This window comes from Edaphosphingomonas haloaromaticamans (genome assembly GCF_001853345.1).
In the GTDB taxonomy this organism is placed as follows: Bacteria; Pseudomonadota; Alphaproteobacteria; order Sphingomonadales; family Sphingomonadaceae; genus Sphingomonas_E; species Sphingomonas_E fennica.
This window is the reverse complement of record NZ_MIPT01000001.1, coordinates 4,523,125-4,580,795: the sequence shown is the minus strand read 5'-3', so window position 1 is coordinate 4,580,795 and position 57,671 is coordinate 4,523,125. Positions and strand designations below refer to the sequence as shown.

44 protein-coding genes and 1 tRNA gene (2 of these 45 only partly in view) are annotated in these 57,671 nt (G+C 66.7%); 24 read left to right on the top strand and 21 right to left on the bottom strand.

Annotated features, from left to right (window positions below; genetic code table 11):
• A protein-coding gene (locus BHE75_RS24285) for an autotransporter-associated beta strand repeat-containing protein (protein ID WP_039578508.1) crosses the window boundary here: on the top strand, positions 1 to 13,397 show its 3' portion. 1,345 nt of this gene lie to the left of the window's left edge; 13,397 of the gene's 14,742 nt are visible here — the last part of the coding sequence; its start codon lies beyond the left edge, outside the window; it ends in the stop codon at positions 13,395 to 13,397.
• Positions 13,398 to 13,541: 144 nt separating this feature from the next.
• On the opposite strand, the gene BHE75_RS21230 is transcribed toward BHE75_RS24285, so the two are convergent.
• Complete coding sequence (locus BHE75_RS21230) at positions 13,542 to 14,252, bottom strand: DUF6118 family protein (protein ID WP_039578512.1); 711 nt, start codon at positions 14,250 to 14,252, stop codon at positions 13,542 to 13,544.
• A gap of 15 nt (positions 14,253 to 14,267) precedes the next feature.
• On the bottom strand, positions 14,268 to 17,288 hold the full coding sequence (traA, locus tag BHE75_RS21225) for a Ti-type conjugative transfer relaxase TraA (protein ID WP_039578516.1): 3,021 nt from the start codon (positions 17,286 to 17,288) through the stop codon (positions 14,268 to 14,270).
• A gap of 172 nt (positions 17,289 to 17,460) precedes the next feature.
• Here traA and traD point away from each other — a divergent pair, with 172 nt between their 5' ends.
• Both traD and BHE75_RS21215 read left to right on the top strand, forming a co-directional pair.
• Entirely contained in the window at positions 17,461 to 17,766 is a 306-nt protein-coding gene (gene traD, locus BHE75_RS21220; RefSeq protein ID WP_039581926.1) for a conjugal transfer protein TraD, read from the top strand.
• Positions 17,767 to 17,788: 22 nt separating this feature from the next.
• The gene (locus BHE75_RS21215; protein ID WP_039578519.1) at positions 17,789 to 18,025 is read left to right on the top strand and encodes a conjugal transfer protein TraD; all 237 of its coding nucleotides are present in this window, start codon (positions 17,789 to 17,791) and stop codon (positions 18,023 to 18,025) included.
• A 2-nt stretch (positions 18,026 to 18,027) separates the two neighbouring features.
• Here the strand turns inward: BHE75_RS21215 and BHE75_RS21210 are convergent, their stop codons facing one another.
• From BHE75_RS21210 to BHE75_RS24625, 4 genes are all read right to left on the bottom strand, one after another.
• Positions 18,028 to 18,900, bottom strand: a complete 873-nt coding sequence (locus BHE75_RS21210; RefSeq protein ID WP_167702737.1) for an NYN domain-containing protein — start codon at positions 18,898 to 18,900, stop codon at positions 18,028 to 18,030.
• Between the two features lie 36 nt (positions 18,901 to 18,936).
• Positions 18,937 to 20,481 carry a HEPN domain-containing protein gene (locus BHE75_RS21205; RefSeq protein WP_254684524.1) on the bottom strand — a complete coding sequence of 515 codons (1,545 nt, stop codon included), beginning with the start codon at positions 20,479 to 20,481 and terminating at the stop codon, positions 18,937 to 18,939.
• Complete coding sequence (locus BHE75_RS21200; RefSeq protein WP_254684523.1) at positions 20,460 to 21,113, bottom strand: hypothetical protein; 654 nt, start codon at positions 21,111 to 21,113, stop codon at positions 20,460 to 20,462. The genes BHE75_RS21205 and BHE75_RS21200 overlap by 22 nt, the downstream gene beginning before the upstream one ends.
• Positions 21,114 to 21,268: 155 nt before the next feature.
• Positions 21,269 to 21,595, bottom strand: coding sequence for a hypothetical protein (locus BHE75_RS24625; protein ID WP_160292453.1), 327 nt, complete (start codon positions 21,593 to 21,595; stop codon positions 21,269 to 21,271).
• A gap of 62 nt (positions 21,596 to 21,657) precedes the next feature.
• Here BHE75_RS24625 and BHE75_RS23570 point away from each other — a divergent pair, with 62 nt between their 5' ends.
• Positions 21,658 to 22,104 (top strand): DUF4304 domain-containing protein, encoded by a 447-nt coding sequence (locus tag BHE75_RS23570; RefSeq protein ID WP_160292454.1) that lies wholly within the window; start codon positions 21,658 to 21,660, stop codon positions 22,102 to 22,104.
• Between the two features lie 43 nt (positions 22,105 to 22,147).
• Here BHE75_RS23570 and BHE75_RS21190 read toward each other — a convergent pair whose 3' ends face one another.
• Both BHE75_RS21190 and BHE75_RS21185 read right to left on the bottom strand, forming a co-directional pair.
• On the bottom strand, positions 22,148 to 22,468 hold the full coding sequence (locus BHE75_RS21190) for a helix-turn-helix domain-containing protein (RefSeq protein ID WP_009820704.1): 321 nt from the start codon (positions 22,466 to 22,468) through the stop codon (positions 22,148 to 22,150).
• Positions 22,458 to 22,871, bottom strand: coding sequence for a type II toxin-antitoxin system RelE/ParE family toxin (locus tag BHE75_RS21185; protein ID WP_254684522.1), 414 nt, complete (start codon positions 22,869 to 22,871; stop codon positions 22,458 to 22,460). Before BHE75_RS21185 ends, BHE75_RS21190 begins: the two co-directional genes overlap by 11 nt.
• A gap of 438 nt (positions 22,872 to 23,309) precedes the next feature.
• On the opposite strand from BHE75_RS21185, the gene BHE75_RS21180 reads away from it, so the two are divergent.
• Positions 23,310 to 23,513, top strand: a complete 204-nt coding sequence (locus BHE75_RS21180; RefSeq protein ID WP_037521612.1) for a helix-turn-helix transcriptional regulator — start codon at positions 23,310 to 23,312, stop codon at positions 23,511 to 23,513.
• Positions 23,514 to 23,573: 60 nt separating this feature from the next.
• Here the strand turns inward: BHE75_RS21180 and BHE75_RS21175 are convergent, their stop codons facing one another.
• The 3 genes from BHE75_RS21175 to bdcA form a co-directional block, all read right to left on the bottom strand.
• Entirely contained in the window at positions 23,574 to 24,809 is a 1,236-nt protein-coding gene (locus BHE75_RS21175) for a tyrosine-type recombinase/integrase (protein ID WP_039578538.1), read from the bottom strand.
• 163 nt (positions 24,810 to 24,972) lie between these two features.
• Positions 24,973 to 25,048, bottom strand: a tRNA-Glu gene (locus BHE75_RS21170).
• 71 nt (positions 25,049 to 25,119) lie between these two features.
• Complete coding sequence (bdcA, locus tag BHE75_RS21165; protein ID WP_070935277.1) at positions 25,120 to 25,833, bottom strand: SDR family oxidoreductase; 714 nt, start codon at positions 25,831 to 25,833, stop codon at positions 25,120 to 25,122.
• Between the two features lie 69 nt (positions 25,834 to 25,902).
• Between bdcA and BHE75_RS21160 the strand changes: the two genes are divergently transcribed.
• Positions 25,903 to 26,508 (top strand): TetR/AcrR family transcriptional regulator, encoded by a 606-nt coding sequence (locus BHE75_RS21160; RefSeq protein ID WP_070935276.1) that lies wholly within the window; start codon positions 25,903 to 25,905, stop codon positions 26,506 to 26,508.
• Positions 26,509 to 26,539: 31 nt separating this feature from the next.
• On the opposite strand, the gene BHE75_RS21155 is transcribed toward BHE75_RS21160, so the two are convergent.
• Positions 26,540 to 27,442 carry an enoyl-CoA hydratase gene (locus BHE75_RS21155; RefSeq protein WP_070935275.1) on the bottom strand — a complete coding sequence of 301 codons (903 nt, stop codon included), beginning with the start codon at positions 27,440 to 27,442 and terminating at the stop codon, positions 26,540 to 26,542.
• 166 nt (positions 27,443 to 27,608) lie between these two features.
• Here BHE75_RS21155 and BHE75_RS21150 point away from each other — a divergent pair, with 166 nt between their 5' ends.
• The 6 genes from BHE75_RS21150 to BHE75_RS21125 all read left to right on the top strand — a co-directional run bounded on the left by BHE75_RS21150 (position 27,609) and on the right by BHE75_RS21125 (position 35,664).
• Positions 27,609 to 28,790 carry an aromatic ring-hydroxylating oxygenase subunit alpha gene (locus BHE75_RS21150; RefSeq protein WP_015458710.1) on the top strand — a complete coding sequence of 394 codons (1,182 nt, stop codon included), beginning with the start codon at positions 27,609 to 27,611 and terminating at the stop codon, positions 28,788 to 28,790.
• A gap of 72 nt (positions 28,791 to 28,862) precedes the next feature.
• Positions 28,863 to 29,627: an NRDE family protein gene (locus BHE75_RS21145; protein WP_070935273.1), complete on the top strand. Its 765-nt coding sequence runs from the start codon at positions 28,863 to 28,865 to the stop codon at positions 29,625 to 29,627.
• A 388-nt stretch (positions 29,628 to 30,015) separates the two neighbouring features.
• Positions 30,016 to 31,365 carry a putrescine-ornithine antiporter gene (potE, locus tag BHE75_RS21140; RefSeq protein WP_070936247.1) on the top strand — a complete coding sequence of 450 codons (1,350 nt, stop codon included), beginning with the start codon at positions 30,016 to 30,018 and terminating at the stop codon, positions 31,363 to 31,365.
• 64 nt (positions 31,366 to 31,429) lie between these two features.
• Entirely contained in the window at positions 31,430 to 33,679 is a 2,250-nt protein-coding gene (speC, locus tag BHE75_RS21135) for an ornithine decarboxylase (RefSeq protein WP_254684521.1), read from the top strand.
• Between the two features lie 59 nt (positions 33,680 to 33,738).
• Positions 33,739 to 34,227 carry a GNAT family N-acetyltransferase gene (locus BHE75_RS21130; protein ID WP_070935269.1) on the top strand — a complete coding sequence of 163 codons (489 nt, stop codon included), beginning with the start codon at positions 33,739 to 33,741 and terminating at the stop codon, positions 34,225 to 34,227.
• A gap of 60 nt (positions 34,228 to 34,287) precedes the next feature.
• Positions 34,288 to 35,664, top strand: coding sequence for an amino acid permease (locus tag BHE75_RS21125; protein ID WP_070935266.1), 1,377 nt, complete (start codon positions 34,288 to 34,290; stop codon positions 35,662 to 35,664).
• A gap of 24 nt (positions 35,665 to 35,688) precedes the next feature.
• On the opposite strand, the gene BHE75_RS21120 is transcribed toward BHE75_RS21125, so the two are convergent.
• The 6 genes from BHE75_RS21120 to BHE75_RS21095 all read right to left on the bottom strand — a co-directional run bounded on the left by BHE75_RS21120 (position 35,689) and on the right by BHE75_RS21095 (position 42,771).
• Positions 35,689 to 36,657 (bottom strand): DMT family transporter, encoded by a 969-nt coding sequence (locus BHE75_RS21120; RefSeq protein ID WP_217494745.1) that lies wholly within the window; start codon positions 36,655 to 36,657, stop codon positions 35,689 to 35,691.
• 54 nt (positions 36,658 to 36,711) lie between these two features.
• A complete protein-coding gene (locus BHE75_RS21115) occupies positions 36,712 to 37,473 on the bottom strand; it encodes a helix-turn-helix transcriptional regulator (protein ID WP_015458703.1) in 762 nt (253 codons plus the stop codon).
• 52 nt (positions 37,474 to 37,525) lie between these two features.
• Entirely contained in the window at positions 37,526 to 38,392 is an 867-nt protein-coding gene (locus tag BHE75_RS21110) for an SDR family NAD(P)-dependent oxidoreductase (RefSeq protein WP_070936244.1), read from the bottom strand.
• Between the two features lie 202 nt (positions 38,393 to 38,594).
• Positions 38,595 to 40,028 (bottom strand): efflux transporter outer membrane subunit, encoded by a 1,434-nt coding sequence (locus tag BHE75_RS21105; protein ID WP_070935264.1) that lies wholly within the window; start codon positions 40,026 to 40,028, stop codon positions 38,595 to 38,597.
• Positions 40,029 to 40,036: 8 nt separating this feature from the next.
• On the bottom strand, positions 40,037 to 41,590 hold the full coding sequence (locus BHE75_RS21100) for an MDR family MFS transporter (RefSeq protein ID WP_070935262.1): 1,554 nt from the start codon (positions 41,588 to 41,590) through the stop codon (positions 40,037 to 40,039).
• Positions 41,590 to 42,771, bottom strand: a complete 1,182-nt coding sequence (locus BHE75_RS21095) for an HlyD family secretion protein (RefSeq protein ID WP_015458699.1) — start codon at positions 42,769 to 42,771, stop codon at positions 41,590 to 41,592. Before BHE75_RS21095 ends, BHE75_RS21100 begins: the two co-directional genes overlap by 1 nt.
• Before the next feature lie 111 nt (positions 42,772 to 42,882).
• On the opposite strand from BHE75_RS21095, the gene BHE75_RS21090 reads away from it, so the two are divergent.
• A complete protein-coding gene (locus BHE75_RS21090) occupies positions 42,883 to 43,350 on the top strand; it encodes a MarR family winged helix-turn-helix transcriptional regulator (RefSeq protein ID WP_015458698.1) in 468 nt (155 codons plus the stop codon).
• Between the two features lie 482 nt (positions 43,351 to 43,832).
• On the opposite strand, the gene BHE75_RS21080 is transcribed toward BHE75_RS21090, so the two are convergent.
• Together BHE75_RS21080 and BHE75_RS21075 are read right to left on the bottom strand one after the other, a co-directional pair.
• On the bottom strand, positions 43,833 to 45,002 hold the full coding sequence (locus BHE75_RS21080; RefSeq protein ID WP_070936243.1) for an amidohydrolase family protein: 1,170 nt from the start codon (positions 45,000 to 45,002) through the stop codon (positions 43,833 to 43,835).
• An 8-nt stretch (positions 45,003 to 45,010) separates the two neighbouring features.
• Positions 45,011 to 46,480 carry an amidohydrolase family protein gene (locus BHE75_RS21075; RefSeq protein ID WP_070935260.1) on the bottom strand — a complete coding sequence of 490 codons (1,470 nt, stop codon included), beginning with the start codon at positions 46,478 to 46,480 and terminating at the stop codon, positions 45,011 to 45,013.
• Between the two features lie 99 nt (positions 46,481 to 46,579).
• Here BHE75_RS21075 and BHE75_RS21070 point away from each other — a divergent pair, with 99 nt between their 5' ends.
• The 4 genes from BHE75_RS21070 to BHE75_RS21060 all read left to right on the top strand — a co-directional run bounded on the left by BHE75_RS21070 (position 46,580) and on the right by BHE75_RS21060 (position 50,652).
• A complete protein-coding gene (locus BHE75_RS21070) occupies positions 46,580 to 47,425 on the top strand; it encodes a LysR family transcriptional regulator (RefSeq protein ID WP_070936242.1) in 846 nt (281 codons plus the stop codon).
• A gap of 90 nt (positions 47,426 to 47,515) precedes the next feature.
• Positions 47,516 to 47,650: a hypothetical protein gene (locus BHE75_RS25265; protein ID WP_269078664.1), complete on the top strand. Its 135-nt coding sequence runs from the start codon at positions 47,516 to 47,518 to the stop codon at positions 47,648 to 47,650.
• Positions 47,651 to 47,683: 33 nt separating this feature from the next.
• A complete protein-coding gene (locus BHE75_RS21065) occupies positions 47,684 to 49,357 on the top strand; it encodes a hypothetical protein (protein ID WP_070935258.1) in 1,674 nt (557 codons plus the stop codon).
• Between the two features lie 152 nt (positions 49,358 to 49,509).
• A complete protein-coding gene (locus BHE75_RS21060; RefSeq protein ID WP_015458692.1) occupies positions 49,510 to 50,652 on the top strand; it encodes a glycosyltransferase in 1,143 nt (380 codons plus the stop codon).
• Between the two features lie 49 nt (positions 50,653 to 50,701).
• Here the strand turns inward: BHE75_RS21060 and BHE75_RS24620 are convergent, their stop codons facing one another.
• The gene (locus BHE75_RS24620) at positions 50,702 to 50,869 is read right to left on the bottom strand and encodes a hypothetical protein (RefSeq protein ID WP_170112642.1); all 168 of its coding nucleotides are present in this window, start codon (positions 50,867 to 50,869) and stop codon (positions 50,702 to 50,704) included.
• Positions 50,870 to 51,033: 164 nt separating this feature from the next.
• On the opposite strand from BHE75_RS24620, the gene BHE75_RS21055 reads away from it, so the two are divergent.
• The 7 genes from BHE75_RS21055 to BHE75_RS21025 form a co-directional block, all read left to right on the top strand.
• Entirely contained in the window at positions 51,034 to 51,828 is a 795-nt protein-coding gene (locus tag BHE75_RS21055; protein WP_070935257.1) for a thymidylate synthase, read from the top strand.
• Complete coding sequence (locus BHE75_RS21050; protein ID WP_070935255.1) at positions 51,825 to 52,301, top strand: dihydrofolate reductase; 477 nt, start codon at positions 51,825 to 51,827, stop codon at positions 52,299 to 52,301. The genes BHE75_RS21055 and BHE75_RS21050 overlap by 4 nt, the downstream gene beginning before the upstream one ends.
• Positions 52,302 to 52,339: 38 nt before the next feature.
• Positions 52,340 to 53,281, top strand: a complete 942-nt coding sequence (locus BHE75_RS21045) for a bifunctional riboflavin kinase/FAD synthetase (RefSeq protein WP_070936240.1) — start codon at positions 52,340 to 52,342, stop codon at positions 53,279 to 53,281.
• A 71-nt stretch (positions 53,282 to 53,352) separates the two neighbouring features.
• On the top strand, positions 53,353 to 56,280 hold the full coding sequence (gene ileS, locus BHE75_RS21040) for an isoleucine--tRNA ligase (RefSeq protein ID WP_070935253.1): 2,928 nt from the start codon (positions 53,353 to 53,355) through the stop codon (positions 56,278 to 56,280).
• Positions 56,273 to 56,785: a signal peptidase II gene (lspA, locus tag BHE75_RS21035; RefSeq protein WP_015458687.1), complete on the top strand. Its 513-nt coding sequence runs from the start codon at positions 56,273 to 56,275 to the stop codon at positions 56,783 to 56,785. Before ileS ends, lspA begins: the two co-directional genes overlap by 8 nt.
• Entirely contained in the window at positions 56,778 to 57,200 is a 423-nt protein-coding gene (locus BHE75_RS21030) for a DUF3035 domain-containing protein (protein WP_070935251.1), read from the top strand. Before lspA ends, BHE75_RS21030 begins: the two co-directional genes overlap by 8 nt.
• Positions 57,201 to 57,278: 78 nt before the next feature.
• On the top strand, positions 57,279 to 57,671 hold the beginning of the coding sequence (locus tag BHE75_RS21025; protein WP_070935250.1) for an ABC transporter permease. Its footprint extends 528 nt past the window's final position; only the first 393 of its 921 coding nucleotides appear in the window; it begins with the start codon at positions 57,279 to 57,281; its stop codon lies beyond the right edge, outside the window.

Sequence of the window (57,671 nt, the reverse complement as noted above, 5' to 3'; positions counted from 1 at the left end):
CCTGGGTCATTGCCAACACTTCGGGCACCATTTCCAACGATGGCACCGGCGCCCTGAACCTGAGCGGTGCTGTCGCGCTGGGCACCGCCGCCACCGACAACTTCACGCTGGGCGGCAGCTTTGCCGGCACGAACACCCTGTCGGGCGTCATTTCGGGCACCGGCAATATTGTCAGCAGCGGCAGTGGCACCTGGATATTGGGCGGCGCCAACAGCTTCAGCGGCAATGTGGTCGTCAATAGCGGCACGTTGCAGGCCGGGAGTGCCACCGCATTCGGCGCCACCAAGAGCGTGACCGTCAATGGCGGCATCCTGGACCTGAACGATTTCAGCTTCTGGACGCCGACCTTGAATGGCACCGGCGGCAGTATCGCGCTGGGCGCGAGCGGGACACTGACCGTCAACGGCACGGTGGCCAGCAGCTATGCCGGCACGATCACCGGCGGCGGCGGGCTGTTGAAGATGGGCAACGGCACGCTGACGCTGACCGGCGCCAGCAGCTACACCGGTGCAACGACCATTGTCGGCGGCGCTCTGGCGCTCGATTTCTCCGGCGTGGGCGGTCCGGCGAGTAACATCCTTTCCAGCGCATCGACGCTCAACTTGTCGGGCGGCACGTTGCGCGCGATCGGCGCGGCCGGGGAAGCGAACAGCCAGAGCCTCAGCGCCATCAATGTCATGGCGGGCAGCAACACCCTGCGCGCGGACTCGGGTGCGGGTGGCAGCCTCTCGCTCAATCTCGGCGCGATCAACCGTAGCGGCGGCCTCGTCAATTTCATCGTGCCGACCAGCGGCGCGATCACGACAAGCCATGCCGACGGCCTGCTTGGCGGATGGGCCACGGTCAATAGCTCGGACTATGCGAAGGTTCTGGGTGGCACCATCACGGCGTTCGCCGAAAGCGACTATGCCTCCAAGGACGATGCGGCCACCTGGATCGATGGCGATATCGTCACGGATACCGAGGGCGCTGCCGATACGCCGTTCTTCGGCACGGTGACCACCGGCCGGCAACTGGGCGGCCTGCGCTACACCGCGGCGGCGGACTCGACGGTGACCATCGCTGCGGGGCAGACGCTCGGCATCGACGGTACGATCATCGCCGCCCCTTCGGTCGGCAATTTCAACCAGACGATCACCGGCGGCTCGCTGACCGGCGGCGCCGGCGGCGGCACCTTGGGCGTGCAGCAGAACGGTGGCGGCATCTTCACCATCGCCTCGACCATCATCGACAACGGTGGCGCGACCGGCTTCGTGAAGGGCGGCAGCGGCGCGGTTCGGCTGGCCGGCGCCAACGGCTATACCGGCGGCACGACGCTGAGCGGCGGCCGGCTGGAAGTGAACAGCCTTGCCAATGGCGGCGTCGCCAGCAGCATCGGCGCGTCCTCCGGCGCGTCGTCCAACCTCGTGCTGGAAGGCGGCACGCTCGCTTATGTCGGCGGGACGGATGTCGTGTCGGATCGCGGCTTCACGCTGGTCAATGGCGGCGCCGGCGCGCCCACCATCGAAGTCAATACAGGGCGGAGCGTCGAATTCTCCGGGCAGGTGACAAGCCCCGATGACGCCGGGCTTACCAAGACCGGCTGGGGCACGCTTGTCCTTTCCAATCCCAACAACGACTATGTCGGCGTGACGACGATCAGCGGCTCGGGCGCCGGCGGCGCCAGCACGCTGTCCGTCGGCACACTGGCCAATGGCGGCGGTGCGAGTGGTATCGGCGCCGCCGGCGCGGACTCCGCCAACCTCATTCTCGATGCCGGCGGGCGCCTCCAATATACGGGCGGCAATGTCGCCATCGATCGCGGCTTCAGCCTGACCAACGGCGGCGGCCGCATCGATGTCAGCCAGGCGACGACCACGCTGACCGTCAGCGGCGCCGCGATCGGCACCGGCCAGTTCATCAAGGATGGTGACGGCACGCTGATCCTGTCCGGCACCAACAGCTATACCGGCGGCACGCATCTGACCGCGGGCACGCTCCGCGCCGGCTCCACCCAGGCTTTCGGAGGCAATGCGGCAGGCACGGGCGCGGGCGCGATGACCGTCGACGCCGGTGCGACCCTGGATCTTGCCGGCAAGAGCAATTTCGTGGGCGGCCTCAATGGCGGCGGGAACGTGCTGCTGGGCGCGGCCACGCTCAACATCAACAGCAGCGGCACCTTCACGGGCACGATCAGCGGCAGCGGCGGCATTGGCGTGACACGCTTCACCCAGGTCATGACCGGCTGCAACAACAGCTATACCGGTGTGACCACCGTCGTTTCCGGGCTGAGCACCGATTGCTTGGCCAATGGCGGGCAGGTGAGCGGCATCGGGGCTGCCAGCGCCGCCCCGACCAGTCTTGTCCTGAATGGCGGCTCGCTGAACTATACCGGCGCCTCCGTCAGCATCGATCGGGGCTTCGCCACCACATCCGGGCAGATCAACGTCACCAATGCGGCGACGACGCTGACACTGACCGGCACCACGACGGGCGGTTCGTTCACCAAGGAAGGCGCGGGCACGCTCGTGCTGTCGGGCACCACCACCCGCAACAGTACAACCCAGGTCAACAACGGGATTCTGCGCGCCGGAACGATCAATGCGTTCGGCACCGGCGGCGCCAGCTTCGCCAACGCTGCGGGCGCGGTGCTCGATCTCAATGGGTTCGACACGACCATTGGCTTCCTGAACGGCGGCGGCGCGGCCGGCGGCAATGTCACGCTGGGCGGTGCGACCCTGACGGTCGGCGCCAGCAACGGCAATTACGCCGGCGCAATCAGCGGCACCGGCAATCTCATCAAGACCAGCGGAGGTAACCAGACGCTGGCGAACTGCGCCAACAGCTATGACGGCATCACGACCGTGGCGGGCGGCGTGCTGGGCGTGAACTGCCTGACCGCCGGCGGCGTCAACAGCTCGATCGGTACCTCGAGCAGCGATGCGGGCAATCTGGTCATCAACGGCGGCACGCTGCGCTATCTGGGGACGGGCGACAGCACCGACCGGCAGTTCACGCTCGGTACGGGCGGCGGCAGGATCGATGCGTCGGGCACGGGCACCCTAGCCTTCACCAGCACCGCGGCCGTCACGCTCGCGGGCGCCGGCAATCGCACGCTGACGCTGGGCGGCACCAACACCGGCGACAACATCCTGGCGGCGCAGGTCACCAATCCCGGCACGGGCACGACCTCGCTGACCAAGACCGATGCCGGCACCTGGCGGCTGACCAACCAGGCCAGCAACTATACCGGCGTGACGACGATTAGCGGCGGCGTGCTGAGCGTCGATAAGCTCTCCGATGGCGGCGTCGCCAGCAGCATCGGCATGTCCTCCAACGCTGCCGCGAACCTGGTGATCGGATCGGGCGGCACGCTGCGCTATACCGGCACGGGCGATACGACCGACCGGCAGTTCACGCTGGGCGTGGGCACGACCGCGATCGAGTCCTCGGGCAGCGGCGCGGTGGTGTTCAACAATACCGGCGCGGTGTCCTATTCCGGAAACGGCGCGCGCGTGGTGTCGCTGGGCGGCACCAACGCCGGCGACAACGTCATGGGGGCCAGCATCGGCAACCAGAATGCCACGGTGCTGACCTCGCTTGCCAAGAACGATGCGGGGCTCTGGATCCTGACAGGCGACAACAGCTATACCGGCGTCACCAACATCAACGCTGGTACGTTGATCCTGGGCAATGGCGGCACCACCGGGTCGATCGTCAGCGGTACGGTCAATGATTTCGGTGTGCTGGGCTTCAACCGGTCCGACAGCTACACCTATGCCGGCGTCATCCAGGGCACCGGCGCCGTCAGCCAGTCCGGCGCGGGCACGACCATCCTGACCGGCGACAGCAGTTATACGGGCGGCACGACGATCACGGCCGGCACGCTCCAGCTCGGCAATGGCGGCACCACCGGCTCGATCGTCGGCGATGTGGCGAATAACGGCGCGTTCGTGTTCAACCGGTCGAACGACCTGACCTTTGCAGGCGTGATCTCGGGCACGGGCGTGGTCCGGCAGGACGGGACCGGCACGACCATCCTGTCCGGCACGAATAGCTATGCCGGCGGCACCATCATCAATGCCGGCACAATCCAGGTCTCGGCCGACGCCAATCTCGGCGCGGCCAGCGGCGGCCTGACCTTCAACGGCGCGACGCTGCGCAGCACGGCGAATATTGCCAGTAGCCGCAATGCGTCCCTCGTCGACGATGGCACGATCCTGACCGACGCCGGCACCAGCTTCGACCTGAGCGGCGTCGTGTCCGGCGCCGGCGGGCTGACCAAGGCGGGGGCGGGCACGCTGACCCTGACGGCGGCCGACACCTATACGGGCGGCACCACGATCACGGCCGGCACGCTCCAGATCGGTAACGGCGGCACGACCGGCTCGATCGTCGGCAATGTCGCGAATGCCGGCGCGCTGGTGTTCAACAGGTCTGACGAGATCGGCTTCGCCGGCGTCATTTCCGGCAGCGGCTCGGTGACCCAGGCGGGCACCGGCACGACCATCCTGACCGGCGCCAACAACTATCTGGGCGCAACCAACGTCAATGCGGGGACGCTGCGGATCAATGGCGATCAGTCGGCCGCGACCGGCCTGGTCACGGTCGCGAACGGCGCGACCCTGGGTGGTTCGGGGATCATCGGCGGCAGCGTCCTCGTCCAGAATGGCGGCACGCTGGCGCCGGGCAACAGCCCCGGCACGCTGACCATCGACAGCAACCTGACGCTGTCGGCGGGATCGGTCCTGAACTTCGAGTTCGGCGAGGCCAATGTCGCGGGCGGAGCGCTCAACGACCTCATCAATGTCGGCGGCAATCTGGTGCTGGACGGCACCATCAATGTCAGCGTGCCCACCGGCGGCACGTTCGGCGCCGGCATCTACCGCGTGTTCAACTATGGCGGCACGCTGACCGATAACGGGCTCGATCTCGGGACCATGCCCGGCGGCAGCCTCGTCGCCGTGCAGACCTCGGTCGCGGGGCAGGTCAACCTGGTGAACTCGGCGGGGCTCTCGCTCAGCTTCTGGGATGGCGATGCCGGTCCCAAGGTGAACAGCGTGGTCGACGGCGGCAACGGCACCTGGCACCTGGGCGGCACCGACAATAACTGGACCGACATGGCCGGCGGCACCAACGCCGCCTATGCCGACGGGACCATGGCGATCTTCGCCGGCGCGGCCGGCACGGTCGCGGTGGACAATGGCGGCGGTGCGGTGACGGCCTCCGGCCTGCAGTTCGCCACGAGTGGCTATCTCGTCCAGGGCGATCCGCTGACGCTGGTGGGGCCGAGCGCGGCGATCCGCGTGGGCGACGGCACGGCGGCGAGCGCGGGCTACACCGCCACCATCGCCTCCGAACTGACCGGCACCAGCGCGCTCGACAAGACCGATCTCGGCAAGCTCATCCTGACCGGCACGAACAGCTATGCGGGTGGCACGACGATCTCGGACGGCACGCTGCAAATCGGCAACGGCGGCACGAGCGGCTCGATCCCGGGCGACGTCGTCGATAACGGGACGCTGGCGTTCAACCGCTCGAACGATGTGACCTTCGCCGGCCTCGTCTCCGGCACTGGCGCGCTCGTGAAGCAGGGCGCCGGCGTCCTTACCCTCACGGGCGCCAACAGCTATGCGGGCGGCACGACGATCGATGCCGGCACGCTGCGTATCTCCAGCGACGCCAATCTCGGCGCCGCCACCGGCGGCCTGACCTTCAACGGCGGCACGCTGAACACCACGGCCGACATCACCAGCAGCCGCGATGTGGTGCTGGTGGGTGCCGGCACGATCCAGACCGGTGCGACCACGACCTTCACGCTGGGCGGCACGATCTCCGGCACGGGCAGTCTCGCCAAGACCGATCTGGGCACGCTGATCCTGACCGGGGACAACAGCTATACGGGCGGGACGACGATCACCTCGGGCAGGCTGCAACTCGGTAATGGCGGCACGACCGGCTCGATCGCCGGTAACGTGACGAACAACGCCACGCTGATCTTCAATCGCTCGAACGCCATGACGCTGGCCGGTGCGATCACGGGCGCAGGCGCCCTCGAGCAGGCCGGCTCCGGCACCACGACCCTGACCGGCACGAGCGGCTATACCGGCCAGACCCGCGTCAATAACGGCGAATTGCTTGTCGAGGGCAGCGGCAAGATCACCGGCACCACCAACTTCCGCGTTGCCGATGTTGCGGGGCAATCGGCGACGATGACGGTGACCGGCCCGGACGCGCAGGTCGTCTCCACAGGCAACAGCTCCGTCGGCAGCAGTGGCACCGGCATTCTGAACATCGAGAATGGTGGACGCGTCGCCAGCGCTGCCATTGGGATCGGCAATAGTGTAAACGGCAACGGAACGGTCAACGTCCGCGGTGTGGGCTCCAGCCTCGGCACCACCGATACCGCACAAGTGTTGGTAATCGGCGTTGCCGGGACGGGCGCGCTCAACGTCCTTGACGGCGGCACAGTCCAGGCGGCGAGTTCGGCGCGGATCGGTGCCTTGGGTTCGGCTCAGGGCGCCGTGACCGTCTCGGGGGCCGGATCGCGGTTCGAAACGGCGACCGGACTCACGCTCGCAAACACGGCTTCAACGACGGGCGTGCTGACTGTCGCGAATGGCGGCGCGGCCGTGGTCGGCAGCGGCACGCTGACGATGGGACCGGGCAATGCGGCGCTCAACATCGGCGGTGCGGAAGGGGCCGCCGCGACGGGGGCGGGCACGTTGACTGCCGCCAATGTCGTCACGAGCGCGAACGGCCGCGTCAACTTCAACCACACCGACGCCGGCTATACCTTCGCGTCGCTGATCTCGGGCACCGGCAAGGTGGACCAGAACGGTCCAGGCACCACGATCCTGACCGGCACGAACAGCTATACCGGCGGCACGACGATCAACGCCGGCACGCTGCAGATTTCGGCTGATACCAATCTGGGCGATGCCGCAGGCGGGATCACCTTCACCGGCGGCACGCTGCGCACCACGGCCGATATCACCAGCGCGCGCACTGTGGCGCTAGCGGGCGCCGGCACGGTGTTTACCGATGCGGGTACGACCTTCGAGCTTGACGGCACGATCTCGGGCGTGGGGGCGCTCACCAAGGCGGGTAACGGCACGTTCCTGCTGACGGCGGACAACAGTTATGCGGGTGGTACGACGATCTCGGGCGGCACGTTGCAGCTCGGCGATGGCGGCACGAGTGGTTCGATCCTGGGCAATGTTGCGAACAACGGCACGCTGGTGTTCGACCGTTCCGACACGCTCAACCTTGCGGGGGTCATTTCCGACACCGGCGCGGTCGTCCAGGCCGGCACCGGCACCACGATCCTGACCGGCACGAACAGCTATGCCGGCGGCACGACGATCAGCGCGGGAACGCTTCAGCTTGGTGACGGCGGCACCAGCGGTTCGATCCTGGGCGATGTGACCGATAACGCCACGCTGGCGTTCAACCGTTCCGACGACCTGACCTTTGCCAACCTCGTCTCCGGCACGGGGGCGCTGGTGAAGCAGGGCAGCGGCGCTCTCACCCTCACGGGCGCCAACAGCTACCTGGGCACGACGAGTGTCGATGCCGGAACGCTGCTGATCAATGGCGACCAGTCGACAGCGACCGGCGCTACCACCGTGAACAGCGGTGCGATGTTGGGCGGCGCGGGGATCATCGGCGGCAACGTCACCGTTGCGAGCGGCGCCAGCCTCAACCCCGGCCTTGCCGATGCGACGCCGGGCGTGCTCGCGATCAACGGCAATCTGTCGCTCGCGGGCGGCGCCACGCTCAACTATGATTTCGGCCAGGCGAATACCGTCGGCGGCGCACTCAACGATCTGATCACCGTGGGCGGCAACCTCACGCTGGGCGGCACCATCAACGTCAACGCGAGTGCCGGGGGTAGCTTCGGCCCCGGCATCTATCGCGTCATCAACTACACCGGCGCATTGACCAACAATAGTCTCGCCATCGGCACCATTCCTCCGGGTACCAATTTCTACGTGCAGACCTCGGTCGCCAATCAGGTGAACCTGATCAACACCGATGGCCTGGCGCTGCGCTTCTGGGACGGCGTCGCGGGCGGCCGCAACGACGGCATCATCACCGGCGGCAACGGCATCTGGCAGGGCACCGGCGGCAACGACAACTGGACGCTGGATGACGGTTCGATCAACGCGCCGTTCCTCGATAGCGCGTTCGCGGTCTTCCAGGGCATGAGCGGCCTTGTCACGGTCGATGGCACCCAAGGGCCGATCAATGTCGCAGGCATGCAGTTCGCGACCGGCGGCTACGACATCGTCGGCGACGCCATCAATCTTACGGGCACACAGGCGATCATCCGCATCGGCGACGGCACGGCGGCGAGTGCCGGCTATGTCGCGACCATCGGCGCGGCGCTGACGGGTGGCGCGCAGCTGGTCAAGACCGACGCTGGCACGCTGATCTTGGGCGGCACCAACAGCTATACCGGCGGCACGACGATCGACGGCGGCACGCTGCAGATCTCGAGCGACGCCAATCTGGGCGACGCGGCCGGCGGCCTTAGCTTCAACGATGGCACGCTGCACACCACCGCCGATCTCGCTGGCACCCGCGCAGTGACGCTGAACGGCACCGGGACGATCATCAGCGACGCGGGTACGACCGCGACGCTGGGAGGGGCAATTTCCGGCGGCGGGACCCTCGTCAAGGCTGGCAGCGGCACACTGATCCTGGGCGGCGCCAGCACCTATACCGGCGGCACGACGGTCGTCGGCGGAACGGTGCAGGTGTCGAGCGACTCCAATCTGGGCGATGTGTCGGGGGTGCTGTCGCTCCAGGGCGGCACGTTGCAGGCGGGTGCCGCGTTCACCTCCGCCCGCAACATTCTCGTGGGCAGCCCGACTTCCAACAGCATTGATACCCAGACGTTCGATGTCACGCTGAGCGGAACAATCGGCGATGGACCCGGCAATGCCGCCGGCGACTTCCTCAACAAGCTGGGTTCCGGCACGCTGACGCTGACGGGCGCCAACACCTATGGCAACCGCACGATCATCGCCGGGGGCACATTGGCGCTGGCGGGCGTCGGCACGATTGGCGCTGCCAACCTGGTGATCGGCTCGGGCACGGTCTTCGATATTTCCCAGACCGACACCGGCGCGAGAGTCATCCAGTTGAACGGCGCCGCCGACGGCAGCATTGCCCTTGGTTCCAAGACGCTGACGCTCGGCTTCGGCAATTCCTTCACCGACTGGACGGGCACGATCACCGATGGCGGGATCGGCGGCGGCACGGGCGGCCGCGTCGTCATCTCGGCGCCGGGCGGCGCTGTCCGCTATTTCAACGCGACCAGCTATACCGGCGGCACCACCGTCGCGGCCGGCAGCTTCGAGCTGGTGGGCAATGGCGCGCTCTATTCGGGCGGCGCGGTGGCGGTGAATGGCGGCGCGCTGTTCAACATCACCGGCCTGACTGGCGCTGGCACGACGATCGGCGACCTGAGCGGCAGCGGCGCGGTGGCGCTCGGCGACAAGTCACTCGCGCTCGGCACCGGCAACAGCACGACCTTCTCCGGCGTGATTGCCGGCAATGACGGGTCGATCGTCAAGAACGGCACCGGCACGTTCACGCTTTCCGGTGCCAACAGCTATACCGGCACGACCACCGTCAAAGCCGGCACGCTGCTGGTCAACGGCAACCAGTCGGCGGCGACGGGCCTGACGAGTGTGCTGAACAGCGCGACGCTGGGCGGCTCGGGCACGCTCGGCGGCAACGTGACGATTGCCGACGGCGGCACGCTGGCGCCCGGCAACGGCCGGGGCACGCTGACGGTCAACGGCAATCTGGCGCTGGCGGCGGGGTCGACGCTGAACTTCGAGTTCGGCCAGGCGAACACCGTAGGCGGTGCGCTCAACGATCTGGTGAATGTCGGCGGCAACCTGGCGCTCGACGGCACGCTCAATGTCAGCGTATCGACTGGCGGCTCCTTTGGCGCCGGCATCTACCGCGTGTTCAACTATGATGGCGCCCTGACCGACAATGGGCTGACGCTCGGCACCCTGCCGGCGGGCAATGTCGTCACAGTCCAGACATCGGTCGCGGGTCAGGTCAATCTGGTGAACAGCGGCGACCTGACGCTGAACTTCTGGGACGGCGATGCCGGGCCGAAGTTCAACGCCAGCGTCGATGGCGGCAACGGCATCTGGCAGGCCATAGCGGGCGGCGACAACTGGACGGATGCGGACGGCGTGGTCAACGCCGCCTATGCGAACGGCAGCTTTGCCGTCTTCATGGGGGCGCCCGGCACGGTCGCGGTGGACAATGGCGCAGGCACTGTCAGCGCCTCGGGCATGCAGTTCGCGACCAGCGGCTATCTTATCCAGGGCGACCCGTTGACGCTCGTCGGCGCCAGCGCCGACATCCGGGTCGGCGACGGCACGACGACGGGCGCGGGCTATGTCGCGACGATCGCGTCGGTCCTGACCGGCACGGCGGCGCTCAACAAGACCGATCTCGGCACGCTGATCCTGACGGGCACCAACGGTTATACCGGGGGCACGACCGTCTCGGGCGGCACGTTGCAGCTCGGCAATGGCGGCGCGACGGGCATGATCCAGGGCGATGTGGTCGATAATGGCACGCTTGCCTTCAACCGATCGGACGATGTCGCCTTCGCCAGCCTGATCGCCGGCACCGGCGCGCTGAACCAGAACGGTCCGGGCGCGCTGACTCTGACCGGTGCGAACAGCTATGCGGGGCCGACGATCGTCAACGCCGGCACGCTGTTCGTGAATGGCGACCAGTCGGCGGCGAAGGGCCTGACGACGGTCAATGGCGGCGCCACGCTGGGCGGTATCGGCATGATCGGCGGCAACGTGACGGTGGCCGATGGCGGCGTGCTGAATCCGGGCGGCATCGATGGCCTGCCGGGCACGCTGACGATCAAGGGCGGCCTGTCGCTGGCGGCGGGATCGACGATCAATGTCGCGTTCGGCCAGGCCGGCACGGTCGGCGGTCCGCTCAACGATCTGGTCGATGTCGGCGGTAATCTGACGCTCGATGGTATGCTGAACGTCGGCGTGCCGACTGGCGGCGCGTTCGATCCGGGCATCTACCGTGTGTTCAACTATGGCGGCACGCTCACCGACAACGGCTTGGCCCTTGGCACCCTGCCGGCGGGGAACGCGGTCACGGTCCAAACTTCGGTCGCGGGCCAGGTCAATCTGGTGAACAGCGGCAACCTGACGCTCAACTTCTGGGATGGAGATGCCGGGCCGAAGTTCAATGCCACCGTGGACGGCGGTAACGGCATCTGGCACGTCGCAGCCACCGGCGACAACTGGACGGATGCGAACGGCGCCGTCAATGCCGCCTATGCGAATGGCGCTTTCGCGGTGTTTGCCGGCCAGCCGGGCACTGTCACGATCGACAACAGCCAGGGCGATGTCAGCGCGGCCGGACTGCAATTCGCGGTCGATGGTTACACCATCCAGGGCGACACGCTGGCGCTCGTCGGGCCGCAATCGACCATCCGCGTCGGCGACGGTACGGCGGCCGGCAGCGCCTATACCGCCACGATCAATGCGGCGCTGACGGGTGCGACGCAACTGGTGAAGACAGATGCCGGCACCCTGAAGCTGGGCGGCATCAACAGCTACACCGGCGGCACGGCGATCAACGGCGGCACGATTGCCGTTTCGGCGGACGCCAATCTGGGCGATGCCGCGGGCGGCATCAGCGTCGACGGTGGCACGCTCAAGACCACGGCCAGCTTCACCAGCAATCGCGATTTCACGCTTGCCGGTGACGGCACGATCCTGACCGGTCAGGATACGACCTTCACGCTGGGCGGCATTCTGTCGGGTCCCGGCATCCTGACCAAGGACGGCGCTGGCACGCTGGCTGTCACCGGCGACAATAGCGGCTATGTCGCTGAGACCCGTGTCGCGCTCGGCACGCTGGCGGTCGATGGCGCGCTGGGCGGCAATGTCGATGTTACAGCGGCGGCGCGGTTGGAGGGTGTCGGCCGGGTCGGCGGCATCAGCAACGGCGGCGTGGTGGCGCCGGGCCGGGGCGGGTTCGGTACGCTGACCGTCACCGGCAACTATGTCGGCAATGGCGGCACACTGGAGATCGAGACCGCGCTGGGCGACGACGCCTCGCCGACCGACCGGTTGGTGGTGAATGGCGCGACCTCGGGCACAACCGGTGTCACAATCATCAACCGCAACGGCCTGGGTGCCCAGACGGTGGAGGGCATCAAGATCATCGACATCGCGGGCGCATCCAACGGCACTTTCACGCTGAACGGCGACTATCAGTTCCAAGGCGCGCCAGCGGTGGTGGCGGGTGCCTATGCCTATCGCCTCTACAAGAACGGCGTCACCGACCCCAATGACGGTGACTGGTATCTGCGTTCGGCGCTGACCAACCCGACGACGACCCCGATCGATCCCGACCAGCCGGTCGTGCCGCCGCCGCCGCTCTATCAGCCGGGCGTGCCGGTCTATGAAGGCTATGCGCAGACGCTGCTGGCGCTGACCGGCCTGCCGACGTTGCAGGAGCGCGTAGGCAACCGTTCCTGGGCCGGCACGCCGACCCAGGCTGGCACGGGCATCTGGGGCCGGATGGAGGGCGCGCGCCAGCGCCCGCAGCCGGTCTTCTCGACCAGCCATACCGACAAGAACATCGACAGCTGGCAGATGCAGATCGGCGTCGACCACGCCTTCGCCCAGCGGAGCGACGGCGCGGCGCTGATCGGCGGCCTCACGGCGCAATATGGCAAGGCCAATACCTCCGTCACCTCGCTGTTCGGCAATGGCGCGATCGGTGCCAAGGGCTATGGCGTCGGCGCGACGCTGACCTGGTATGGTCCCGACGGCTTCTATGCCGACGGCCAGGCGCAGGTCTCCTGGTTCACGAGCGACCTCAAGTCGAACGTGCTCGGCACGCTCGCCAGCGGCAATGACGGCATGGGCGAGGTATTCAGCCTGGAAGTGGGCAAGCGCGCGCCGATCGGCGGCAAGCTGAGCGTGACGCCGCAGATCCAGATGGCCTATGCCCATGTCAGCTTCGATCGCTTCACCGATCCCATGGGGGCGGTGGTGTCGGCGGACCAGGGCCGCAGCTTGAAAACGCGCTGGGGCCTGTCGATCGATCATCAGAACAGCTGGAGCACCGGCTCGGGCGGCAACCGCAGCAGCCATGCCTATGCGATTGTGAACCTCAACTATGAATGGCTACCCGACAGCGGCGTCAAGGTGTCCGGCACCCCCATCGTCAACCGCGAGCGGGCCCTGTGGGGCGAGTTGGGGCTGGGCGGCAGCTATAGCTGGAACGACCGGATCACGCTCTATGCCCAGGCGGCGGCCGATACGGCGGTTGCCGATTTCGGTAACGGATATAGCGTGAAGGGGACGGCTGGGATCAGAATACGATTCTAGGCGGATCGGGCGCGCTGTCGCGGTCTATGCACATCTTGCCAGTCCGACTGCGTGCTAGCGAAGCTGACCGGCCACGCGCTCCCAAAATAGCGTAGTACCTTCCGGTCGGATTCTCGAGGAGAACCCCATGATCTCGTCACCATCCTATCGTCCCACCTTGATCGTGCATCGTACCGGTTGTGCGGCCTTGGCCACTGCCTGTTCACAGGCAGCGATGGCGTCACGATTGTCATGCAGCATCTTGGCGGCGGTAGTGATCGCTGTCCACGCATCGGGATCGCTTGCGCGCATCATCCGGGTTCCCGCATCCCAAAGCGTCGGCTCGCCGATGATGTGAGCCGCCATGCTCTCCGGCATATGCCAGCTTGTCGGTAAGGCACGCAGGACGACGCCGGGGAGGATCGACCACAGCAGGCATCCGGCCGCTAGTCCGCCGCCGCCTGCCCATATCAGGCACCTGCGCTGCTCGCCTGTCACACGGACGGCCTCGACGAATCCGTGGATGATCCGCGCCGCCTCCTGATGCCCCTCCCGCGCTTCCCGGAGCGTCGCCTTGTCGGCCGCGCGGGATTTCTCGGCGGCCGCATCCATCCGCGCCGCCAGCCCTTCTGGGGTCAACTGCATGGCCGGCTTCTCGGCAATGACCGCCAGTCCTTGCGCGACGGCGGCGAGGCGCGTGTTCATCTGGCCGAGCGTCGCGCTGTAGTCGGGAATGTCGATGCTCGCGCGCTCCGCCGCCAGATGCTCGACCGCGTGCGCCATCATCGCGATCCGGCGGTCCAGCCGCGCGAACGCCTGCCCGGCGGATTCCTTCTGTAGCTCGGGTTTATTCAACAGCGATTGCTCGTCATCCATGTCTCATGCTCCTTGCTAGTGGCTGATCCCCAGGCTCCGGCCATGATCGAAGGGGATGCTATCGGCGAGGTCGCGCGACAGGCTGCGGCCCATGCTTTCGCCGATCTCAAGGCCAAGCTCGCGGCTGCGCAGCCCCAGCACGGATTCAAGCTGGGCGTCGCGCTCAAGGCTTTTCGCCATGTCGGCCATGTGCTGCGCGGTGGTCTTCGCGCCTCTGAAATTGCCGTCGCGCACCAACTCGGCGTGCTGCTCACGCAATTGCTGCCATCCTTCGACAAAGCGGTCGGCGCGCTGGAGGGGGTCTATGCGGATTTCAGCTTCGGCCTGCATGGCGCGCACGGCGTCATGACTGCTCCCTTGCGCCGCTTCGCGGATTAACTCCGGCTCGCCCCGGAACGCGCTGCCCAAGTCCGTGGAGCCTTGGGGCCGGATCGCGTCCAATGCTTGCCCAGCCCGATCCAGCGCCTCGCGCTGATGGGGCATGGGGTCGATACCTTGCGCGCGGGTCTGCCGGATAGCGTCCAGCGCCTTGGCGTAGCGTTCGACCGCCCCGCGCAAGCCCCCGGCGCGGATCGGCTGCGGGTCATGCTCGCGCTGCTGCTGGCGGGCCGGGTCGCGCTCGGCCTTGGGCATAGCGCCGCTGAGGTCGAGACCGTCGAACATACCGCGCCGGGGTTCGGGCGCGGGCGCTGCCTCGCGATCCTGACCGGGCAGCGAGAGGCGCAGCCCGTCGAAGATCCCGCGCGCCTTCTCCGCCCCGGCGCGGGCAATCTCCATGACACGCTCGCCAAAGCTGATGCCGTGCCGCTCCGCGAACTGCCGCGCCGGGTCGCGGGCAGGCTCGACTTGGCGGTAGTCGCTCACCATGTCCTTCGTGCGCTCGCGGGACAGGGTGCGAACAAGGCGGGCGTCGTCCTTGAAGTCGTCGCGGCCATAGTGGAGCGCCATGCCTTCGCGGTGGCGCGTCATGCCGACATAGGAGCCGTGCCGGTCCATCCCCGGCGTGGCGAGCATATGCGAGCGGTCCACGCTCATGCCCTGCGCCTTGTGGATCGTGGCGGCATAGCCATGATCCACATGGGCATAGTCCTTCGTATCGAACGCGACGCTGCGCCCGTCATCGGTGCGGACGGTCATGCCCTGCTGATTCACGTTCTCGACGGTGCCTAACGTGCCGTTCTTCACCTCAAGGCTACGCTCGTTGCGAAGGAACATGATGCGGTCGCCTGATGCGAAGGCGCGTGCGCCGCGCTCTGTCTTTACGCGAATATCATCGCCAAGCTCGTCCGCCGCCCGCATCCGGTCGCGCGCCGCCTCGTTGAGTTCGCGCACCTCGTCATTGGTATGGGTGAGGATGATCCGCGTTTGATCGGGCGCGGCGGTGCGCTCGCGGTCCCAGCGCTCGACCAGCTCGCTGCGCGCCTGCTCCCGCGTGTCGGCGGCGTGGACCATGCCATGGTTGGCATAGGCCCGGATCGCCTCGCCGGTGCGGCCGGTGGCAAGATGCCGGGTCGCGTCCTGCTGCCAGCCCTCATTCTGGCGACGAACCTCCGTGATCTCGACGCCGCCGTGCCGTTCGTGGATCGCGCGGAACGCCGCGCCCGCCTCGATGGCCTGCAACTGCTGCGGGTCGCCTACCAGCACGACCTTTGCGCCGGCGTCGGCGGCATGGGACAGCACGCGCTCCATCTGGCGCGTGCCGACCATGCCCGCCTCGTCGATCACCAGCACATCACGCGAAGTCAGTAGGTCGCGCCCCTGCGACCAGCCATGTTCCATGCTGGCGATGGTGCGCGACGCAATGCCCGAACCGTTCTCCAACCCTTCCGCCGCGATGCCTGACAGCGCCGCCCCGCGCACCTCGAATCCGCTGCGCTCCCATGCTTCCCGCGCAACCCCAAGCATCGCGCTCTTGCCGGTTCCGGCGTAACCGACGACGACGCTAAGCCCGCGCTCGGCCGTCACATGCTCGAACGCGGCGCGCTGCTCGCCGGTCAACTCCAACCCGCGCCCGTCCGCGCTGGTCAAAGCTGCTTCGCGCGCCTTCTCGTCCACGCGGTGCCGCTCGCGCTCGGCCATCAATTCCGATGCGCGCTGCAACCTCTGTTCCGTCTCGATCATCTCGCGCGACGTGAACCGATCATCGCCGCGCCCGTCCTTGCCCAAAGCGATCAAGTCGGGCGAAGCGCGAACGGCGCTCATGACGCGGTCGAACTGCTCCTTGCCGTCCGTGTGGCGGTGCACGAACATCGCCATGTCGCGGCGGGTGAACGTCGCCTGATGGTGGGTGATGGCGTCCAGCGCGATACGCGGCTCCGCGATGATGCGTTCGCCGTTGCGCTGCGCGGTGGCGCGGTGATTCTCGATGCACTCCGACTCAAGCCCGCGTTCGCCCATGCGCTGCGCGGCGGGGCCGATCTTGTCTTGTGGCTCAAGCCCGATGCCCTGCGCTTCCAAGGATCGGTGATCTATGCGGGCATCAATATCCAGTTCGGCAAGCCGGGTGTTGACGTGATCCGCCCACCGCTCGCGCCATTGCTCGACAAGCTCGGTCCTGTTCCAGTCGCGTTCCTTCGCGCCGAAACCATCCTTGCCCACCCCGCGCATGGTGAGCATGACATGGGCATGGGGTTTGGGCTGGCCGTCCGCGCCAATGTCCCAATGCACATTCAGGTCGGCAATCATGCCGCGTTCGACAAACTCCTGACTTACGAAATCGCGGGCAAGCGCGATGCCCTGTTGCTGATTCATCTCGCGCGGAATGGAGAACTCGACCTCGCGGGCTAGCTGCGCGTCCTTGCGCTTCTCGGTCGCCTCGACCTCGTTCCAAAGCGTTTCCCGATCCGCCAAGCGTTCGGGCGCACCGTCGGGCAGCATGATTTCGCTATGCTCGACGCCCGACTTGGCGTGAAAATCATGGTCGCGGTCCAGCCGCTCGTCATGCAGGCGCTCGCCCGCCCGATAGGCGGCGGCTGCAACGGCGCTGCGCCCTTGCGCGCGACCGATGACCTGAACGGAGAAGTGGTAGATCGCCATAGCGACATACCATCTACTGCCTTAAGCGCACGTCGGCACGACGTATAAGCGCGCCCTTCTCGAAATTTTCTCGGACGGGACTAGGCGGTGTCAGACTGTCACGGCGACTCTGCTGCGCTGTGGGTAGTATCATCTTATCATGATCGCATCGTCACTCAATGGAGACTTTGCGATGCGTAAACCCCGCGATTTTGATTCGGAACTCAAAGCCCTTGCCGACAAGGCCAAGGCGCTCAAGGAACGGCGTGTGCGACAGCTTGGCGAACTGGTGACGGCTTGCGGAGCCGATGCGCTCGATGCCGATCTGCTGGCCGGGGCGCTTCTTCATGCCGCGACGGTGAAGGATGCCGCCACAAAGGAGGGCTGGCGCAAGGCAGGTTCGGCCTTCTTTCACGGCAAGGGCGGCAAGCCTGCGGGCGGACCTGTTGGCCAACAGAGCGGCACTCTCCCGCTCGACGGCGGCGCGGCATCGGCTTGAGGCACGAAAGGCGCGAACCGACATGCGGGACTGGGCCGTCAAACGCCGTGAACGCACGCGGCATCTCATTGAACTCGGCGGCCTCGTCATCAAGGCGGGACTGGCTGAACTGACCGACGATGACCGCGCCACGCTTTACGGCGCGTTCCTCACGGTCGCGGACAGGTTGCGCGGCGACGAACGGGGAAACGCGCTTGCCCTCTGGCAGCGCAAGGGCAAGCGCGCATTCGAGGCGGAGCAGGGCGGAATAGACGGCTGATGCTATCGGCTGGGTTGCTGGGAATGTTCCTTGTTGCGCTTGTCCGCAACATAGCTTTGCCCGTTCTCGACGCGCGCTATGTCGAACAGCCCCGTGGCTTCGAACAGCGCCGTGAAGTTCCTGACGCCGTAGTTACGCGGATCGATCGGAGCCTGCCTTCGCGCGGCGAGTCCCGCCGCCGACATAGCCGCCCAGCCATCTTCTCGGGCTGTGGCCTCGACTGCCCCCCGTAATATGGTCACGAGTTTGGTGTCTTGTGACAGCGGCTTTCCCGCTGGTTTCGCGACGGGCGCTGGCTTTGCCTTGTCTCCCGCTTTTGCCTTGGCTTTGGGCTTTGTCGCCGGTTCCATGGGTGCGGCCGCTACCAGCGGTTCGTCCAATGTGTCGAGATAGAGGAAGGCCGTGCAGGCGTTGACGAACGGCGCGGGCGTCTTGCGCTCGCCAAAGCCGTAGACCTCATGCCCATTGGCCTTGAGTTGCATCACAAGCGGCGTGAAGTCCGCATCGCTCGATGCGAGGCAGAAGGCGTCGGGCTTCTGGGTATAGAGCAATTCCATAGCGTCGATCACCAGCGCAATGTCGGTGGCGTTCTTGCCGCTCGAATAGCTGAACTGCTGAATGGGCCGGATCGCGAAATCGTGCAGCTTGTCCTTCCAGTTCTTGAGGCCCGCGCTGGCCCAATCACCATAAGCGCGGCGAATGTTGGCCGTGCCATATTTGGAAAGCTCCGCCAGCATTTCGGCGATCTTGCTGTGCGGCACATTGTCCGCGTCGATCAGCAGCGCAATCCTGCGATCCGCTGTGCTGCGCGTCCGATCCTCTAATTCCACTTTATCCCCCCAAAGCGCGATGGCGATATTCTTGCGTACCGGCATCCCGAATGCCACCTGAATCGCGCAGACGAATGCCGCCTATTGCGGCACCTCCATCGTCACGCTGCCGCCAGGTAGCGCCTGATACTCGATCGTCGCCACGATGGGCGGGCGGCTCTTGTCGCAGTAGCGCACAGTGATGATGCCCTCCCGGATCGCGGGACACAGGCCGGAGCCATAGAGAATGTCCGCCAGCGCATCGAAGGTGGTCGCCTTCGCGCGATAGGCTCCGGTCCATCGCACCGCCCAAATGTCATCGTTGGCCTTGACCCGGTAGCCAGCCCTCTGCGCAACGTCCATGACCGCGCCAAGCACGGTGTCCGCGCGCACGTCGAAGTCCAGCACGGCGGACAGGTCTGCGGGTTTGGAACGGACGGCCTGCGCGGACTTCATCCGCCATAGCGTTGCCTCTGCGCCAGCCATGAAAAGGCACAGGCCGATCATCGCCAAGGGCAAATGGTCAACCCCGCGCTTGAGCCCGTCCGACCGCCAGAAACGGCGAACCGGAATGAGCGGATTCCACCGGCTCCGTGGCGGGGCGACATGTCTCACGATCCGCCATGTGCGTTGCAGCATGTTCGCACTGTGAGCAGGTCGGGACGGAGCTATCGCCGTCGTCGGCTCCGCTGGTGGCGGAAGCATTGGGGCTGGCAGGCTTGCGGCAAGCGACGCCTGATGGTCGGCAACGGCGCACGCCGCACGGTCGGCCAGTATCTCCACCCGCGCGAACGCCCACGCCAGTTCCTCTCCCGAAATGCGGTAGGATCGCCCATAGCGCGCCTCGACATAGGCGCGGCGGATGCAGCCGAATGCGCGACGTTCGAACCGGCTTTCTCGCGGCCATGCCGAACACAGGCGCGGGTCCAGTGCTTCCGCCGCCTCGCGCAGTTCATCCAGCGCATGGGTGCGCGGCGCGTGCAGGCTGATCGAGTGCAACACGGCCAGATAGAAATGCTCGCACGCCTGATGCAGCATCAGCGCCGCCATCGGTGCATCGCCCCGCTTTCGATAAAAAGCCGCGCCCGCCAGAAAATCCGTTCCGCGCTTATGCCACTGGATGAACTCCGCGACGCCCCGGATAGCCCGTTCCCGCACCGGAAGGCGGCGCGGCTCTTGCAGCCGCAAGCCTTCCATCTGGTAGAGCGCGATGCCCTGTTCGGCGATCGTGACGAAATAGGGATTGCCCTCGACAAGAGCACCGTTGATCCGCTCAAGGCTTTCTACGGACAGCCGCACCGGGCGGGCGATCTCGCCATGCTCCCATGCGCGGCGAAGCCGGTCGCGCACCAGCCGCCAGTCGCGGTCGCTGCGGGCGAGGCGGGGATCGTTGACGATCGCCAGCAGCCGGAATGCTTCCCCCGGCGCGACCTCTGCCCAATCCTTTTCTGCATGGGGACCGTGCAGGATCAGGGTGAGGATGCGGCCCGCCCGGAAATGTTCGGAGCATCGGCCCTTGGTCGTTTCCTCGAACGTCTCGAACAGGATCGTGGTGATATGAAGAAGCTCATCCCGGATTGGGGTGGGCAGATGATCGGCGTTGGTACGCAGCATCATGACTGCGCCTACTGTGGGCCGCGCTGGCAACCCTTCGGGCGTGGGTGGCCGGTCACGTCATGGACGCGGTCCACCAAGGCACGCACAAGAGGCGTGATCGTGGCCGGGATGAAGCCACCCGTCTGGGGCCGGTCTTCCTCCCAATCGTCATAGTGATAGCCCCACTTCCAGTAGGGCGAGAGAACCACCGCCAGCCGCGCCATGTCCGGGCAGTCATGGCCGAAGCCGCATGCATTGGCGTAGGCCAGCGCCTTGGCGATGTCCTGCTTGATGTGCTGGGCGTTCCATTCATCGGCAAAGCCCACGTCCAGCAGATAGGCGCATAGCGCCTGCTGACAGACGAAGCCTGCGTAATGCAGGGCTGGGTTGGAAAACCGGCTTTCGTGGAAAGGAACGACTTCCGTTAGCGACCAGCGCCGTTCCGCATTGTGATAGCGGAAGCGGCTGATGCTCCGCCCCTCTTTCGTGCGCGCAATGGTCGCGGGTTCGTCCTCATAGCGTTGGTGAAGCGACGCCAGCGCACCGCTCCAGGGTGAGGTGATCATCGGCATGGCGACCGACGCGACGGTCATACCGCGCAGCAAAGCGCGACGGGATGTAACGATTCTCGAATCGCTCGCTCGGAAGCTTGTCATCAGCCTGCCTTCCTTCAGCCATTCCAAGACGGAATGCCCGCCCGGAATCGATAACCGGCACCGCTTATAGCCCGAAAGGCAAGAAATATGCAATAAGAGGTGCCGGTTACTCCGCTTCAGGTTGAACAGGTGTCATGCACGGCTACGACGACAATATGGGAAGACCACCGCTCAACTTGAAATCAACCAATGTCCGTTTGCCCGAAGGTCTGGGCGATCGGATTGACAAACTGGTCGGGCGTCAGCGGCGCGCTGCCTTCATACGGGAAGTGCTTGAACGCGAAGTGGAGCGTTTGGAGGTCGAACAGGGTAAAGTCGGATAACGCCGAAATACCGCTGACGGAACCCCCTAATGATGAGGTTGTCGGATGCCACGCCAATCCGACAGTGTTTCTCAGGCAGTCGGGCAGCAAAAATAACTGTATAATGCCGTGGTCAGCGGAAACCCTTGGATTTGCGTCGCCCTTCCTGACGGGATCATGTGTTTTCCGACAGAGTGTTAATGTCAACAACCCGTCCTCCATTATCTTCTGTTATAAGCCGGACTGTAATATTTATGGGGGTGGCGAGTATGCCGGTAAAATCGCTGGGCGATATTTTTGGAACCTCACTTCATCGCGCCATATTGAAAGCAAGAGGCTACACCAAGGTAGGACGGACTTTTCGATGTGAGCGGCAAGATTTTACCGAGATGCTTATGATTCAGGGTAGCTCTTGGAACTCTGGGGTAGAACCATGGGAGTTCTACATTGATGTTTTGGTAGCCTTTCCAGACATTCCCTTGAGGCCGACGATACGGGGGGCGAACTATCACGCCAAAGGACGCATTGATGCCATTGTGGCAGATGCCCCTCCCAGCTTCCAATTGAGGGCTAATGATCTAGATCGCTTGGTTGTTGAAGTTGGGCAGCTTGCAACGGAGGCTTCCATTCGTTTGCCTGAACTGCTGCGACCAATCCAAGCTCGCGCACGTCAGGGGCTTTTTTCTCCTATTCCTCTGCCGGATTCGTGGCTTTGATGGTCAGGTTGTCCGAAAATCAGGTGAATTGCAGCACGTCGCTTCAGGCGACAGCCTGCAACCCCTTGCGCTGGATGATCGACAGCAGGCGCAGGGCAGGGCCACCGGGCCGCTTCACGCCACGCTCCCAATCGGACACGAGATTGCGCGAGACATTGAGATAGGCGGCGAACACCGGCTGCGAGACATGCTCGCGCTCGCGGATCGCCCGGATTTCATCACCTGCCAGCGCCGGGGCCGGGGCGAGGCACGCCTCGTCAAAGGTCCGCAGCGTCGCGCGCGACACCACGCCCGCGTCATGCGCGTCACTCATCATCTCATGGATCGCGCCTGCGATCTCGCTGCGATAGCCCTTATCCTTCATCACCGTTCCCATCGTCTATCTCTACCAGCGTTCCCGACGCCATCAGCCGGTCCAGTTCCTCACCGCTCCATTCCAGCGCCTCGCTCGCGGCCTTGCGGAGCAAGGCCAGGTCGACCTTTGATATGTTCGCCTGCGCATTCTTGGCGAACCCAAAAGCGAAAATCGCTCTGTCACCCTGCCTGAACAGGATCAGCGTGCGATAGCCGCCTGACTTGCCTTGCCCGGTGCGCGCGACGCGCTGCTTGATAACGCCGCCGCCAAGGTCGGCATCCACCAGACCGCTTTCCGCGCGCTCCACCGCCTTGCGAAGCGAAGCGTCCGCAATCCGCTTCCTTGCGCGCGAAGCGCTCGAACCATCCATTTTTGAAGATGCGCGAAATGGCGGTTCTCCTGCTTCTGTCACTGCATATAACACTTAGCGTTATAGTTCAACGCGGATGGGACGGGGCGATACGGTATCGGCTTCCTTGACAACGAACAGGTAGCGAGTGAGCATGAGTTCCTGCTTCACGACGCTTGCGGCGGTGGTCCTTTCAAAGGAGCATCCTATGACAGACTCGGCCTAGCGCCTTTTGGCTGCCCCCCGGAAAGGGGCGGCTGCGAAGGCTGCGCATGGGATTTTGGCACAGAGTGGGAAAAAATCTGCACTGATCGAGGTCAGTGAAAAGCCTATGCCAAGTTCCGCCGTTTTCCGCCGCTGACCGCCGATTGCCGCCAGCGTCCACCGTAACCTCAAAGCGGGACAGCCTGCGCGCCCGGAAGGCTCTTGTCCGGGACGGTAAGGCATCCAATGCTCGTGGCCGGGGGCGCGTGCAACATCCTGAATTGAAGAGATTGCCCCATGAATAGCCCTGACCGTATCATAAGACTGAAAACCGTTCTCGCCCGCACCGGGCTTTCCCGCACGACGCTCTATCGCAAGATGGGCGAAGGCACTTTTCCCCGCCAAGTGAAGATCAGCGTCCACGGCGCGGGCTGGCGCGAGTCCGCTATTAACCGCTGGATTGCCGATCCGGTAAGCTACCGGGAGGAGTTGGGCGTTTGATCCTGTCGCCGTGCCTTCGTCTCTTGTGGGCGAGGGCACGGCGATGTTGACAGCTTGCAATCAGGCGGCTTGGCTTTTCACCTTCCCGAATTTGCCGGTCACGACCTTCTGCCCATCGCGCAGGAAATCGAGATGGTCGGACCAGTGCTGCATCATGCGCACGCGCTCATCCCAATACTCGCCGCGTGTATAGGCGCGGCGCACGGCGTTGTTGTCGCAGTGGGCAAGCTGGCGCTCGATCGCGTCGGGATGCCATAGGCCCATCTCGTTGAGCAAAGTCGCCGCCATTGCCCGAAAGCCGTGGCCGGTCATTTCATCCTGCGCGAAGCCCATGCGCCGCAGGGCGGCGTTGATGGTGTTCTCCGACATGGGCCGGTCAACGGAACGCAGCGACGGGAACAGGAAGCGGCTATAATCCGCATCATGCTCGATGGTTTCGAGGATCGCGAGCGCCTGCCGGGATAGGGGGATGGTGTGGGCGCGGCGCATCTTCGTCTTGTGTGCCGGGACCGTCCACAGCGCCTTGTCGAAATCGAAGTCGGCCCATTCGGCATGGCGTAGCTCGCCGGGGCGAACGAACACATGGGGGAGCAATTGCAGCGCCGCCTTGGTGTTGGCGAAGCCCTCGAACGCCTCGATGGCCCGCAAGAGGCCACCTGCATTGTCGGCGCTGGTGATAGCGGCCCTGTGGACGGGTTGGGGCGCGATCAGTGCCCCGCGCAAGTCGGCGGCCACGTCACGTTCTGCGCGGGCGGTAGCGATGGCATAGCGGAATATCTGGCTGCATGTGCTGCGCAGCCGCTTGGCTGTCTCATACTTGCCCTTGCCCTCCATCTTGCGCAGCATGGTCAAAACCTCCTGCGCGGTGATGGCGGTGATAGGTCGCTTGCCCAGCGACGCATTGATGAACGCCAGCAGCCAGCGCAGTTTCTTCATCGTGACGGCGGAGCGGCCTTCGCGTTCGACCTTCACCAGCCATTCGTCGGCCACGGCCTTGAAGCTGTTGGACGCCGCCACGGTCGCGGCGATGCGATCCATCTTGATCTTCTCGGCGGGGTCATCCCCCTTCGCCAGAACCTTGCGGGCGGCGTCGCGTTGCTCGCGGGCGTCGGCAAGGCCGGTGTCGGGATAGACCCCGAAAGCCAGCGTCTTCTGCTTGCCCAGATGGCGGTAGTTCATCCGCCAGTAGCGCCCGCCATTCGGCGTCACATAAAGGAACAGGCCATCGCTATCGGTGAGCTTGTAGGGCTTGGCTTTGCTCTTGGCGTTTTTGATCGCAGCGGCGGTAAGCGCCATGATGGTATCTCCTTTTGGGGGAGGGCCGCGCTACCATCAGACATACCATCAATATGCTGGTATCCGGTGGTCCAAGACCGCTCCGTATGGGATACCTATACCACGAAAAACCGCAGAAATCCGCCGTTCCCGGCACCTTCTGATACTCTCTGGGAGAGTATTTTGGTGACCCCTACGGGACTCGAACCCGTGTTTTCGCCGTGAGAGGGCGACGTCCTAGACCGCTAGACGAAGGGGCCATGCGCGTTGGAGCCGCGTCCTTATGGAGCGTCGCCGCGCGAGTCAAGTCGCGGGCTCCGGCGCGCAGCGGTCAGGCGGCGAAGCCGCCGTCGATGGTCTGCATCGATCCCGTGATCATCGCCGCGTGTGGCCCGGCGATATAAGCGGTAAGCTCCGCCACCTCCTCGGGCCGGATATGGCGCTTCACCGCCATGAAGCTGTGCATCTGCTCGGCCATCGGCCCGTCGGCGGGGTTCATGTCGCTGTCCGTGGGGCCGGGCTGGATGCTGTTGACGGTGATGCCGCGCGCGCCGAAATCGCGTGCCAGCCCGCGCACCATGCCCTGCATCGCCGATTTGGTCATCGCATAGGCCGCGCCGCCCGCGAAGGGGATGCGATCGCCGTTGGTGGAGCCGATGACGATGATCCGGCCGCCGTCCGGCATCCGCCGCGCGGCCTCGACCGCGGCATGATAGGGTGCGCGGACGTTGATATCGATCATCCGGTCGATCGCGTCGGCATCCAGTGTCAGCGGATCGCCGATCGCCAGCGTGCCGGCATTGATCACCAGCATGTCGATCGGCCCCTGCGCCGCGATCGCCGCCGTCAGCGCATCCCGATCGGCGCTGTCCGCCTGCACCGCCCGCGCCCCGGTTTCGGCGGCGAGCCGCTTGGCCGCCTCCGCCGATCCGGCATAAGTGAAGATCACGCGGGCTTCGGCCTGCGCGAAGCGGCGGACGATGGCCGCGCCGATGCCGCGGCTGCCGCCGAGGATAAGCGCGGTCTTTCCGGAAAAATCAGCCATGCCGGCCTCCTTGAGAATATATAGTGACCGCTATATATAATGGCGGACGCTCGATGCAAGGATAATTTAATGATCGCTACAAAAGAGGCTCGCGAACGCGGTCGGCCGCGATCCTTCGTCAAGGAGGATGCGGTGGCGACGGCGATGCGCCTGTTCCACCAGCGCGGCTATGACGCGGTGGGCGTGGCGGAGCTGTGCGCGGTGCTCGGCATCAAGCCGCCCAGCTTCTATGCCGCGTTCGGCAGCAAGCTCGGCCTCTTCGAACAGGCGCTGCGGCATTATGCCGCGGGGCCGGCCAATATCTTCGCCCGCGCGCTGGAAGGCGGCGGCGGGGTGGCTGCGGTGATCGGCCGCACCTTCCGGGAGGCCGCCCGGCTCTATCCCGCCTGCGACGGTGTGGCCGGCTGCCTGGTGATAGACGGCGCCCGCAACAGCGCCGATGCGGAGGCCCGCGCGCTCGGCGCGCTCTGGAAGGCGGACAGCCGCCGGGCCATCCGCGATTTCATCGCCGCCGAATATCCGGCGAAGGCGGATCGGCTGGCCGATCTGGTGACGACGGCGCTCGCCGGCATGTCGGCGGCGGCGCGCGACGGAGCCGATGCGGACATGCTGCGCAATTTCGCCGGGGTGATGGAGCGCGCTTTCCGGGCCGAGGCCGGGCGCGCCGACGATTGAGAGGGTGCCGGGGAAAATCCTTCCTCGCCCCTCAATCGTCGCCCGCTGCCCTTTTGTTGGCCGCCGCCATCGATCGCGCATCCAGCCCGCCCAGGCTGTTGGCGACGATCATGTCGTTCTGGGCATGGGCGAAATGGTGCATGTGGAAATGCGCGTCGGTCGCGGCCCGCTTGCCACGCAGATCCTCGACATGGTTCAGCGCCTGCTTGGTCAGCCAGTTGCCGAGCCGCGATCGGGTGGCGAGTTCGTCGGCGATCGCCTTCACGTCGGCATCCAGGGCCGCGCGGGTGGAAAGCCGGTTGACCATGCCGAATTGATAGGCGCGCTCCGCCGGCATGCGATCGCCCAGCAGAATGAATTCCTTGGCGATGCGCGGCGGCAGCTCGAACCCGTGGGCGAAATATTCCACGCCGGGAATGCCCATCCGGCCCACCGGATCCTGGAAGAAGGCGTCGTCGGTGGCGACGATGATGTCGCACACCCAGGCAAGCATCAGCCCGCCGGCGATGCAGGCGCCCTGCACGGCGGCGATGGTCGGCTTGGGGATGTCCCGCCAGCGGCGGCACATGCCGATATAAACCTCATGCTCGCGGGTGTAGAGGAACTCGGCCGCCGGCTTGTTGACATGATCGGGCACCAGATGGACGCGATCCCAGGAAGCGGCGATGTCGCGCCCCGGCGTGCCGATGTCGTGGCCGGCGGAAAAATGCTTGCCCTCGCCCTTCAGCACGATCGCGCGGATCGCATCGTCGTCGGTCGCGCGGCGGAAGGCGGCGTCCAGCGCATAGGTCATCTGGCTGTTCTGCGCGTTGTGGAAGCGCGGCCGGTTCATGATGACATAGGCGACCGCGCCGTCGGTCTCGTAGCGCACGGGCTCGTCCGTCTCATAAGCGATGTCGGCGGCCTTGGGTTCGACCAGATCGTCCACGTGCATCTTCCTTCGCTTCGGGGCGGGTGGCCGTCCCGCCATCGGTCCGTCGCCCGCCGGATATAGTTACGCCTTGTTCACTGCGTTCCCGATCGACATCATCGCCACGTAAACCGCGCATAATCGGCATTCAAGATCGGCAAGTGCGCATTTTCGGAGAGGATAGGGCAACATGGACAGGGCCGCGCGCATCAGCCTGGCGAAGCGCATCATCGCCATGGTCGAGAATAACGAGCTGGAATATTCGGACGAACCCGCCTGGGAGCTGGATATCGGCCGATTCGTGGACAAGGAACGGTTCCTGAAGGAGAAGGAGGTCTTCTTCCTCAACCGCACCCAGCTTCTCGCCTACAGCGCCGACATCCCGGAACCGGGCGACTATTACGCCACCGAGATCGCCGGCAAGCCGATCTTGCTGGCGCGCGGGCGCGACGGCCAGGCGCGCGCCTTCCTCAACGCCTGCCGCCATCGCGGCGTGCAGCTGGCCGAAGGCTGCGGCAAGGCGCAGGCCTTCACCTGCCCCTATCACGCCTGGACCTTCGCGCTGAACGGCGACCTCGTCGGCGTGCCGAGCCGGCAGGCGTTCGACGGGCTGCTGGAGGATCGCGGGCTGATCCAGCTTCCGCTGGTGGAGACGATGGGCTTCCTGCTCGTCCATCCCCAGCCCGATGGCACAATCGACGCCGACGAGTTTTTCGGCCCGATCAAGGATCACCTCGCCGGCTATCATTTCGAAAATCTGCGGCTTGTGAAGGAATTCAGCACCAGGGCGCGGATCAACTGGAAGCATGCCGTGGACGGCGGGGTCGAGGGCTATCACGTCCCCTTCCTCCACCCGCAGACGGTGGGGCCGATGACGCTGCAGCAGTTCGTCCATCTCGATTTCGGGCTGCACCATACGCTGGTGTCGGTGAGCCCCGAGATCATGACGCTGAAGGACCTGCCCGAGGAGGAATGGCCGGAATATTGCCATTTCTCCGTCTCGAACGCGATCTTCCCCAACACCGTGGTGATCGCGGGCGAGGCGATGGCGATCTTCCAGCGCAGCGATCCGGGCGACGAGCCGGGCGAGTGCAACTACATGTTCCGCCTCTATGGCTGGGGCAAGGATGCGTCGGAGGAGCAGCGCGCCCGCGATGCCTATGTCGCGGACATGCTGATCAAGGTCGCGATGGACGAGGATATGAAGATCCAGTCCAATTCGCAGGTGATGATGGAATCGGGTGCGGTGCCCTCGATCATCCTCGGCCGGCGCGAGCAGAATGTGCTGCGGATGCACAAAAATTATGATCGCCTGATCGGCCATGACGCCGCGAGCGCGCTGGCGGCCGATCTGCCCCAGGCGGCCGAATAGAAGGCGCCGCGTCGTGGGAGGCCGCGCGGTCTCCCATCGCCAGGCCGGCCGCGATCTGCGATAGGGGGCGCCATGTGCGTCCTCGCCTTCGCCTGGCATGCTCATCCCCGCTGGCGGCTGGTGCTGGCCGGCAACCGGGATGAACTGCACGCCCGCCCCGCCGCCCCGCTCGCGCGCTGGCCCGATCCCGATTCCGCCTTGCTGGCGGGGCGGGACCTGCGGTCGGGCGGCACCTGGCTGGGCGTATCGGAACGGGGGCGGCTGGCGGTCGTCACCAATCTCCGTGGCTTCGGCGATGCCCGCCCCGATCGGGTCTCGCGCGGAGCGCTCGTCGCCGATCTGCTGCGCGGCGAGGGCGCCTATGCCGATCCGGCCGCGGCCGCGCTTGGGGATTTCAACCCCTTCAATCTGATCCTGGCCGATGCCGGGCAGGCGACCTTCCTCACCAATCGGCCCGAACCGGTGCGCAGCCGGCTGGCGCCCGGCATCTACGGCCTGTCCAACGGCGCGCTGGACGAACCCTGGCCCAAGACCCTGCAGCTCAAGGCGACCCTGCTCGACTGGATCGTCGACGGCGCCCTCCCGCCGCATGCGCTGCTCGATGGCCTGCGATCGGATGTCCTGCCCGATGTCGGGCTGATCGCCGCAGGCCCGTCCGATATTCCGCAGGAGGCGACGCAATCGCCCGTCTTCATCCGCAACCCCGTTTACGGCACCCGCTGCAGCACCGTCGTCGCCATCGACGATCGCGGCGCGGGGCTGATCGTCGAACGCCGTTACGGCCCGGACGGCGCGGCCACGGGCGAGACGGAGCTTGGCTTTTCCTGGCCGCGATAGCGGGCGGATATGGCCTCCACCGCGAATTTGCGGCCGTAATGATTTCAATATTGAACCAATCGTAAAAAAGACGGATAGTGCCGCCAGCATCCGGCCAGGGGGGAACCTGCGTGACGGAGCCTGCATATGGGCGAGATGTCCATAGTCTTCCGGAAACGGCGTCTCGCATCGCGGGCGATAGCACCTTGTAACATTGCTGTCCCGCCGCCGCCAATGCTTGCTCATTTCCGGCGGCGATGCCGGAAAGTCCCTTCCTGGTCCTCATTTCCATTCTGAAGCGATTGCGTCCTTCCATCGGCCCCGCCGATGATCGCCCGGCGCCGTCCCCGCCGGGCCAGTGCCACGGTCCGCCCGCTTCCGGGCAAGCGTCTTCAAGGAGGAACGCCGGATGAGCGCCGAACATAGCAAGATGAACGTGTGGCAGCTCACGATCCTGACGGCGGTCAACATGATGGGCTCCGGCATCATCATGCTGCCCAGCAAGCTGGCGGAAGTGGGAACGATATCGATCATATCGTGGATCATCACGGCGGGCGGATCGATCGCGCTCGCTTATGCCTTCGCCCGCTGCGGGATGCTGAGCCGGAAGCCCGGCGGCATGGGCGGCTATGCCGAATATGCGTTCGGCAAGGGCGGCAACTATATGGCCAACTACACCTACGGCCTGTCGCTGGTGATCGCCAATGTCGCGATCGCGATCACCGCCGTCGGCTATGCGGTGGTGCTGTTCAACGAACAGCTCTCGCCGATCCAGACCTGCATCTGGACGATCGTGCTGCTCTGCATCACCACCTTCGCCAATTTCGGCGGCGCGCGCGTCACCGGCCGCATCGGCGCGGTCACGGTATGGGGCGTGATCATCCCGGTGGTGGTCGTGGCGTTGCTCGGCTGGTTCTGGTTCCGGGGATCGACCTGGACGGCGGCGTGGAACCCGCATGGCTTGCCGTTCGGATCGGCCGTCACCAGCTCGATCGCGCTCACCCTCTGGGCCTTTCTCGGCCTCGAATCGGCCAACGCCAATTCCGATGCGGTGGAAAATCCCGAACGCAACGTGCCGATCGCGGTGATGGTGGGCACGATCAGCGCGGCGGTGATCTACATCGTCTCCACCAACGTCATCGCCGGCATCATCCCCAATACGGAACTCGCCAGTTCCACCGCGCCCTTCGGGCTGGTGTTCGCCAAGATGTTCTCGCCCGTGGTCGGCAGCATCGTGATGGCGCTGATGGTGCTCGCCTGCGTCGGATCGCTGCTCGGCTGGCAGTTCACCGTGGCGCAGGTGTTCAAGAGTTCGGCCGATGTCGGCTATTTCCTGCCGATCTTCGGCAAGGCCACCCGCAACGGCACGCCGATCATCGGCATGCTGGTGCTGCTGGTGGCGCAGGTGGCGCTGGCGCTGATGACGGTGAGCCCGCAACTGGCCGAGCAGTTCCAGCGCATCGTCAACTTCGCGGTCGTCACCAACCTCGTGCCCTATGTGATGAGCATGGCGGCGCTGATGGCGATCCAGAAGGTGATGCAGGTGCCCGCGCACAAGGCGCTGATCACCAACATCGTCGCGCTGATCGGCGCGGCCTACAGCTATTACGCGCTGTGGAGCTCGGGCTCGGAGGCGCTGATGTTGGGCGGCCTCTGCATCTTCCTCGGCTGGACGCTGTTCGGCTTCGTCGCGGCCCGCTTCTACGATGCGGACGTGAAGGCCCATGTCGCCCATCCGGGGGAAGCCCTCCAGGAATGATCCTCGCCGGGCGGCCTCTTCCCGGCCGCCCGTCCCTCCCTCAGCAGCGATGCGGAGCGTGAAGATGGCATATCCCGTTACCGAATATTTCCGGATCCTGGTGGTCGGCCATGATTTCGAGTTCGTCGCCCACATCATCGAGGAGGAGCTGCATTTCAAGGTCACGGTGGTCGACCCGGACGATGCGGCCGAGGCGATACGCGGCGGGGCCGATCTCGGCGCGATCATCGTCTCCCGCCCCGATGCGCCGGCCGTGGTCGAGGCGCGGGAGGCGCGGGGCCTCGCCATGCCCATCTTCCTCCTCAGCCGCCGCGACGAGGAGACGTTCCACGAACCCTTCCTGAAGGCGCTCGACGGCGTGGTGATCGCCGAGCTGGAATCCAAGGAATTCTACGAAAAGCGGCTGATGGCCGCGGTCGAGAAATATGCCGAGGGGCTGCACACGCCCTTTTTCGGCGCGCTGATGCAATATGATTTCGACGCCAATCGCGCCTGGGCCTGCCCCGGCCATCAGGGCGGCCAGTTCTTCATGCGCCACCCGGTCGGCCGGCTGTTCTACGAACATATGGGCGAGAACGTGTTCCGCGACGACATTTGCAACGCGATGGTGTCGCTGGGCGATCTGCTGATCCACGAAGGCCCGCCGCTGGAGGCGCAGCAGGCGGCCGCGCGCATCTTCCACGCCGATCGCACCTATTTCGTGCTCAACGGCACATCCTCGTCCAACAAGGTGGTCAACACCGCATTGCTGCGCAGCAAGGACGTGGTGCTGTTCGATCGCAACAACCACAAGTCCAACCACCATGGCGCGCTGTTCATGGCCGGCGCCATCCCCGTCTATCTCGAAACCGATCGCAACGGCTTCGGCATGGTCGGGCCGATCGACTGGGCGGCGCTGGACGAAAAGACGATCCGCGACCGGCTGAAGAACCATCCCCGCCTCAAGGGCACGGATGCCTGGAAGAAGGAACGGCCGATCCGCGTCGCCATCATCGAACAATGCACCTATGACGGCACGGTCTATAATGCCCGCGCGGTGATCGATAAGATCGGCCACCTCTGCGAATATATCCATTTCGACGAGGCATGGGCCGGCTTCGGCGCCTTCCATCCGCTGATGAAGGATCATTTCGCGATGAGCCTTACGCTCGGGCCGGACGATCCGGGCATCATCGCCACGCAATCGACCCACAAGCAGCTCGCCGGCTTCTCCCAGGCCTCGCAGATCCATGTCCGCGACGGCCATATCCGCGATCAGCCGCGCCGGATAAACCATCGCCGCTTCAACGAGATGTTCATGCTCCAGGCATCGACATCACCCTTCTACCCCTTGTTCTCCAGCCTCGACGTCAACGCCCAGATGCACGGCGACAAGGCGGGGCAGGTGCTGTGGAACGACATGGTCGTGCTGGGGATCGAGGCGCGTAAGGCGGTGCGCCGGCGCTTCGCCGGCTTCCTCGATCCCTTCGTCCCCGATATCGTCACGCATGCCGGCCAGAAGGTGAAGTGGGAGGACGTGCCCACCGAAACGCTGGCCAGCGACCAGAGCTACTGGCGGCTGGACGCGGACGAGGGCTGGCACGGCTATCGCAACGCCGGCAGGAACCTCGCCATCGTCGATCCCACCAAGTTCATGCTGGTCACGCCCGGCATCAACGTGCGCACCGGCGAATATGAAAGCACCGGCCTGCCGGCGACGATCCTCGCCAATTATCTGCGCGACAACAACGTCATCCCGGAAAAGAACGATCTCAACTCGATCCTCTTCCTGATGACGCCGGCGGTGGGCGAGGGGAAGATGGCGATGCTGCTCGCCGAGCTCGATCGCTTCCGCGAACATTATGACCGCGACAGCGCGCTCGGCGATGTGCTGCCCAGCCTCTACGCCCGCAACACGGAACGCTATCGCGACTATACGCTCCGTCAGCTCGCGCAGGAAATGCACGATTTCTACAGATCGAAGAATATCAAGGAATTGCAGCGGCTCTGCTTCCGCCACGAATCCTTCCCCGAACAGGCGATGTCCGCGCGCGAGGCGAATGAGGCGCTGATCGGTGGCGATGTCGATTTCGTGCCGATGACGGAGGTGGGCAATCGCGTCGCCGCGACCCTGGCGCTGATCTACCCGCCGGGCATCGGCATCGTCGTGCCGGGCGAACGCTATGACGCGCGGGCGAAGCCGATGATCGATTATTTCCTCGCCTTCGAGGAAAGCGCCAACCTGTTTCCGGGATTCTCGTTCGAGGTGCAGGGTGTATACCAGATCAACGAAAACGGCCGGACGCGCTTCTACACCTATGTGGTGAAGGAATGATCGAAGCGGGCGCGCGGATCGGATCGGGGGCGGACCTGGCCTGAGCGGGGAGGACGGATATGCATTGGCGGGCAATGGTCGAGGCGGATATCGCCCGCGTGGCCGATCTGGCGGAGGTGGTCCATCTCGATTACCCGGAAAATCCGGCCGTGTTCGCCGCCTGCTTCCGCCTCTATCCCGCGGGCTGCCATGTCCTCGTCCATGAAAACGGCCGGCTCGGCGGCTATCTGGTCTCGCATCCGGGCCGGTTCGATACGCCGCCCGTGCTCGATGTGCCGCTCGTCGCCCTGCCCGAGCCCGCGGACTGCTATTTCCTCCACGATCTCGCGCTCGGCGCCGAGACGCGCGGGCGCGGCCTCGCCAATCAGGCGGTCGCGCTCGTCGTGGAGGAAGCGCGGCGGGGCGGCTTTCCCGCCATCGCGCTCATCGCCGTCGGCGATGCGCACGGCTTCTGGGAACGCCAGGGCTTCTCGCTGATGGGCGACGGCCTGCTCGATCCCTCCAAGGGCTATGGCCCGGAAGCGCGGGCGCTCATCCGTGCCCTCTGATCGCCGCCGCCCCGCCGGTCGGGGCCGGATGATATCGTCCCCGCAAAGGTCCGCCCGCCGATGACCAGTCCGCCCGAAACCGCGCCGTCCGCCGGCCGGAGCCTCGGCCTCATCGCCTGCAGCGCGCTCGTCGTCGGCAACGTCATCGGCAGCGGCTTCTTCCTCTCGCCGGCGGCGCTCGCGCCTTACGGCTATGTCGCGCTGATCGGCTGGGTGATGATGAGCGCGGTGGCGATGTGCATCGCCCTGGTCTTTGCCAGGCTCGCGGGCCTGCTGCCCGGCGCGGGCGGGCCTTATGCCTATGCCCGCCACGCCTTCGGCTCCTTCGCGGGCTTCATCGTCGCCTGGGCCTATTGGATATCGATGTGGGTGTCGCAGCCGGCGATCGCGCTCACATTCGTCGGCTATCTGCGCGTGTTCCTGCCCGATATCCTCGGCGATCCGATCCTTTCCACGCTGGTCGCGCTCGCCGCGCTGTGGGGCGTGGCGCTCGTCAACATCCACAGCGTGCGGGCGGCGGGCCTCTTCCAGAGCATCGTCGTGGCGATGAAGCTGCTGCCCTTCATTGCCATCGGCACGATCGGGCTGTTCTGGGTCGATCCTTCCCGCCTGTTCCTGCCGATCGAGGTTCCGGCCGATGCCGCCGCCGGCAATTTCCCCGTGCTGTCGGCGCTGGCGGCGACGATGCCGCTCATCATGTTCGCCTTCCTGGGCATCGAATCCTCCACCGTGCCGGCCGACGACGTGGTCGACCCCGCGCGCACCATCCCGCGCGCCACCATGCTCGGCACCCTGCTTTGCGCGCTGATCTTCATCTTCTGCACGGTCGCGGTGATGGGGGTGGTGCCGCGCGAGGTGCTGTCGGTTTCCTCCTCGCCCTTCGCCGATGCCGCCAGCATGATGTGGGGCAAATGGGCGGGCTGGACGCTGGCGGGCGCGGTGGTGCTGTCCTCGCTCGCGGCGCTCAACGGATGGACGCTGGTGATGGCGCAGGTGCCGCTCGCCGCCGCGCGGGACGATCTGTTCCCGCCGGTCTTCGCCCGGCTCAATCGCAACGGCGTGCCGTCGATCGGCATCGTCATCTCGATCGGCCTGTCCTCCTTCGTGCTCTGCCTCCAGGCCACCGGGCTCAGCACGCTGATCGGCGTCTATCGGGAACTCATCAACCTCTCCACCACGGCGGAGATGGTGCCTTATGTCTTCTGCGCCGCGGCCGAAGGGGTGATCCTGGGCTTCGCCGTCCGCGCCAGGGGCGGGCGGCGGCGCATCCGCCTGTTCACCTTCGTCTCGCTCATCGCCTTCCTCTTCTCGCTCATCACCATCTTCGGCGCGGGCGCTTCGGCGGGCTTGTGGACCATGGTGCTGATGCTGCTGGGCCTGCCCATCTATGCCTGGGCGCTTCTGCGCCGCGAGGCCGAAGGCAAGCCCCCGCTCTAGGTGGAGAACATGCGGGGGGAGGTTTCAGGCCGCCGCCGGCGCGGGATCGCCCCGGCGCGGCCGGTGGGCGGATATGCACAGCACGACGCTGGCGGTCACCATCGCCATCGCCGCCACCTCCGGCCCCGTCGGCCACCTTTTCTCCCAGAGGAAGCCGTAGAGCAGCGCGAACAGCGTCTCGAACAGGATCATCTGGCCCACCAGGGTCAACGGCAGCAGCCGGCTCATCCGGTTCCACAGCGCATTGCCCAGGATCGACGCCGCGATCGCGATGCCCGATACCACCGCCCCGAAGCGCAGCCATTCCGCCGCTTCGTGGCTCCGCGCGCCGATCAGCATCGCCGGGATCACCAGCAGCAGCGCCTGCGCGCCGGTGACGACGCCGGTCAGCAGGTTCCAGTCGGTGGTGGAGACATGGCCCGCGCGCGCCAGCCAGCGGCTGTTGTGGACGGCGAAGGTCGTCCAGGAGGCGAGCGCCCCGAACGCGCAGGCCAGGCCGATCAGCCCGTCGATGCGCGATCCCGCGCCCGGCGCCGCGATCGCCTGCCAGCCGATGCAGCTTATGCCGAGAACGCTCAGCAGCAGCGACGGGGCGAGGCGGCCGAGCGGCACGGCGCCATGGTCCCGGCTGCCGACGATGGTGACGGTGACCGGCAGGAATCCGATCACCAGCGACGTCATCGCCACCCCGCACCGCTGCACCGCGCTGGCGAGCAGCACGAAATAGAGGCTGTTGCCCAGCAGGCTGAGCCAGGTCAGCGCCCACCATTCCGCCCGGCCCAGCCCCTGCGTGACCGCGGCCCAGCGCGGCGCCAGCAGCAGGGCCGCGACCAGCCCGTAGGCGAGGTAGCGGCCGGCGGCGAGCTGCAGGGGCGTGAACTCACGCGCCAGTTCGGGGGCGATGAAGACGAGGCCCCAGAGCGCACCGGCGGCCATGCCGCACGCGATGCCGATCCCGATCCTGCCCGTATCCGCTTCCATGTCGAAAACCATTTCCCGCCGTTTCCTCCGCCATGGCGCGGATGCGGGCGGAAATCTTGATCCGGTCTACGGATTTCTGGGCCTGGTCTCGCGATTCTGGCGGCGATAGGCGGCGGGCGTCAGGCCGGTGGCGCGGCGCATCGCACGGGTAAGCGCGCTCTGGTCCGCATAGCCGGCGGCAAAGGCGATCTCGGCGATCGGCCGGTCGGTGTGGCGCAGCCATTCCCGCACCCGATCCAGCCGCACCCCGGCAAGCCAGGCGCGCGGCGTGGTATCCAGTTCCGCCCGGAACAGCGCGTGGAGCCGGCTGACGCTGACGGCCGCGTGATCCGCCATGGCGCCGGTGGTCCAGGGCGATCCCGGCGCGGCCTCGATCGCCGCGCGCAGCGCCGCCAGGCGGGAGGCCGGGCGCGGCGGCTGGCGGACCAGCGTGTCCAGGAGCAGCGGCACCCAATGGGCGACCAGCGGCGGCGCCGGATCGCCGTCCTCCGCCACCATCCGCATATAATCGACCAGCCGGATCGCCTGTGGCGGCAGCTCCACGAAGGGCCGGTGGGCCAGGCGCTCGCGCATGTCGGGCGGAACCGCGCCGGTTTCCAGATCGAGGATCAGCGATCGGTTGGGCCGGCGGCTCATCGTCGCATGGCCGGTGCCGGTATCGACGAAGGCGGCCCAGCTCGGCTCGAGATCGCGGCCCTGGCCGGCGATGTCGAGGGTGAGGGTGCCGCTGATCGGCAGGACGAGCTGGGTGAAGCTGTGCCGGTCGATATCCGGGTTCACGCCGTAGCTGCGCACCGCGAGGCTGAAGCGGGGGGACATCGAAGACATGGCCCGCCTTCTAGACCAGCCGGCGGCGGGGGCCAATGACGGGCATGGCGCCTCATTCCAGGAGGTTGGAAATGACGGATATATCCACGCCCGAAAGATCGGTGGAGGTGCTGATCGTCGCCCATTCCTCCGCCTCCTTCTGGCGGACGGCCTGCGCCTGGCGGAAGGCGAGCAGCGCATCGCTGCCGACAAGGAGGTGGGCGGGCAGCGCGTCGCGGCCGGCAAGGTCGACGATCAGGCTGGCGATCCGCGCGGGATCGCCGATCTCGTGCCCGGCATAGCCGCGCGTCATCGCCAGCATCGCGCCCACGCTCGGCTGGTAATCGGCGATGAGATCGGGCGCATGGCCGCCGGCGACGGCGCCCCAGTCCGTGCGCATCCCGCCCGGTTCGACCGCGATCACCTTGACGCCGAAGGCGGCGGTTTCCTTGGCCAGCACCTCGCTGAAGCCGCCGACCGCCCATTTCGCCGCCTGATAGGCGCTGAGCCCCGGCGAGCTGATGCGCCCGCCGACCGAGGAGATGTTGATGATATGGCCCGAACGCTGGTGCCGCATCACCGGCAATACGGCGCGGCTCAGATTGACCACGCCATAGAAGTTGGTTTCGATCTGCGCGCGGAAATCGGCGTCGCTGGTCTGTTCGAACGGGGCGATATGGCCGAAGCCGGCATTGTTGACGAGGATGTCGACCCCGCCGAAACGGGCCACCGCCACGTCCACGGCCGCCCAGGCGCGGGCCGCGTCGGTAACGTTGAGCGCGAAGCTGACGAGCCGGTCGCGATACAGCCCTTCCAGGTCGGAAAGCCGGGCGGGATCGCGGGCCGTGGCCACCACCCGATCGCCGGCGGACAAGGCGGCTTCGACAATCGATCGGCCCAGCCCGTGGGCGCTGCCGGTAATCAGCCAGGTTCGTCCCACGGCATTTCCTTCCACCACCGGAATGAGAGCGCGGTCACCCGCACCCCGGAAACGTAACGCCAGCCCTTTTCCTTGATTCGCCCCGGCCCGTTTCTCGTCCGGTGCCGGGGCGATCCGCCGGATATAGCCTGCCCCCGCCGATTCTCCCATCGGCGCGTTGGGGGCAGTCCTTTCGCACTGGCCGGAAGCGGGGTGAGGGGCGTTATTCGTCGAGGCCGTTCCGCCAGCCGGCGCCGAGCGCCTTCTGGATCGCGATGAAATCCCCCGTCAGCCCCGCCTTGGCCGCCGAAAGCCGCTGGCGGGCGGCCAGTTGCTGGCGCTCGGCATCGAGCAGGTCGGTGAGCGTGATGGTGCCGGCGCGGTAGCGATCGCGCGAAAGCCCGGCGGTGCGGGTGGCGAGCGCCTCGGCCCGCGCGNGCGTGGCGACTGCGATGCGGCGGTTGCGGAAACGGGAGAGCGCATCCTCGGCATCGCGGAGCGCGGCCAGCACCGCGCCCTGATATTGCGCCTCCGCCTCGTCGCGCACGCCTTCGGCCTGGCCGACCCGCGCCTTGTTGCGGCCGAAATCGAGGAAGCTCCAGCTTAGCTGCGGGGCGGCGATGGCGGCGAAATCGTCGAGATGGGTGAGATCGGAGAAGGACGTGCCGCCGATGCCGATGATGCCCATCAGGCTGAGGCGGGGGAAGCGCGCGGCCTCGGCGGCGCCGATCTTCGCCGTGTCGGCGGCGAGCGTCCGTTCCGCGGCGCGAATGTCGGGCCGGCGCCGGATGAGGGCGGCCGGATCGCCGATCGCGATGGCGGCGGGCGGCAAGGGCAGCGCGCCGGGCGTCCGCAGCCGGGCATCGAGCGTGCCCGGCGCCGCGCCCGTCAGGGTCGCCAGCTCGTCCAGATAGGCATCCTGTTCGGCATCGAGGCCGGCGACGTCGGCCTTCGCCTGTTCGAGCTGGCCTTCCAGCCGATCGACGTCGAGCTGCGAGGCGGTGCCGCGATCGCGGCGCTGGCGGGCGAGATCGACCATCTGTTCCAGCATCGTGATCGATTGCCGGGAAAGGGCGATGCGTTCCTGCCGGTCGCGCAGGTTGACATAGGCCTGCGCCACCTCGGCGGAGAGGCTGACCTGGGCGTCGGCCAGCCGCGCCCCGGCGGCCTCGGCCTCGGCGCGCGCGGCCTCCACCTTGCGCCGCTGGCCGCCGAACAGGTCGATCTCCCAGCTCGCGTCGAAGCCGAGATTGTAGAGGTTGAGATCGGTATCGCCGCTGTCGCCTTCGCCGCCAAAGTCCACGCCGGGCAGATGGGCATGGGCGTAGACGGCCTGGGCGTTCACATTGGGGCTGCCGTTCGCGCGCTCCAGCCGCAGCGCCGACCGCGCCTGGCGGAGCCGGGCCTCGGCGACCCTGGCATCGGGATTGGCGGCGAGCGCCTGCCGGACGAGATCGTCCAGCACCGCATCGTGCAGCGATTCCCACCAGCGGGCCAGCGGGGCTTCGGCCGAGAAGCCGGTATCGGCGCGCGCGAAGGACGCGCCGGGGGCCTTGGCGGCGGCGAGCGGCTGAGGCCCGGCATAATCCGGCCCCATCGTGCAGCCGGCGGCAAGAAGGGCGATCGAAAGCGGAAGAAGGACAGGGAACGGGCGCATGGCGCTCCTCAATGGGCTGCGACGGGCCGCCCGCCCTGGGGCAGCGGCCGGAGAAACAGGACAAGCGGCATGACCGCGACGATGCCGACCGAAAGGATCCAGAAGAGGTCCGAATAGGTCATCGTCAGCGCCTGGGCCTGGATGCTGGCCTCGATCGAGCGCATCGCGGCATCGGGGCCGCCAAGCGCCTGGGCAAGGCGATCGACATAGGCCTGGACCTCGATCGAATTGGCGTTCAGCGTTTCCTCGATCCGCCGGCTGTGCAGCCAGACGCGCTGGTCCTGCACCACCGCCACGCCGGCCAGCGCGAGCGACCCGCCAAGGTTGCGGGCGGCGTTGTAGAGGCCGGCCGCATCGCCGGCATGTTCGGGCGGCACCGACCGGATCGCGGCCTGGTTGAGGTAGATCATCGAGAAGACGGTGCCGAGCCCGCGCAGGAGCTGGGAATCGACGAAGGTCGATCCGTCGGACAGGACGGTCAGCGTGGTTTCCATATAGGCGCTGACCGCGAGCACGGCGAGGCCGAACGCCACCGCGATACGGATGTCGATGGTGCGGAGCAGGAAGGGCGTGAACGGCATCAGCAGGATCACCGGTATGCCCGACAGCAGCACGATCTCGCCTGCCTGCAGCGAGTTGTAGCCGGAGATCGTCGCGAGGAATTGCGGGATGGTGTAGGACGTGCCGAACATCACCATGCCGACGACGATGACCATCGCGACCACGGCGCCGAACTGCCGGTCGAGCAACAGCGACAGCCGGATCACCGGCTTGCGCGCCACGAACTGGCCGATCAGCAGCAGCACGAAGCCGAAGGCGGACATGACGGACAGCCAGACGATCAGCGAGGAGGAGAACCATTGTTCCCGCTCGCCTTCCTCCAGCACCACGGTAAGGCCGCCAAGCCCGAGCGCGAGGCCGAATATGCCCAGCCAGTCGGCCTCGCGGATCAGCGAAAGCTGCGATTTCTGGTAGGGCATGGCGACGATCAGCAACGTCAGCAGGGCGATACCGACCGGCAGGTTGATGAAGAAGGCATAGTGCCAGCTGATATTCTCGGTAAGCCAGCCGCCCAGCACCGGGCCGACCACGGGGCCCATGATGACGGTGGCGCCGAACATCGAATTGCCGATCGGCTGCTGGGATGGCGGCAGGCGGGTGGCGATGATCGTCATCGCCGTGGGGATCAGCGCGCCGCCGGTGAAGCCCTGGCCGATGCGGCCGACGATCATCATCGGCAGGGTCGTGGAAAGCCCGCACATCACCGAAAAGGCCGTGAACAGGCCGGCGGCGATGATCAGGAAGGTGCGCAGGCCGAACAGGCGGGTCAGCCAGCCGGAAAGCGGGATGATGATGATCTCCGCCACCAGATAGGCGGTGGCGATCCAGGTGCCCTCGGTGCCGCTGGCGCCGATTTCGCCCTGGATGGTCGGCAGCGAGGAATTGACGATCGAGATGTCGAGCGTCGCCATCAACGATCCGAGCGCGCCGGCCGCCACCGCCAGCCAGGCGGCGGCATCGGCCTTTTCCGGCACGGCGGGGACAGGGGCGGCGGATGCCATCAGCGCGCGGCCTTGCGGCGGGCGGCTTCCTGGTCGGCGATGCGGCGCTCCTCGCCCTTGGCCGACATGGTATCGACCTCGACGGTGACGGACAGGCCGGGCACCAGCACCTTGCGGGCATCCGGGCCGGCATCCAGCGCGATGCGGATCGGCACCCGCTGCACGATCTTGGTGAAGTTGCCGGTGGCGTTCTGCGGCGGCAGGATCGAGAATTGCGCGCCCGTGCCCGGCGCCACGCTTTCGACATGGCCGTCCAGGTCGACGCCCGGCAGCGCGTCCACCCGGATCTTCACCGGCTGGCCCACGCGCATGCGGCCGATCTGCGTCTCCTTGAAATTGGCGGTGATGTAGAGCGCCGACAGCGGCACCACCGACATCAGCCGCGCACCCGGCTGGACGAACTGGCCGACGCGCACCGTCCTGTCGCCGATCCGGCCGTCGGTGCTGGCGCGCAGGATGGTGGAGCCGACATTGACCCGCGCGGTGGCGAGCTGCGCCTGGGCGACCTCGCCCTGCGCCGATGCCTGGCGGATCTGCGCCCTGAGCGCCGCCACGCGCCGTTCGGCCATCGCCAGCGCGGCATGCTGGGCGGCGGCCTGCCGCGCCGCCTGCACGGCCTGGTTGCGCAGGGTCGTCAGCTTCTCGCCGGTTTCGGCGCCGGTGGCGGCCAGCGGCGCATAACGATCCACCTCATGCGCGGCGAAGGTGGCCTGGGCGTCGGCGGCGGCTGCCTGTGCCCGCGCCTGGGCGATCTGGGCTTCCTGCTCGCCGATCATCGCGCGGACATTGTCGGCATTGGCGGCCGCCACATCGATCTGCGCCTGATATTGCGCGGCCTGCGCCTGATAGTCGCGCGGATCGATGCGGACGAGCGGCTGGCCGGCCTTCACGTCCTGATTGTCGCGCACGAACACCTCGGCGACATAGCCCGATATCTTGGGCGCGATCACCACGGCATCGGCCTGGATATAGGCGTCGTTCGTTTCCTCGAGATATTTGCCGTAGAGCTGGTAGCGCACGAACCAGATCAGCACGGCCGCGATGACGATCGCCGCCCCGATGATCAGCGCGCGCCGCACGCCCGGCCGGCGGAAGGCGGGCAGCCGATCGGCCGCCTGACTTTCACCATCGCTCAACGGGTTGCCGGGCGCCGCGCCATTTCCGGCCGCACTCTCTTGCATGGGGAATCATCTCGCAATTGCACAAGGGGTAATGGCGGCCCCTTGCACCTGATCGCGCTATCAGGCAAGACCATATAGTATGCATACATACATATTCTGGCGGGATGCGACATGACGGTGGCGAGGGACGCGGTTTCGGCGGGGCTCCGGGATTTCTACCTGCGGACGCACCGGCTGCTGGACGGGCTGATGAAGGATACCGGCGCGTCCTTCGCGCGGGCGCGGCTGCTGGGCTATATCCATAAGGAAGGGCCGGTCCGCTCCACCGACATCGCCGAAAGCATGGCCTATGCCCCCCGGACGGTGACGGTGGCGATCGACGCGCTGGAGCGCGAGGGGCTGGTGCGGCGCGATCAGGACCCGGCCGACCGGCGGGCCAAATATATCTCGATCACCGATGCCGGACTGGCGGCGCTGTGCGCGGCGGAACCCACTAAGCAGCGCTTCGTCGACAGCCTCTATCGCGCGCTGACGGACGAGGAGGCGCTGCAGCTCGCCCGGCTGATCGGCAAGCTCAACGACCGGCTGGAGGAAATACAGGCCGAATGCGCGGCCGAGCAGGCGGGATCGGCGGGCTAGGCTGCGTGGATTCCCGGCCGGAAGGGCTGGCGGGTTTCGGATCGCTGTTTGCCTGAATGGGAAGCGGGCATTTCTCTCCCCCGATCGTCCTTCCCAGGAAGGCGGGAGCCGCGGGTCGGCGCGGCTAATCCATGGGCACGGCTGGCTCGATTGAGTCGATGGCTCCCGACACAATGGATTCCCGCCTGCGCGGGAATGACGGGTTGGGGCGGGTTGACGGGACTTTCCTGCTCGCGCGCCGGGCCACCCCGAAGGTGGGCGCCGATCGGCGCCGGAGAGGCGTCAGGTCAGCGCGAGATAGATGATGGCGGAGAAGCTCGCCACCAGGCCGCTTGCGACGCACAGCAAGCGGAAGCCGCACTCCTGCACCACGGACTCATAGTGCTCCATGAAAGCACCTCTCCATTCGTCACTCTTACGGTGATCGCAGGGGGAGGGTATCATGTTGGCGGCCGCCCGCAAGAGGCAATGAACGACGTTCATTAAAGGGCCGTAATCGCTTTTCCTTTACGGAAGAGCTGCCGCGCGGCCGGCACGCCGGCGACGGCCGCCGCGGCGTTCGGCGCATCCATCGCCACGAAATCCGCGGCGCATCCCGGCGCGATTCCGTAGCCGTCGAGGCCGAGGACGCGGGCGGCCGATCCGCTCGCCATGTCCAGCGCCGTTTCCAGATCGGCATCGGTGTAGAAGCCGGAGCGGTAGCCGATCAGCATCGCCCGGCGCAGCATGTCCGCATCGCCATAGGGCCACCAGGCGTCGCGGATATTGTCGTTGCCGGCAAAGACGGTGACGCCGGCCGCGCGCAGGCGGGCGATGGGCGGGAAGGCGCGGTCGCCGGGCGCGTTGGTCATGATCGCGACGCCGGCCGTGGCGAGGCGTTCGGCGATGCGATCGACCTCGGCCCCGGGCACGTCGCCCAGCGCATAAGCGTGGCTCACGGCGACGCGGCCGTTCAGGCCCAGCGCGGCGGTGCGCTCCGCGATCCGGCCGAGTTGGGCGATGCCGCCCTCGCCGGGCTCGTGCAGGTGGATGTCCACCTTCGCGCCGCGCCGGTCGGCGATGCCGAAGACGATGTCGAGATGGCCGTCGGCATCGCCGTCCAGCGTGGTCGGATCGATGCCGCCGATCACGTCCGCGCCCTCGCGGATGGCGGCATCGAGGATGTCGGCGGTGCCGGGGCAGGTGAGGATGCCCGCCTGCGGGAAGGCGACCAGCTCGATCGCCATCCGCCCGGCCCAGTGCTCGCGCGCCTCCATCACGGCGTGGAGGTTGGCGAGGCCGGTGGTCGCGTCGACGTCGACATGGCTGCGCATCGCCATCGTGCCATGGCCGGCGGCGAGCGCGATCAGCGCCTCGGCGCGTTCCGCCACCGGGCGGGCGGCCGCCAGCAGCGCCTTCTCGTTGGCGAGCCGCTCGCGCAGCGTCGCGGCCGGCCGGTGCGGGTGCCAGCGATCGCCGACGAAGCTCTTGTCGAGGTGGATATGGCCGTCGACGAAGCCGGGCAGCACCAGCCGCCCGCCAAGGTCGACGGTTTCGGCCGCCTGCCGGTCCCTCGGGGCGATGCCCACGGATACGAAGCGGCCCGCGGCCACGGCGAGCGTCGCCAAGCTGCCGTCGGCCAGCCGCGCATTGGTGAAGAGCGTGTCGATCACGGGGGCGTTCACTTGGCCTCGGCGGCGTTCCAGGCGGCCACCTTGGCGCGGGCTTCGGCCAGCATGCGGTCCAGATCGGCGCGGTCGTGCACCTCGCCGCGCAGGATCACGGTCTCGATCGCGCGGGTGGCGGCGATATCCTGCAGGGGATTGGCGTCGAGCAGGACGAGATCGGCCGCCTTGCCCGGCGTGATCGATCCGTAGCGGTCGAGCCGCCCGAACCAGGTCGGCCCGGCGCGGGTGGCGGCGGAAAGCGCGTCGGCCGGCGTGAGCCCCTTGGCGACGAACAGCGACAGCTCGTCATGTAGGCCGATGCCCGGATAGTTGAAGGAATTGAGGAAGCCCGCATCGGTGCCGGCGATGATCGTGACGCCGGCATCGCGCAGCATCGGCAGGGTGGCGGCCATGCGATCGAAATGATCGTGGCGCGCCGCGATTCCGGCGGCATCGGCCTGGGCGGCGCGCTGGATGCGCCAGTCATAGGTCTTGCGCAGCTTCGGCCCGATATAAGCGAGATAGGCGTCGTCCGCATGGGTATCGCTGTCCAGCCAGGCGAGCACGCGGCTGCCGTTCAGCGTGGGGGTGACGAACACGCCCTTCGCCGCGAAGGTGCGATAGGCGGCCATCGCCGTCGCCGGATCGAAACCGGCGTCCAGCTCGCGGTTGGCCTCCGCCCGGTCGATCCGCCCGGCGGCGAAATCGGCGGCGATCCGCGCCTCGTCCTTCACCCCGGCCTTGAAGGCATAATCGAGATGCTCGATCGAGCTGATCCCGGCATCGACCGCCTGGCCGACGGTGAGCGCCATCGGGATATGGCCCGAGGTGCGCAGCCCCGCCGCCTTCGCCTGCGATACGGCATAAAGGAACAGCTCCGGCTTCAGCGTGCTGTCGGTGATCTTCACGAAATCGACCTTGAGGCCCTTCAGCCGGGCGATCGCGGCATCGACCTCCGCCTGCGATCCTACCTCCAGCGTGCCCTTCCAGATCGGATTGATGCCTTCGATCTTGGGTCCGGAGGTGAGCAGGGTCGGCCCGGCCAGCGTGCCGCGCGCGATCTCGTCGCGCCAGGCCAGCACGTCATAGGGCATGTCGCCCGCGCAATCGCGGATCGTGGTGATGCCGTGGGCGATGTAGAGCGGCAGCAGCGCCTTGTTTTCCTCGATCAGCTCGGGGCCGCCGCCGAAATGCATATGCATGTCCCACAGGCCGGGGATCAGGAAGCGGCCGGTGGCGTCGATGCTCCGCTTGGCCCGCCAGCTTCTGGCCACCTTCGCGTCGGGGCCGGTGGCGACGATATCGCCGCCGCGCGTCACCACGGCCTGATCGGCCAGGGTGCGGGCATGCTCCACGTCCACGATCGTGGCGTGGCGGATGATGACGTCGCCGGCCCTGGCGGCGGCCTGCGCGGGGAAAACCGTCGCGATCGGCGCGGCGAAGGCGAGGAGGGCGGCGATCGCGCCGCGAAGCGTGGAGGACATCAGGCGGCTCCCGGAAAAGATATCGCCAAGCTAGGCGCGGGAAGCCATATTCACAAATTAGATGTTATTATGATCTCCATTAAGGTTCATGATGATATCATGCTCGATCCCCGCCTGCTCAGGAGCTTCGTCGCCATCGCCGACAGCGGCAATTTCACGCTGGCGGCGCATCGGCTGAACATGACGCAATCGACCATCAGCCAGCAGCTCGGCCGGCTGGAGGAAGTGCTGGGCCGCGATCTGATCGATCGATCCGCCCGGCCCGTGCGGCTGACGGCGGCCGGCGAACGGCTGGTCGGCCATGCCCGCCGCATCCTGGCATTGCAGGACGAGGCGGAGCTGCTGCTCCGCGATCCGGCGGGCACCGCGCCCATCCATATCGGCCTGCCCGAGGATCTGGCGACGGGCGCGATGGCGGAAGGCTTCGCGCGGTTCATGGCCGGCGACAAGGCGATCCGGCTTGACGTGACCACCGGCCTCAGCCGCGATCTCGCCACCCGCTATCGCGACGGCGAGTTCGATCTGGCGATCGTGAAGGAAATGGTGGCCGGCAATGGCAGCCTTGCCGCCTTCCCCGAACCGCTGGGCTGGTTCATCGGCGCGGACGATGCGCTGGTCGCGCGCGATCCGCTGCCGCTCGTCACCTTCCCGCCCGGCGGGCTCTATCGCGACCAGATGTTCGATGCGCTCGAACGGCAGGGGCGGCGCTGGTATGTCGCTTTCTCGGGAAGCAGCCTGCAGAGCGTGCTGGCGGCGGTGGAGGCGGGGCTGGGCCTGTCGCTGCTGCCAGTGGGCGCCGTGCGCGGCACGGCCGTGCGCGAACGGCCGGCCTTCGGCCCCGTCGCGCCGATGGCGATATCGCTCTATGCCCGCACCGCCGACGGCGCGATCGGCGCGCTTGCCGACATGGTTCGCGACGTGCTGGCGGAACGCCGGGGCCGGTGATCGCGGCCGCCCGGCCGCCGCCTCATGCGTTCTGGACTTTCTCCCATGGTCGCTAGCGTGTAACGCTTTACTGCCAGATGGGGGACGGTCATGCGTTTCGGGGGCAACGGATCGACGCAATATACCTTGCAGAACCTGATCACGATGATCGTGATCTTCGGCATATTGCTGCTCCTTTATTATTTCGTCTGGCACAAAAGGGGGAAGGACGACGGCGATGAATGACCGGCCCGTCTTTTGCCCGTCCGGATACGCCCCTTGCTGAAGCAGCGCGGCCCGATCGACCGGGCGGTGGCGGGCGGACCGTTCGGCACTCTGCCCCCCCGGCCGGGATTCCATTGGGCGGACGGCATATCGCTGCTGCTGATCGCCCTGTTCGCCGCCGTCGTCTGCCGTTTCGCCTTCGTCCAGGATATCTGGATCGACGAGACCACCCAATTGTCGGGCAGCGGCCTGCCTTTCCTCAAGATGGTCCACTGGCTGCTCGGCACGCCCAAGGCGCTGTTCGTGGTGCCGGACGATCGCATGCCGCTGGGCAGCTATGCGCTGGACTGGCTGGGTGTGCACCTGTTCGCGCTGTCGCCGCTGGGGCTGCGGCTGCTGCACGGCGCGCTGCTGGTCCTCGGGCTGGTGGTGATGGCGGCAGCGCTGCGCCGGCGGTTCGGCCCCGGCTGTGCGGCGATCGCGCTGGCGATCCTCTGCCTCAACCCGCAGATCGCGATGACGGCGCCGGAAATCCGCGCCTATCCGCTCTATCTGGCGCTTGCCTGCGCGATGATCGCCCCCTTCCTCGCCATCGTCGATCCCGCCTGGAATCGCGGCTGGCGCGCCCCCCTCGCCGTGGCGCTGCTGTGCGCGGCGACGGTGCATGTCCATTTCTTCGGCGCGGTGATGAGCGCGTGCGTGTTCGTGGTGCTGATCGCGCGGCATATCGGCGACCGGCGGGCGCTGATCGTGCTGGCCGTCTCCGGCGCGCTGGGCGCGGCGCTCAGCGTGGCGGTGCTGCCCTTCATCGTCGCGGCCAGCGGGCAGGTGGATCATGCCGCCGGCGGCGGATCGATCGCCACCTATGCCATCTATGTCTCGCGCCTGTTCGTGGGATCGATCCACATGGTCTATCCGATGGCGGCGTCGCTGCTGCTGGCAGGATTGGCGCTGGCCGGGGCGGCCGCGCTGTGGCGGCTGGCGGCGGGCGGGATGGAGCCGGCGCGGCGGGGCGCCTTCCTCTCCCTCGTGGCGGTCGTCCTCCTCGGGCTCGCCATCACCATCGGCGCCGATATCGCGCTGGACACGCTGAACGCGATCAAGCCCACCTACAGCTATTGGATGATGCCCTTCGCCGCCGCCGCGATCGCGGTGGGCCTGTCGGGGATGGGCCTGCCGGCGCGCCGCCCGCTGGCGCTGCTGTCGCGCGGCGCCGTCGCCGCCATCGTCGCGGGCGGGCTGATCGCCACCGGCCTGCTCTGGCGGCACGCGCCGCTCTTCGCCCATGGGCCGGGGCGGATGTTCGCCGAAGCGATCGGCAAGGATAGTGCGGCGACCCTGATCTTCGAGCCCGGCGATCCGCTGGGCTATGCCGCGCTGCCGACGCGCTGGCGCTTCCATGACGATGTGGCGATCTGGCAGGCGGAGCCGCCGGCGGGCGACCGGCTCATCCGCTTCGCGACCGGAAGCCCGCTGTTCGGCGCGACCGCGCCGGCCGCCGCCGTGATCGATGCCGGCGCGCCCGCGATCCTGGTCGGCCGCGTGGCGGCGGGTTCCTATCGCGACGTGCGCGCGGCGATCGACGGCCATCCCCGCCATCTGGAGGCAGGGCCGATCGCCGGCCGCCTCGCCGCCGATCCCCGGTGGGAATTGGTGGAGGAACGCGAAAGCCAGGGGCTGTTCATCGCTCGCATCTGGCGATTCCGGGCGCGTCCCGCCACCAAATGAACGAAATTCAAAGGAAATCCGGCTAGGGACGCCGATCGGCGGGCCGGATGCGTTCTGGGCTTGACCGCGGGCGCGTGGCGGGGGAATTTTTGCTTTGCAGCATAGGATGCGGGCGGACGGACGCCAAAGCGGCAATTCGGCGGAGAAATCGAGTGCTTGACGTATCATCCGAAGGCGATCGCCGGATCGACATGGGCCGCGCGGCGCGCCGCCCGATCGAGCTTGCCGTCATCGTTCCCACCTATAATGAGCGCGAGAATGTCGGCAGGCTATACGGCCTTCTCGAAGATGCGCTGCAGGGCGTGCGGTGGGAAATGATCGTCGTCGACGACGATTCGCCCGATGGCACCGCCGAATTCGTCCGCGAGATGTCGATCGACAACCAGAATGTCCGCGCCATCCAGCGCGTCGGCCGGCGCGGGCTTTCCACCGCGGTGATCGAAGGCATGCTGGCGACGGGCGCCACCAAGCTCGCCGTGATCGATGCCGATCTGCAGCATGACGAACGCAAGCTGCCCGAGATGCTCGAACTCTTGCGCAGCGGCCAATATGATATCGTCGTCGGATCGCGCTACACCGATGGCGGCGGCCTCGGCGAATGGGACAGCAAGCGCGCGCGGATGAGCCAGTTCGCCACCCGGCTCGCCGGCCTGGTCCTCAAATCGGACCTGAAGGACCCGATGAGCGGCTTCTTCATGATCAACCGCGACGCCTTCGAACGCACGATGCGCGGGCTTTCGGGCGAAGGCTACAAGATCCTGCTCGATCTGTTCGCCTCGGCCGATCCGCCGCTGCGCTTCGCCGAGGTGCCCTATGAGTTCCGCACCCGCCAGCATGGCGAAAGCAAGCTCGATAGCGCGGTATTGTGGGAATATCTCGTCCTCATCGTCGACAAGCTGGTCGGCCGCTTCATCCCGGCCCGGCTGCTCCTGTTCGCGCTGGTCGGCGGATCGGGCGTGGTGGTGCACTTCGCCACCTTCGCCGCCTTGTATTTCGGGCTGAAATCCACCTTCGTGGCGGCGCAGACGGTGGCGACGGTGGTCGCGATGACGACCAACTACGTCTTCAACAACATCCTCACCTATCGCGACAAGCGGAAGAAGGGGTGGAGCTTCCTGACCGGCCTGATCGCCTTCTATGCCATCTGCGGCATCGGCGTGATCGGCAATGTCGGCGTCGCCAACATCATGTATACTGAGAAGTTCACCTGGTGGCTTTCCTCGGCGGCCGGCATCGTCATCGGCACGCTGTGGAATTATTCGGCGTCGTCGCTGTTCGTCTGGAAGAAGAAATAGGCCGGATCGCGGCCGCCCCGGCAGATGCGGGAGCGGCCGCGAAATCCCTTCAGATCACCAGGTTGGGCGGACGGCCGCTGCGCATGATGCGGATCTGCTCGCCGAAACGGCTGGCGAGATGCTGGTGGGCGGATTGCGCATCGCGCGCCTTGGCCGTCTTCGCGGCGGCGCATTCCTCGATATAGCGACGCCAGATGAAATCGCGGTCGATACCCATTTAGGCCTCCTTGCCAGATGGGGCGCCCGGCGCGGACGCCCGGTCGGATCTCATGGCAGCACCATGCCACAGCGAACGGACGAGCGCGAATCGTCCGTCTGGCATGCGGGGCGGGCCGCCCCCGGCGTTGCGCGCCGCGCCGCGCGCCGCCATAAGCGGCAGCGATGGATAATTATCTCGCGCTGATCCGCCGCATCCTCGACGAAGGCACGCCCCAGGCCGACCGCACCGGCGTGGGCACCCTTTCGGTGTTCGGGCACCAGATGCGCTGGGATCTGGCGGCGGGATTCCCGCTCGTCACCACCAAGAAGCTGCACCTGCGCTCGATCATCATCGAGCTTCTCTGGTTCCTGCGCGGCGATACCAACATCGCCTGGCTCAAGGACCGGAAGGTCAGCATCTGGGACGAATGGGCGGACGCGAACGGCGATCTCGGCCCCGTCTACGGCAAGCAGTGGCGCGACTGGGAAGGGCCGGGCGGCGTGCATGTCGACCAGATCGCCGCGCTGATCGATCTCATCAACCGCGATCCCGGATCGCGCCGCCAGATCGTGACGGCGTGGAACCCGGCGGACCTGCCCCGGATGGCGCTTTCCCCCTGCCATTGCCTGTTCCAGACGCATGTCGCCAACGGCCGGCTCAGCCTCCAGCTCTACCAGCGGAGCTGCGACGTGTTCCTGGGCGTGCCGTTCAACATCGCTTCCTATGCGCTCCTCACCCACATGCTCGCCCAGCAATGCGGGCTGGAGCCGGGCGAGTTCATCTGGACCGGCGGCGATTGCCACCTTTATTCCAACCATCTCGATCAGGCGCGCGAGCAGCTGGCCCGCGATCCCCGGCCGCTGCCGAGGCTGGAGATCCGGCGCCGGCCGCCTTCGATCGACGCCTATGAATATGAGGATTTCGCCTTCGTGGATTATGATCCGCACCCGCATATCGCGGCACCGGTGGCGATATGAGCCGGCCGCGCATCACCTTCTACGTCGCGCGGGCCGATAATGGCGTGATCGGGCGCGACGGCCGGCTGCCCTGGCGGCTGCCGGAGGACCTGAAGCGGTTCAAGGCCATGACCATGGGCAAGCCGATGGTGATGGGGCGCAAGACCTTCGAGAGCTTTCCCAAGCCGCTGCCCGGCCGCCGCCATATCGTGCTGACGCGCGATCCGGCCTGGGCGGCGGACGGCGCGGAAGTCGCCCATTCGGTCGATCAGGCGATCGCGCTTGCCGGCGATGTGGAGGAGGTGGCCGTGATCGGCGGGGCGGAGATCTACGCGCTCTTCATGCCGCAGGCCGACCGGATCGAGCTGACCGAGGTGCACCGCACCGTGGAGGGGGATACGAAGATGCCGCCGCTCGGCGCCGGCTGGCGGGTCGCGAACCGCGAAATGGGCGGCCCCGATTTCGATTTCGTGACGATCGAGCGCAACCGCTGATTGTGCCGGCGCGCCCGCTTTCCTATAGCCCTCGCGCCATGGACCGGCTGACCAACGATGCCCCGCTGCCCGATCGCCTGCGCGGGGGCGTGATCGCGCTCGGCAATTTCGATGGATTCCATCGCGGCCACCAGGCCGTCGTCGCCCGTGCGCGCGAACGGGCGCGGGCGGAAGGGCGGCCGTTGATCGTCGCCACCTTCGATCCGCATCCGGTGCGCTTCTTCCGCCCCGATGCCCCGCCTTTCCGGCTGACGACATTGGACCAGCGCGCGCGCCTGTTCGCCGAGGCGGGGGCCGATGCGATGCTGGTCTTCCGCTTCGATGCGGAGCTGGCCGGCGAAAGCGCCGAACAATTCGTGCGCGAACGCATCGCCGGGCGCACCGGCGCGGCGGCGGTGGTGACGGGGCAGGATTTCACCTTCGGCAAGGCGCGCGGCGGCAATGTCGCGGTGCTGGCCGAACTGGGCGAGGCGCTCGGCATCGCGACCGAGGCGGTGGCGCCGGTGGCGGACGCGGAAGGGCAGATATCCTCCAGCCGCATCCGCGATGCCCTGCAGCGCGGCGATTGTGAGGCGGCGGCCGCCCTCCTCACCCGCCCCTTCGCGATCGAGGGCGTGGTGATCCACGGCGACAAGGTGGGCCGCCAGATCGGCTTTCCCACCGCCAATATCGACATGGGCGATTATCTGCGCCCGGCCTACGGCATCTATGCCGTGCGCGGCCGGCTGCCCGGCGGGCGCGTGGTGGGCGGGGCGGCCAATCTGGGCATCCGCCCCAGCTTCGATCCGCCCAAGGAGCTGCTGGAGCCGTATTTCTTCGATTATTCCGGCAGCCTTTATGGCGAGACGATCGCGGTGGAGCTGGTCTCCTTCATCCGGCCCGAGCTGCGCTTCGACGGGCTGGAGGCGCTGAAGGCGCAGATCGATGCCGATTGCGCCGAAGCGGCGCGCCGGCTTGCGGCGGCACCGCCGCTACCCTAGAGCGTGAAAACCTTGGCGGCCGCCCCGGCGGCGGCCAGGCCCGATCACCTTATTCCAGGCCGAAGCCCCCGATGTCCGACGCACCCGACTACCGCGAAACCGTCTTCCTGCCGAAGACCGCCTTTCCGATGAAGGCCGGCCTCGCCGCGAAGGAACCGGCGATTCTGGCGCAGTGGGCGGCGGACGACATTTACGGCCGGCTGCGCGAGGAGCGCGCGGGCCGCGAACGCTTCATCCTCCACGATGGCCCGCCCTACGCCAATGGCGACATCCACATGGGCCACGCCATGAACAAGGTGCTGAAGGACATCATCGTCCGCAGCCAGTCGCTGCTCGGCAAGGATGCGCCCTATGTGCCCGGCTGGGACTGCCACGGCCTGCCGATCGAATGGAAGGTCGAGGAAGCCTATCGCGCGAAGAAGCTGAACAAGGACGAGGTCGATCCCGTCCAGTTCCGCGCCGAATGCCGCGCTTATGCCGAAAAATGGGTGGGCGTGCAGCGCGAACAGTTCAAGCGGCTGGGCGTGATGGGCGATTGGGACGATCCCTATCTCACCATGAAGTTCGACGCCGAGGCGGCGATCGTCGGCGAGCTTCTGAAGTTCGCGGAATCGGGCCAGCTCTATCGCGGCGCCAAGCCGGTGATGTGGAGCCCGGTCGAAAAGACCGCATTGGCCGAGGCCGAGGTGGAATATGAGGATATCACCTCCACCCAGATCGACGTGGCGTTCGAGATCGTGGAGTCGCCGATCGCGGAGCTAGTCGGCGCTCATGCGGTGATCTGGACGACGACGCCGTGGACTATCCCGGTCAACCAGGCTTTGGCTTATGGACCGGACGTCGAGTATTGCTTATTCAAACTTGGTATTGCCGTGGATAGTCATCCTGGCGTCAATATCTTTGAGAATCCTGCTGTAAAGCAATGGCATGACCGCTTCATCGTAATTGCCGCCGATAAAGTGTTGTGTGCTGAATTCGAGGAGCGTTTCAGCAACTTATGGCCGGGCGCTGCGTGCACGCTTATTGAACAGAAGCGCTTCAAAGGCTCCGAGCTAGCGGGCACCCTAGCCCGCCACCCGATGCACCATCTCGGCGGCTTCTTCGCCAAGCCCCGCCCGCTGCTGGCCGGCGATTTCGTCACCACCGACACCGGCACAGGCCTCGTCCACATGGCGCCGGACCATGGCGAGGACGATTTCCTGCTGTGCAAGGCCAACGGCATCGATCCCGTCTTCGCGGTGGCCGATGATGGCAAGTATCGCGCCGACTGGGGCTGGCTCGGCGGGCAGGGCTCCGTCATCAATCCGAAGTTCAACGCGCCGGACGGGCCGATCTGTTCGGACCTGCGCGAAGCGGGCGCGCTGCTGGCGGCGAGCTACGACTATAAGCACAGCTATCCGCATAGCTGGCGGTCCAAGGCGAAGGTGATCTTCCGCTGCACGCCGCAATGGTTCATCCCGATGGATCGCGAGATCGGCGGGCGCGAGGCGCTGCCGGTGGTGGAATCGGGGGTCGAGGGCGATACACGCGGCCACGCGCAGGGCAACGGCCCGACCTTGCGGCAACTGGCGCTGGACGCGATCGAGCGGACGCGCTGGGTGCCGGAGAAGTCGCGCAACCGCATCCATGCGATGGTGGAAGGCCGGCCGGACTGGGTGATTTCGCGCCAGCGCGCCTGGGGCGTGCCGATCGCGCTCTATGTGCATCGCAAGACCGGCGAATATCTGCGCGACACCGGCGTCAACGCCCGCATCGTCGATGCCTTCAAGGCGGGCGGCGCCGATGCCTGGTTCACCGCCGATCATCAGGCGCTGCTGGGCGATGCCTATGCCGCCGCCGATTATGAGCCGATCAACGACATCCTCGACGTGTGGTTCGATTCCGGCTCCACCCACGCCTTCACCATCGAGGCGCGATACGGGGAGGGCGTGCGCGCCAACCTCTATCTGGAAGGGTCGGACCAGCATCGCGGCTGGTTCCAGTCCAGCCTACTCGAAAGCTGCGGCACGCGCGGCCGCGCGCCTTATGATGCGGTGCTGACCCACGGCTTCGCGCTGGACGGGCAGGGCCGCAAGATGTCCAAGTCGATCGGCAACGTCGTCGATCCGCTGAAGATCATCAACGAAAGCGGCGCCGATATCCTGCGCCTGTGGGTCGCCTCGACCGACTATTTCGAGGACGTCCGCATCGGCAAGGAAATCCTGTCGGGCACGTCGGATGCCTATCGCAAGCTGCGCAACACCTTCCGCTACCTGCTCGGCGCGCTGGACGGCTTCGACGAGGCGGAGCGGCTGCCGGTGGCGGAAATGCCGGAGCTGGAGCGCTATGTCCTCCATCTGCTGGCAAAGCTGGATGCGGAACTCCGCCGCGCGGCGGATGCGTTCGAATTCAACGCCTTCGCCCGCGCGCTGACCGATTTCGCCAATAACGACCTGTCGGCCTTCTTCTTCGATATCCGCAAGGACAGCCTTTATTGCGATGCCCCAGGCAGCGCGAAGCGGCGGGCCTATCGCACCGTGCTCGACACGCTGTTCCACGCGCTGGTGCGCTATGCCGCGCCGATCCTCTGCTTCACCGCCGAGGAAGTATGGGGCACCCGCTACCCGGAAGCGGGCAGCGTGCACCTGCTGGAATGGCCGGTGGTGGATGCCGGCTGGGCGGATGACGCCATGGCGGCGAAGTGGAGCCGCCTGCGCACGCTCCGCGCGCTGGTGACCGAAGCGGTCGAGCCGCTGCGGCGCGAGAAGAGGCTGGGATCGAGCCTGGAGGCGGAGATCATCCTCGGCCTGGGCGATGCCGGCGATCGCGCGGCGGTGGCTTCCGTTCCGTTCGACGAAATCTGCATCGTTTCCAGCCTGTCCACCGCGGAAACCGATGGCGAGGGGGTGACGGTGATCGTCACCGAGCGCCACAAATGCGGCCGCTGCTGGCGCCACCTGCCCGAGGTGACGCAGGACGGCACGCTCTGCGGCCGGTGCGACGAGGTGGTGAATGGGTGATCGCCGCCCGCGCGTCGCGCTGGGGCTTGCCGCCGCCGCGATCGTCTTCATCCTCGATCAGCTGCTGAAGTGGCTGGTCAGCGGCCCGCTCGACCTCCAGGTCGTGCGCGAGATCGAGATCACCTCCTTCTTCAACCTGCGCTGGGTGGAGAATTACGGCGTTTCGATGGGCTTCCTCACCGCCGGCAGCGCGCTGGAACGCTGGCTGCTGGTGGGGATGACGGCCACCATCGCGCTGGTCGTGCTGATATGGATGTGGCGCGAGAAGAACCGCGCGGACACGATCGCCCTCGGCCTCGTGCTGGGCGGCGCGATCGGGAATATCGTCGATCGCGTGCGGCTTGGCTATGTCGTCGATTTCCTCGGGCCGCATATCGGCGGCTGGTATCCCTTTTTGGTCTTCAATGTCGCGGACGCCGCCATTACCATCGGCGTCCTGCTGCTGGTGCTGCGCGCCTTCCTGACGCGCGACCGTTCCGATCCTGCGGAGAAACTGAATGCGTAAGATTGTCATCGTCGGGGCCGCCACCGCATCGCTGCTGGCGCTTTCGGCCTGCGGCGGCAAGCAGGGCGGGGTGTTTGCGGGCCGCAGCGGGCCGGACGAGTTCGCCGTCGCGCGGCAGGCGCCGCTGGTGATCCCGCCCGATTTCGCGCTGGTGCCGCCCAAGCCCGGTGCGCCGCGCCCGCAGGAGGCCGATTCCTCCACCCAGGCGCTGCAGGCGATGTTCGGCGGCCAGGCCCCGCGCAGCGGCGGCGAGAGCGGGCTGATCGACCAGACCGGCAAGGCAGCCGCGCCCGCCATCCGGTCCCAGGCCGGCGACCCCGATACCGCCGTGGTGAACAAGGGCGCGGTGACGCGCGACATCATCGCGGCGCCCGAAGGCCCCGGCCAGGACGCGACGGTCACCACGCCCCAATAAGGGTGGCGGCTTTCCGCCCGTCTTCCCTTTCCCGTCCGCCCGCCCTTGCGCGGGCGGCCGCGGCATAGCCCGCCCGCGATGCGCGCGCTGATCCTCCGCCGGCTGCTGACCGCGCTGCCGACGCTGCTGGCGGTCGTCATCCTCTCCTTCCTGCTGATGAAGGTCGCGCCGGGCGGCCCGTTCGACAGCGAACGCGCGCTCGATCCCGCGACCGAGGCCGCGCTTGCCCGCGCTTACGGCCTCGATCTGCCGCTGCACGAGCAGGTGTGGCGCTATCTCCTGCGGATCGCGCAGGGGGATTTCGGGCCGTCCCTCGTCTATCGCGACTTCACCGTCACCGATCTGGTGGCGCAGGGGCTGCCGGTGTCGCTCACCTTGGGGGCGCTCGCGCTGGTGGCGGCGCTGGCGATCGGCATCAGCGCGGGGCTGTTCGCCGCCGCGCGCGCCGGCCGGCCGATCGATCATGCCATC

Bases quoted from the DNA above. Each gene is read 5' to 3' on its own strand.
- BHE75_RS21230 (WP_039578512.1), bottom strand. From the start codon at position 14,252: ATGGATGACGAGCAATCGCTGTTGAATAAACCCGAGCTACAGAAGGAA.
- traA (WP_039578516.1), bottom strand. From the start codon at position 17,288: ATGGCGATCTACCACTTCTCCGTTCAGGTCATCGGTCGCGCGCAAGGG.
- traD (WP_039581926.1), top strand. From the start codon at position 17,461: ATGCGTAAACCCCGCGATTTTGATTCGGAACTCAAAGCCCTTGCCGAC.
- BHE75_RS21215 (WP_039578519.1), top strand. From the start codon at position 17,789: ATGCGGGACTGGGCCGTCAAACGCCGTGAACGCACGCGGCATCTCATT.
- BHE75_RS21210 (WP_167702737.1), bottom strand. From the start codon at position 18,900: ATGCCGGTACGCAAGAATATCGCCATCGCGCTTTGGGGGGATAAAGTG.
- BHE75_RS23570 (WP_160292454.1), top strand. From the start codon at position 21,658: ATGCCGGTAAAATCGCTGGGCGATATTTTTGGAACCTCACTTCATCGC.
- BHE75_RS21190 (WP_009820704.1), bottom strand. From the start codon at position 22,468: ATGAAGGATAAGGGCTATCGCAGCGAGATCGCAGGCGCGATCCATGAG.
- BHE75_RS21180 (WP_037521612.1), top strand. From the start codon at position 23,310: ATGAATAGCCCTGACCGTATCATAAGACTGAAAACCGTTCTCGCCCGC.
- BHE75_RS21175 (WP_039578538.1), bottom strand. From the start codon at position 24,809: ATGGCGCTTACCGCCGCTGCGATCAAAAACGCCAAGAGCAAAGCCAAG.
- bdcA (WP_070935277.1), bottom strand. From the start codon at position 25,833: ATGGCTGATTTTTCCGGAAAGACCGCGCTTATCCTCGGCGGCAGCCGC.
- BHE75_RS21160 (WP_070935276.1), top strand. From the start codon at position 25,903: ATGATCGCTACAAAAGAGGCTCGCGAACGCGGTCGGCCGCGATCCTTC.
- BHE75_RS21155 (WP_070935275.1), bottom strand. From the start codon at position 27,442: ATGCACGTGGACGATCTGGTCGAACCCAAGGCCGCCGACATCGCTTAT.
- BHE75_RS21150 (WP_015458710.1), top strand. From the start codon at position 27,609: ATGGACAGGGCCGCGCGCATCAGCCTGGCGAAGCGCATCATCGCCATG.
- BHE75_RS21145 (WP_070935273.1), top strand. From the start codon at position 28,863: ATGTGCGTCCTCGCCTTCGCCTGGCATGCTCATCCCCGCTGGCGGCTG.
- potE (WP_070936247.1), top strand. From the start codon at position 30,016: ATGAGCGCCGAACATAGCAAGATGAACGTGTGGCAGCTCACGATCCTG.
- speC (WP_254684521.1), top strand. From the start codon at position 31,430: ATGGCATATCCCGTTACCGAATATTTCCGGATCCTGGTGGTCGGCCAT.
- BHE75_RS21130 (WP_070935269.1), top strand. From the start codon at position 33,739: ATGCATTGGCGGGCAATGGTCGAGGCGGATATCGCCCGCGTGGCCGAT.
- BHE75_RS21125 (WP_070935266.1), top strand. From the start codon at position 34,288: ATGACCAGTCCGCCCGAAACCGCGCCGTCCGCCGGCCGGAGCCTCGGC.
- BHE75_RS21120 (WP_217494745.1), bottom strand. From the start codon at position 36,657: ATGGTTTTCGACATGGAAGCGGATACGGGCAGGATCGGGATCGGCATC.
- BHE75_RS21115 (WP_015458703.1), bottom strand. From the start codon at position 37,473: ATGTCTTCGATGTCCCCCCGCTTCAGCCTCGCGGTGCGCAGCTACGGC.
- BHE75_RS21100 (WP_070935262.1), bottom strand. From the start codon at position 41,590: ATGGCATCCGCCGCCCCTGTCCCCGCCGTGCCGGAAAAGGCCGATGCC.
- BHE75_RS21095 (WP_015458699.1), bottom strand. From the start codon at position 42,771: ATGCAAGAGAGTGCGGCCGGAAATGGCGCGGCGCCCGGCAACCCGTTG.
- BHE75_RS21090 (WP_015458698.1), top strand. From the start codon at position 42,883: ATGACGGTGGCGAGGGACGCGGTTTCGGCGGGGCTCCGGGATTTCTAC.
- BHE75_RS21075 (WP_070935260.1), bottom strand. From the start codon at position 46,480: ATGTCCTCCACGCTTCGCGGCGCGATCGCCGCCCTCCTCGCCTTCGCC.
- BHE75_RS21070 (WP_070936242.1), top strand. From the start codon at position 46,580: ATGCTCGATCCCCGCCTGCTCAGGAGCTTCGTCGCCATCGCCGACAGC.
- BHE75_RS25265 (WP_269078664.1), top strand. From the start codon at position 47,516: ATGCGTTTCGGGGGCAACGGATCGACGCAATATACCTTGCAGAACCTG.
- BHE75_RS24620 (WP_170112642.1), bottom strand. From the start codon at position 50,869: ATGGGTATCGACCGCGATTTCATCTGGCGTCGCTATATCGAGGAATGC.
- BHE75_RS21055 (WP_070935257.1), top strand. From the start codon at position 51,034: ATGGATAATTATCTCGCGCTGATCCGCCGCATCCTCGACGAAGGCACG.
- BHE75_RS21050 (WP_070935255.1), top strand. From the start codon at position 51,825: ATGAGCCGGCCGCGCATCACCTTCTACGTCGCGCGGGCCGATAATGGC.
- BHE75_RS21045 (WP_070936240.1), top strand. From the start codon at position 52,340: ATGGACCGGCTGACCAACGATGCCCCGCTGCCCGATCGCCTGCGCGGG.
- ileS (WP_070935253.1), top strand. From the start codon at position 53,353: ATGTCCGACGCACCCGACTACCGCGAAACCGTCTTCCTGCCGAAGACC.
- lspA (WP_015458687.1), top strand. From the start codon at position 56,273: ATGGGTGATCGCCGCCCGCGCGTCGCGCTGGGGCTTGCCGCCGCCGCG.
- BHE75_RS21030 (WP_070935251.1), top strand. From the start codon at position 56,778: ATGCGTAAGATTGTCATCGTCGGGGCCGCCACCGCATCGCTGCTGGCG.